42 protein-coding genes and 1 pseudogene (1 of these 43 running past the window's edge) are annotated in these 57671 nt (G+C 62.1%); 27 read left to right on the forward strand and 16 right to left on the reverse strand.

Features of this window, described 5'->3' with window-relative positions; all coding sequences use genetic code 11:
* Nucleotides 1-24: 24 nt before the first annotated feature.
* Nucleotides 25-1383 carry a hypothetical protein gene (locus HDE75_RS00005; RefSeq protein WP_183678805.1) on the reverse strand — a complete coding sequence of 453 codons (1359 nt, stop codon included), beginning with the start codon at nt 1381-1383 and terminating at the stop codon, nt 25-27.
* 223 nt (nt 1384-1606) lie between these two features.
* Here HDE75_RS00005 and HDE75_RS00010 point away from each other — a divergent pair, with 223 nt between their 5' ends.
* The 4 genes from HDE75_RS00010 (at nt 1607) to HDE75_RS00025 (ending at nt 6890) form a co-directional block, all read left to right on the forward strand.
* On the forward strand, nt 1607-2245 hold the full coding sequence (locus tag HDE75_RS00010) for a hypothetical protein (RefSeq protein ID WP_183678807.1): 639 nt from the start codon (nt 1607-1609) through the stop codon (nt 2243-2245).
* 494 nt (nt 2246-2739) lie between these two features.
* Nucleotides 2740-3918 carry a GGDEF domain-containing protein gene (locus HDE75_RS00015; RefSeq protein WP_311735133.1) on the forward strand — a complete coding sequence of 393 codons (1179 nt, stop codon included), beginning with the start codon at nt 2740-2742 and terminating at the stop codon, nt 3916-3918.
* 84 nt (nt 3919-4002) lie between these two features.
* Nucleotides 4003-6120, forward strand: a complete 2118-nt coding sequence (locus HDE75_RS00020; RefSeq protein WP_409254921.1) for a bifunctional 2',3'-cyclic-nucleotide 2'-phosphodiesterase/3'-nucleotidase — start codon at nt 4003-4005, stop codon at nt 6118-6120.
* A 77-nt stretch (nt 6121-6197) separates the two neighbouring features.
* The gene (locus tag HDE75_RS00025; protein WP_183678811.1) at nt 6198-6890 is read left to right on the forward strand and encodes a tetratricopeptide repeat protein; all 693 of its coding nucleotides are present in this window, start codon (nt 6198-6200) and stop codon (nt 6888-6890) included.
* Here HDE75_RS00025 and pdxR read toward each other — a convergent pair.
* Nucleotides 6887-8329 carry a MocR-like pyridoxine biosynthesis transcription factor PdxR gene (gene pdxR, locus HDE75_RS00030; protein ID WP_183678813.1) on the reverse strand — a complete coding sequence of 481 codons (1443 nt, stop codon included), beginning with the start codon at nt 8327-8329 and terminating at the stop codon, nt 6887-6889. The genes HDE75_RS00025 and pdxR overlap by 4 nt on opposite strands.
* Nucleotides 8330-8461: 132 nt before the next feature.
* On the opposite strand from pdxR, the pseudogene HDE75_RS00035 reads away from it, so the two are divergent.
* A pseudogene (locus HDE75_RS00035) lies at nt 8462-9163 on the forward strand (GNAT family N-acetyltransferase); the annotation flags it as partial.
* Nucleotides 9164-9465: 302 nt separating this feature from the next.
* Nucleotides 9466-10902, forward strand: a complete 1437-nt coding sequence (locus tag HDE75_RS00040) for a catalase (protein WP_183678817.1) — start codon at nt 9466-9468, stop codon at nt 10900-10902.
* Between the two features lie 62 nt (nt 10903-10964).
* Here HDE75_RS00040 and HDE75_RS00045 read toward each other — a convergent pair whose 3' ends face one another.
* Entirely contained in the window at nt 10965-11282 is a 318-nt protein-coding gene (locus tag HDE75_RS00045; protein WP_183678819.1) for a hypothetical protein, read from the reverse strand.
* A gap of 103 nt (nt 11283-11385) precedes the next feature.
* The gene (locus HDE75_RS00050; RefSeq protein WP_183678821.1) at nt 11386-12567 is read right to left on the reverse strand and encodes a chymotrypsin family serine protease; all 1182 of its coding nucleotides are present in this window, start codon (nt 12565-12567) and stop codon (nt 11386-11388) included.
* A gap of 243 nt (nt 12568-12810) precedes the next feature.
* Here HDE75_RS00050 and HDE75_RS00055 point away from each other — a divergent pair, with 243 nt between their 5' ends.
* Genes HDE75_RS00055 through HDE75_RS00065 form a run of 3 tightly spaced genes read left to right on the forward strand, consistent with a single transcriptional unit; the run spans nt 12811 to nt 17533 of the window.
* A complete protein-coding gene (locus tag HDE75_RS00055; RefSeq protein WP_260174194.1) occupies nt 12811-14847 on the forward strand; it encodes a serine protein kinase in 2037 nt (678 codons plus the stop codon).
* 2 nt (nt 14848-14849) lie between these two features.
* A complete protein-coding gene (locus tag HDE75_RS00060) occupies nt 14850-16133 on the forward strand; it encodes a DUF444 family protein (protein ID WP_260174195.1) in 1284 nt (427 codons plus the stop codon).
* On the forward strand, nt 16130-17533 hold the full coding sequence (locus HDE75_RS00065; RefSeq protein ID WP_183678823.1) for a SpoVR family protein: 1404 nt from the start codon (nt 16130-16132) through the stop codon (nt 17531-17533). The genes HDE75_RS00060 and HDE75_RS00065 overlap by 4 nt, the downstream gene beginning before the upstream one ends.
* Nucleotides 17534-17566: 33 nt before the next feature.
* Here HDE75_RS00065 and HDE75_RS00070 read toward each other — a convergent pair whose 3' ends face one another.
* Nucleotides 17567-18661 carry an SDR family oxidoreductase gene (locus tag HDE75_RS00070; RefSeq protein ID WP_183678825.1) on the reverse strand — a complete coding sequence of 365 codons (1095 nt, stop codon included), beginning with the start codon at nt 18659-18661 and terminating at the stop codon, nt 17567-17569.
* An 11-nt stretch (nt 18662-18672) separates the two neighbouring features.
* A complete protein-coding gene (locus HDE75_RS00075) occupies nt 18673-19965 on the reverse strand; it encodes a nucleotide sugar dehydrogenase (RefSeq protein ID WP_183678827.1) in 1293 nt (430 codons plus the stop codon).
* Nucleotides 19966-20183: 218 nt separating this feature from the next.
* Here HDE75_RS00075 and prsT point away from each other — a divergent pair, with 218 nt between their 5' ends.
* From prsT to HDE75_RS00090, 3 genes are read left to right on the forward strand one after another with little or no spacing between them, the layout of a single operon-like run.
* The gene (gene prsT, locus HDE75_RS00080) at nt 20184-22976 is read left to right on the forward strand and encodes an XrtA/PEP-CTERM system TPR-repeat protein PrsT (RefSeq protein WP_183678830.1); all 2793 of its coding nucleotides are present in this window, start codon (nt 20184-20186) and stop codon (nt 22974-22976) included.
* Between the two features lie 9 nt (nt 22977-22985).
* On the forward strand, nt 22986-25415 hold the full coding sequence (locus HDE75_RS00085) for a hypothetical protein (protein ID WP_183678832.1): 2430 nt from the start codon (nt 22986-22988) through the stop codon (nt 25413-25415).
* Complete coding sequence (locus HDE75_RS00090; RefSeq protein ID WP_183678834.1) at nt 25412-26161, forward strand: S1 family peptidase; 750 nt, start codon at nt 25412-25414, stop codon at nt 26159-26161. The genes HDE75_RS00085 and HDE75_RS00090 overlap by 4 nt, the downstream gene beginning before the upstream one ends.
* Before the next feature lie 3 nt (nt 26162-26164).
* On the opposite strand, the gene HDE75_RS00095 is transcribed toward HDE75_RS00090, so the two are convergent.
* Both HDE75_RS00095 and HDE75_RS00100 read right to left on the reverse strand, forming a co-directional pair.
* Nucleotides 26165-26911 (reverse strand): N-acyl amino acid synthase FeeM domain-containing protein, encoded by a 747-nt coding sequence (locus tag HDE75_RS00095; protein WP_183678836.1) that lies wholly within the window; start codon nt 26909-26911, stop codon nt 26165-26167.
* Between the two features lie 214 nt (nt 26912-27125).
* The gene (locus tag HDE75_RS00100; RefSeq protein ID WP_183678838.1) at nt 27126-27746 is read right to left on the reverse strand and encodes an XrtA/PEP-CTERM system exopolysaccharide export protein; all 621 of its coding nucleotides are present in this window, start codon (nt 27744-27746) and stop codon (nt 27126-27128) included.
* Between the two features lie 248 nt (nt 27747-27994).
* Here HDE75_RS00100 and HDE75_RS00105 point away from each other — a divergent pair, with 248 nt between their 5' ends.
* The 12 genes from HDE75_RS00105 to HDE75_RS00160 are packed head-to-tail and all read left to right on the forward strand — an operon-like array spanning nt 27995 to nt 44559.
* Nucleotides 27995-29524: an XrtA system polysaccharide chain length determinant gene (locus HDE75_RS00105; protein ID WP_183678839.1), complete on the forward strand. Its 1530-nt coding sequence runs from the start codon at nt 27995-27997 to the stop codon at nt 29522-29524.
* A gap of 19 nt (nt 29525-29543) precedes the next feature.
* Complete coding sequence (locus HDE75_RS00110) at nt 29544-30386, forward strand: XrtA-associated tyrosine autokinase (protein WP_183678845.1); 843 nt, start codon at nt 29544-29546, stop codon at nt 30384-30386.
* Complete coding sequence (locus tag HDE75_RS00115) at nt 30370-31923, forward strand: TIGR03016 family PEP-CTERM system-associated outer membrane protein (protein ID WP_183678847.1); 1554 nt, start codon at nt 30370-30372, stop codon at nt 31921-31923. Before HDE75_RS00110 ends, HDE75_RS00115 begins: the two co-directional genes overlap by 17 nt.
* A 12-nt stretch (nt 31924-31935) precedes the next feature.
* Complete coding sequence (gene wecB, locus HDE75_RS00120) at nt 31936-33078, forward strand: non-hydrolyzing UDP-N-acetylglucosamine 2-epimerase (protein ID WP_183678848.1); 1143 nt, start codon at nt 31936-31938, stop codon at nt 33076-33078.
* Entirely contained in the window at nt 33075-33920 is an 846-nt protein-coding gene (locus HDE75_RS00125; RefSeq protein ID WP_183678850.1) for an XrtA system polysaccharide deacetylase, read from the forward strand. The genes wecB and HDE75_RS00125 overlap by 4 nt, the downstream gene beginning before the upstream one ends.
* 5 nt (nt 33921-33925) lie before the next feature.
* Nucleotides 33926-35002 carry a FemAB family XrtA/PEP-CTERM system-associated protein gene (locus HDE75_RS00130; RefSeq protein ID WP_221291720.1) on the forward strand — a complete coding sequence of 359 codons (1077 nt, stop codon included), beginning with the start codon at nt 33926-33928 and terminating at the stop codon, nt 35000-35002.
* 2 nt (nt 35003-35004) lie between these two features.
* Entirely contained in the window at nt 35005-36267 is a 1263-nt protein-coding gene (locus HDE75_RS00135; protein ID WP_183678854.1) for a TIGR03087 family PEP-CTERM/XrtA system glycosyltransferase, read from the forward strand.
* A 2-nt stretch (nt 36268-36269) separates the two neighbouring features.
* Nucleotides 36270-37790 carry an exosortase A gene (gene xrtA / locus HDE75_RS00140; RefSeq protein WP_183679349.1) on the forward strand — a complete coding sequence of 507 codons (1521 nt, stop codon included), beginning with the start codon at nt 36270-36272 and terminating at the stop codon, nt 37788-37790.
* Nucleotides 37780-38964 (forward strand): TIGR03088 family PEP-CTERM/XrtA system glycosyltransferase, encoded by a 1185-nt coding sequence (locus HDE75_RS00145; protein ID WP_183678856.1) that lies wholly within the window; start codon nt 37780-37782, stop codon nt 38962-38964. Before xrtA ends, HDE75_RS00145 begins: the two co-directional genes overlap by 11 nt.
* 10 nt (nt 38965-38974) lie before the next feature.
* Nucleotides 38975-40915: an XrtA/PEP-CTERM system amidotransferase gene (locus tag HDE75_RS00150; RefSeq protein ID WP_183678858.1), complete on the forward strand. Its 1941-nt coding sequence runs from the start codon at nt 38975-38977 to the stop codon at nt 40913-40915.
* A gap of 3 nt (nt 40916-40918) precedes the next feature.
* On the forward strand, nt 40919-42133 hold the full coding sequence (locus HDE75_RS00155) for a TIGR04063 family PEP-CTERM/XrtA system glycosyltransferase (protein ID WP_183678860.1): 1215 nt from the start codon (nt 40919-40921) through the stop codon (nt 42131-42133).
* Nucleotides 42130-44559 (forward strand): glycosyltransferase, encoded by a 2430-nt coding sequence (locus HDE75_RS00160; RefSeq protein ID WP_183678862.1) that lies wholly within the window; start codon nt 42130-42132, stop codon nt 44557-44559. The genes HDE75_RS00155 and HDE75_RS00160 overlap by 4 nt, the downstream gene beginning before the upstream one ends.
* 21 nt (nt 44560-44580) lie before the next feature.
* Here HDE75_RS00160 and HDE75_RS00165 read toward each other — a convergent pair whose 3' ends face one another.
* On the reverse strand, nt 44581-45945 hold the full coding sequence (locus HDE75_RS00165; protein WP_183678864.1) for an energy-coupling factor ABC transporter ATP-binding protein: 1365 nt from the start codon (nt 45943-45945) through the stop codon (nt 44581-44583).
* Nucleotides 45946-46177: 232 nt separating this feature from the next.
* Between HDE75_RS00165 and HDE75_RS00170 the strand changes: the two genes are divergently transcribed.
* Entirely contained in the window at nt 46178-47077 is a 900-nt protein-coding gene (locus HDE75_RS00170) for a LysR family transcriptional regulator (protein WP_311735134.1), read from the forward strand.
* Here HDE75_RS00170 and HDE75_RS00175 read toward each other — a convergent pair whose 3' ends face one another.
* On the reverse strand, nt 47078-47482 hold the full coding sequence (locus HDE75_RS00175; RefSeq protein WP_183678866.1) for a RidA family protein: 405 nt from the start codon (nt 47480-47482) through the stop codon (nt 47078-47080).
* 255 nt (nt 47483-47737) lie between these two features.
* On the opposite strand from HDE75_RS00175, the gene HDE75_RS00180 reads away from it, so the two are divergent.
* Entirely contained in the window at nt 47738-48085 is a 348-nt protein-coding gene (locus HDE75_RS00180) for a TfoX/Sxy family protein (RefSeq protein WP_183678868.1), read from the forward strand.
* A gap of 85 nt (nt 48086-48170) precedes the next feature.
* Here the strand turns inward: HDE75_RS00180 and HDE75_RS00185 are convergent, their stop codons facing one another.
* From HDE75_RS00185 to HDE75_RS00210, 6 genes are all read right to left on the reverse strand, one after another.
* The gene (locus HDE75_RS00185) at nt 48171-49175 is read right to left on the reverse strand and encodes a 2-hydroxyacid dehydrogenase (protein WP_183678870.1); all 1005 of its coding nucleotides are present in this window, start codon (nt 49173-49175) and stop codon (nt 48171-48173) included.
* A gap of 102 nt (nt 49176-49277) precedes the next feature.
* Nucleotides 49278-50468, reverse strand: coding sequence for a hypothetical protein (locus HDE75_RS00190; protein WP_183678872.1), 1191 nt, complete (start codon nt 50466-50468; stop codon nt 49278-49280).
* 2 nt (nt 50469-50470) lie between these two features.
* Nucleotides 50471-52006, reverse strand: coding sequence for an MBOAT family O-acyltransferase (locus tag HDE75_RS00195; RefSeq protein WP_183678874.1), 1536 nt, complete (start codon nt 52004-52006; stop codon nt 50471-50473).
* Entirely contained in the window at nt 51996-53096 is a 1101-nt protein-coding gene (locus HDE75_RS00200) for a glycosyltransferase family 4 protein (protein ID WP_183678876.1), read from the reverse strand. Before HDE75_RS00200 ends, HDE75_RS00195 begins: the two co-directional genes overlap by 11 nt.
* 19 nt (nt 53097-53115) lie before the next feature.
* Complete coding sequence (locus HDE75_RS00205; RefSeq protein WP_183678878.1) at nt 53116-54579, reverse strand: lipopolysaccharide biosynthesis protein; 1464 nt, start codon at nt 54577-54579, stop codon at nt 53116-53118.
* A gap of 21 nt (nt 54580-54600) precedes the next feature.
* Nucleotides 54601-56685, reverse strand: a complete 2085-nt coding sequence (locus HDE75_RS00210; protein ID WP_260174196.1) for a glycosyltransferase — start codon at nt 56683-56685, stop codon at nt 54601-54603.
* 143 nt (nt 56686-56828) lie between these two features.
* Here HDE75_RS00210 and HDE75_RS00215 point away from each other — a divergent pair, with 143 nt between their 5' ends.
* Nucleotides 56829-57671 carry the 5' portion of a putative O-glycosylation ligase, exosortase A system-associated gene (locus HDE75_RS00215; protein ID WP_183678880.1) on the forward strand. 411 nt of this gene lie beyond the right edge of the window, so 843 of the gene's 1254 nt are visible here — the first part of the coding sequence; it begins with the start codon at nt 56829-56831; its stop codon lies off the right edge, out of view.

Consider the following 57671-nt stretch of genomic DNA (forward strand, 5'->3'; position numbering starts at 1 on the left):
CTGGATACGGCCACATCAGTTCAATCACGGATTGGCACCGGCCGTCACCGAAGAAAAACTTAACGTAGTGTCCGGGATGGGTTGACCACTACAAAACGTCGTTCGATACACGACCTCGTCGGGCTTCATTTGGAATGCCTCTAACTTGCCGACAACATGCCAGGACTCATTCAGTTCAGCCTGTCCGGAGCTAAGCGCAATCGCACGCTCGATACTCAACCTATCTTCTGCCGCCAAGAGAGGCGCAAAGGCCTCAGTGACGATGGGGTCCCCGGCCAGTAACTCCGTAAATCCGGCATCTGGACTATTGTTGTCCTCTTGCCAGCCCGAATTGAGAGAATCCCAAGTTAAGCGCGCGCTAACAACCGGACCGATTGTATTAGCTTGTACCGCAGGGCCATCGTTCACAACTTTCGGGACAGTCAGCTCGAACACCGCCTCGTCGTAATGAAAAAGAAGCACATGGCGTCGCTTCTCAAGAAGCGCGTAATAAAGGCCACGCGAATCATTTCGAAGAACTTCCTCGTCATGAGTCGAGCAACGGTCGTGCGGTAAATACCATGCGGAGCCGCCGATGTTATTCCATCTTTCCTCCTCGTCACCATGGCCATATTGCAATATGTTCCGAGCCCAGTTCAAGCAGATGATGTCGCAATTGGAAAGGCCTGGCTGCTTAGAAAACGTGTCGGCACGGTATTGACGATAATCTAAATGGCGCGGATTGGGGTTGAGCTGGATATGGACTAGGGTAGCTCGGTCTGTTAGCTGTCGGCACAAATCACGGTTCTGCGGCAGAGTAAAAGCATCGGAGCAGATTATTGCCGAAAGACCAAGCAAATTGTCGGCATTCTTAAATTGATAGATGACGCTGCCGATTTTGAGATGCTCGTTCTCGAGAAAATGCGGGTCGCGGGATGGGCCAGTTTTGAACTGGAAAATAACCACTTTTCTGGCATTTCCTGTCGCGTCGTTCGTACAAAAACAATACGCCACAGCGTCATAGTAGGTGCCTTGGACAGCTGGCCCATCAATGGGTTCATGAATGACTGTGCACCGTCCCGCCACACTTGCTGTGAACTGCTTCAACGCGGACGGAGTCAGGCTTTCACATCCCAGTATCCATATCGCCCGGGCTTGGGGAAACACCTCCTCAAAAATGCACGCCTCTAGAGTCTCAATCGGCACACAATATTCGGGAGCAACCGCGAGCTGATTTCCTCTTTCCGCGGCTAACGTGAGAAATCGCTTACAGCGCAAAGCGCCATCACTTCCCAGCCAGTGGCCAATTCGTCGCTCATCGGCAAAAATGGGACCAGACGGCTGCAGCAACAATCCCCGATAGCTCTGATGGGTCGGCGCAAGTACCTCAAGTTCCGTTGGCATTAATCCCACTTCCCGAAGTACGTCCGCTACTAGTCTGCATCTAACTGCCAATATATACCCCGCAAAAATTTGATGTAAAATATAAATCTATTTCCTGAGTGTACATTTTTTACTCAATCAAATTTACACCAATTGTCACACTCAAATTTTCCTTCTTACTTTTTTGAAACGACCGTACCATATTCGAGATAGTGAACCTAGCAGCGCCGTTTGCGGAGAATGAATGGTGTATTTATCGAGCATTTTTAAATTTTTCAGGCCACCTAAGCAAAACGATGACCTAACCATATCAAAAGCCAAATTGGATGCAGGGGAACCGCTGCGGATTGTATCGGCGTCCGACGCTGACGCCGAATTCTTAGTGACCTCGTACAGCAGAGCCACATCCGAAGGTACGGTCGCCCAGACTTCAGACGTAATACGTTTTATCGAACAATGTTTAAGCGTCTCGAAGAGAGAGAAAAAGCACGGGCCACATCAACATCCGTTCATTGCAGGTCAACCGCCAACAAGGCCCGTTGACGACATTTTTATTATTAAGGTTGATGAAATTTCCATTGGGGTTCTCTGGCTACGTGACCACAATGATCGAAATATAGCCCCCGAATCGTTTGGAGAATTAATTTTCCTCTGGTTTCGTCCGGAACTTCGAGGATTTAAGTGCTGGCCTCACGTCGACAGATTTGCTAAAAGCTGGGTACAGGAGAAAAAGAAAACCTGCTTGGTCGGTCGATGTTTGAGGCCTTCCAGACGAATGGCTGAACTATTTGAACGTTCCGGCTATCAATTGGAAGGGATGTCGCCAAAGGGAATGAGCGTACACATCTGGAGGCCAGCGAGAAAAGCTAAGCGCTGGGCTTGAGCAATATTAAATCCGATACTTAGGCTGAACACTGAATGGTATTACGTTTATCATACGTGGCAACTTGGACCAAGCCCTAGGTATTTCGTAAAACCGGCGAACCCTATAGAAGCAATGATTAATTCAATTCCTGGAAATTCGTCGCTTTAAAAATCAAAGTCTTACGTGCGAAGTTTAAACGAAAACCTCAATTAATCGGTAGTTCCTTAGGTTTTCAACAGAAAGCGGAAAGGTGTGCTCCGCCGCGCTTTTTGTGCCCATGACCACCAAATTTTTATCAAAAGAGAGATCTATGTCCATTATCAAGAATTCGTATATCAGCCCCCTCCATAGAAAAATCGTACATATGAGGCGGTCAGCTCGCTCTTGATTTGACAAAGATGGTTTTTTATGCCAAATAACAGTAGACTTCATGCCCAAGTTGCGTAACCGTCGAGGCTGATAGCGCTTGTGATAACGCGGTAGCGCTGTAGTGATTTTTGAAAGTGGTGTGAGTGCTGAGAATCGACGTATCGTCCCTGTTCATGACCATGACACTCAATCTGTTGATCATGGCAGTGGCCCTGCCTTATTTCATGGGGCGGGAAAACCGGGCGGCGCGTTACGCGCAAACTGGGATCATGCTGCAAACGGCAGGCTGGATTTTCCTGCTGTTATCGAGCACTTGCCAGCGGGGTGGCTGGGCCGACCAGCTGTTATCCATCCTGGCGATGGCCAGCGTATCGTCTGGCATGGTATTCAATGCCATGGCCTTCGAGCTATGGTGCGGCCGCAAGCCGACCGCCTACGTTCCCGCCATCATCGCCGTCCTCATGACCACCGGCTATGGTATCGGCTTTTCCCACTATGCATTTCGGGTCGGCTGGTCCAACGGCTTGCTGGCCTTGCAGATTGCCACCGTGATAGTGAGCCTGTGCCGCACCCCACAGATACCGATTGGACGCTGGCGCTGGTTACTGGTCATATCGTTGTCGGTACAGATGGTGGTGCTGGCCTTGCGCGGCGTGCTGGGCGCATTTTACACGGCCGAATTTCCGAATTTCTATGCACCCCACCTGGTCAACCAGATATTTGCCTTGTCATCCAACGCGATGATGGTGCTGTCCGTGGTGGCCATCCTGCTGGCGCACCGCGACGAGATGGCGCGCGAACTGGAACGCCTGGCGACACAAGACGGCCTGACGGGCGCCTTGAACCGCCGTGCCTGGCTGCTGCAGTCACGCATCGATCTGGCCAGCAGCTTGCGCTACCGCCAGCCTGTCGGCGTGCTGATGCTGGACCTCGATTACTTCAAGCAGATCAACGACACGCACGGCCATGCCGTTGGCGACCGGGCCTTGCAGCTTTTCGTGACCGGCTTGCGGGCCGTGAGCCGCGCCGGCGACCTGTTCTGCCGTTATGGCGGCGAAGAATTCTGCGTATTGCTCAACTGTGCCGACCTGGCCGCGGTGAAGGCTTACGACGAACGGCTGCGCCTCTGGTTGCAGCAGCACTCGGCGGGAGAGCTGGGCTTCGCGCTGTCCTACAGCGCCGGCATTGCGATGTGCCAGCGCGATGTCAACACCGGCATCGAGAGCGACACCATCGAGAGCATGCTGCAGCGCGCAGACATTGCCCTGTACCAGGCCAAGTCGCATGGACGCGGCTGTACGCTGGCCTGGTATCCCGTATAACACCAGCATCCATGCACCTTGCCAGACTGTCATCGCGCCGTCATATCGCAGCGGTACAGTCGCGTCCTTTGAATCTTTGTGAGGATGGCAATGAAAACAAATTCGATGGTGACCGCAATGGTCGCGGCGCTGGCTGGCGTAGGCCTGGCTGGCTGTAACGGCAGTTCCAATACGCCACAAACGCCAGCCATTCCAGAGGGCACCACAGTGACCCTGGCCTTGCTGGAAACCACGGACATCCATTCGAATGTGCTCGGCTACAACTACTATGCGCTGGCCGAAGATACCAGCCTGGGCCTGGACCGCACGTCGACCCTGATCCAGGGCGCGCGCGCGGAAAATCCAAACAATATCCTGCTCGACGATGGCGATGTCATCCAGGGCACCTTGCTGGCCGACCTGCAAGCCGTCGCCACGCCCGTGCCCTGTTCCGGCACCTTGGCCGTACACAAGGCCATGAATGCGCTCAAGTATGACGCAGGCGGCATGGGCAACCACGAATTCAACTATGGCTTGCCTTTCCTGTCGCAAATTACCAATACCGATTTCGGCATACCTGGCGTGGTAAAACCTGCCGGCACCTGTGGCGCGCCAGCGTATCCATCCGTGCTCAGCAACGTGGTTGGCGTAGCCAGCGGCAAGCCTATCTTCCAGCCCTATGTGCTGTTGCCCCGCGATTTCGCCGCCGTCGCGCCCGATGGCAGCAAGCTCAAGGTCAAGATCAATGTGGGCGTGATGAGTTTTGTGCCGCCGCAAATCCTCGAATGGGATCAAAAAGTGCTGGCAGGCAAGGTCAGCGTGACGGGCGTGCAGGAAGCGGCCAAGCAATATGTGCCCGAGCTGCGCAGCAAGGGCGCCGACCTGGTGGTGGCCCTGTCGCACGGCGGCTTGGACACCAGCTCCTACAGCCCGAAAATGGAAAACGGCAGCTACCACCTGACCACCACGGGCATCGATGCGCTGATGATAGGCCATTCGCACTTGATTTTCCCGCAAGGCAAGGAAAAAGGCGCGGCCGCGCTGGACGCTTCGTTCGCCTCCTTCCCGGCCAGCGCCAAGATCGACCCCGTCAACGGTTTCGTCAATGGCGTGCCGACGGTGATGGCGCAAAGCTGGGGCCGTCGCCTCGGTATCATCAAGATGACCCTGGCCTACCAGGGCGGTCGGTGGGTGGTGCAGCAAACCAAGACCAGCGTGGAATCGCGCGGCTTCAAGTACACCGATGGCACCACCCTGGTGCAAGCCGACCCCGCCATCGCACCGCTGGTCGCCACCGAACACGCCGCCACCATTGCCTACGCCAGACAGCCGCTGGGCATCAGCACGGATTTCGAAATGTCGGCCTATTTCGCGCTGGCGGGCGACGTCAGCGCGATCCAGCTGGTCAACCAGGCACAGCTGGACTATGTGAAAAATTTCATCGCCACCAGCACCGATGCCACCCTCGCCAGCTACAAGAACATCCCCGTGATTTCCTGCAGCGCGCCATTCAAGGCGGGCCGCAACGGGCCGTCCGACTTCACGGACGTGGCGTCTGGCGCCACGCCGGCCGCACCGGTCGGCTTGCAAGTGCGTAATCCTGGCGACTTGTATTTGTACAGCAATAACAATCTGCAAGCCGTGAAGATCAAGGGCTCGGACTTGCGTGCCTGGCTGGAAACGTCGGCCAAGCAGTTTGCCCAGATCGACCCCAGCAAAACGGCCGAGCAAGACCTGGTGCCCTCGTATGGCACGATCTATAACTACGACGTGTTCTACGCGGAAAACAATGCCTTGACGTACCAGATCGACGTGACGAAGCCAGCCGGCAGCCGCATCGTCAACCTGACGTACAAGGGCGCGCCAGTGCTGGACGGCGATGATTTCATCGTCGCCACCAACGACTACCGCGCCGGTGGTGGCGGCGCCGTGCCCGGCATCGATGGCAGCAAAACCATCATCAAGTCGCCGGACGCCAACCAGGCTGTCGTCAGCAATTACCTGGCCGCCCTCAGCAGCAAGGGTGGCAAGGTGACCCTGGCGGCGAATGGCAGCGCGCGCAGCTGGAGCTTCGTCAAGACAGCAACCAGCGGCCCCGTGATCCTTCGCTCGGCCCCCGGCCACCTGGCGCTGGCCAAAGGCAGCGGAATTGCCAACGTGGTGGCCGAAGGCGGACTAGACGCCAGCGGCTTTGCCAAATATGCAATTGACCTGAGCAAATAGATCTAAGTAAATAAGTAAAACAGGCCGGGGCAGGCTGCATGCCTGCTCCAGTCCCCGATTCCAGGAAGCAGACTACGATGAAACATTATCTGTCCCTCACCGCGCTTGCGCTGGCCGCCACGCTGGCCGCTTGCCAGTCATCCACGCCGCCAACCTCGGCCGAAATCGAGGCAAGCGCCATGCAGGCGCGCCAGGCCAGCGACGCCAGGGCCGAGCACCGCGTGCGCCACTGGGCCAAACAGGGCTTGCCCGTGGCCGAGCGCGAACTGGCGCTGGTCTACCAGCCCCGTGCCGAACGCCGCCACGAAGCTTTGCAGCTGTTTGAACAGGCGGCCCGCGCCGGCGACACGGAAGCGGCCTTCGAACTGGGCCAGATGCTGCGGCAAACACAGCCCGGGCAAGCCTGGCGGTGGTACCGCCAGGCGGCCGAACAAAAGCATGCCAAAGCGGCGCTAATGCTGGGCTTGCTGGCGGCCAATGGCGAAGGTGTGCCGCAAGACCAGGCCGAGGCCGCCCGCTGGCTGGCCGTTTCCAGCGAACTGGGCAATGCCCACGCCATGTTTTTGCTGTACAACGCCTACCGCGAGGGCCGCGGCGTAACACCCGACCTGCTCAAAAGCCGCGCGCTGCTGGAAGAATCGGCCCACCACGAATACCCGCCCGCCCTGCAGGAACTGGCAATGACCGTGCAAGCGGACGATGCCTTGCACGCCAGCCATTTATTGAAGGAAGCAACCGAACACCGGCATAACAACTGGAATAAGTTCTAGGCAGTGCTTGCCTGACGGGCCAGCATGGCCAGCCTGCCCAGCAAGGACCCATATAGCTCGGGTGCCGTGTTGCCATAACCGATCACCAGGCCATTGTCTTCGTCTTTCGGCGCCAGTGAAAAGCCGGACAAGGGCGAAACAGCCATGCCATAAGCCTGGGCCGCGGCGGCAATGACGCTGTCGGGAAAGGCTGGCGGCAGGCGCACGGTCAGGTGCATGCCGCAATGGCCGCCCTCTACCGTGTGCGGCACGTCAAAGTGATGGACCAGCGCCGCGCGCAAGGATTGCTGGCGGGCACGGTACAGCCTGCGCATGCGGCCCAGGTGGCGCGCATACTGGCCGCTGTCGATAAAGTGCGCCATGGCCAGCTGCTCGTGACGGTGTCCGCCGCGCAACATCGCCGCCAACGGTGCTTGCGCCACGGCCAACAACGCTGGCGGCAGCACCAGGAAACCCAGCCGCAGCGCGGGAAACATGGTCTTGCTGAAGGTGCCTACATACAGCACGGGACCATCGCCAGGCAGTCCCTGCATGGCGGCCACCGGTTCACCGGCGTGGCGAAATTCGCTATCGTAATCATCTTCGATCAGCCACGCGCCATGCGCGCGCGCCGCTGCTATCAGCTGCAAACGGCGCGGCACGGGCAGCACCGCACCCAGCGGATACTGATGGGCCGGCGTGGTATACACCAGGCGCGGCGGGTACTCACGCCAATCCTCGGGCGTGGCCGTCAGACCGTGTCCATCGACCCGCATCGGCAAGATCCGCAAGTCGCCCGCCTGCATGGCCGCCTTGATGCCGCGGTAGCCAGGATCTTCCACCCAGACAATATCTCCGGGATTCGTCAGTAGCCGCACGCACAAGGTCAGCGCTTCCTGCGCGCCTTCCGTGATGACGATCTGTTCCGCGCTGCAGCGCACGCCGCGCGCGACGGCCAGGTAGCGGGCAATCGCCGCCCGCAAGGCAGGCTCACCGGCCGGATCGCCATAGCCGAGTGCTGCCGTGTTGCCTTGATAAGCCACGTCCAGGGCCCGGCGCCAGGCGGCCAGCGGAAATTGCGGCAGCGCCGGTTCGCCCGGCCGCAGCGCCGCCGGCCTGTGCATCGCCAACGGTGCAGTAAACTGCGCCACGCGCCGGGCCAGCACGGGCGCCGCTGACTGCGCCGGCCGCTCTTCCCGGTGCGACTGGGCCGCCACTTGCGTGCCTTGCCGGCGCGCCAGCACATACCCTTCCACGGCCAATTGATCATAGACCGCGCTGACAGTATTGCGCGCAATGCCCAGGGTAGCGGCCAGGGCGCGTGAACCGGGCAGGCTGCTTCCGGCTGGCAATTCGCCACCGAGGATAGCGGTCTTCAGGCGTGCATGCAGTTGGCGCTGCAAGGGAGCGGCGTCGGCAGCGCGCGACAGCGGCAGTTCCAAAAAGGTTTGTGGATGCATGACATTGATCGTGAGCTAGTCTGTGGCACCATCAAATATACAGGATGTGGATCTTGTTATGGTGCCTCGATAGCCGTATCGTGCCTATCTGGAGCCGGCATGGTGCCGGTGCCATCCTGTAGAAAGCGCACCATGTCTTCCTTTTTCAACCAACTGCAGCAGCCGATAGGCGCCCCGCTCCCCGACTGGACTACCCGCCCCCGTCCTGAACGCATCAGTTTACAGGGGCGTTACTGCCGCCTGGAAGCGCTCGACGCCGGACGCCACGCCAGCGACCTGTATCAAGCCTATGCACAGGCGCCCGATCACAGGGGCTGGACCTATATGGTCAGCGGCCCGTTCACGGATGCGGCCGGCTACCGTGCCTATGCGGAACTGGCCGCGCAAAGCATGGACCCGCTGCATTTTGCCGTGATCGAGCTGCGTAGCGGACGCGCCGTGGGCACACTGGCGCTGATGCGCATCGACCCGGCCAATGGGGCCATCGAAGTGGGCCACGTCATGTTTTCTCCCAGGCTGCAGCGCACGCCGATTTCCACCGAAGCCCAGTTCCTGCTGATGCGCCATGCTTTCGACACCCTGGGCTACCGCCGCTATGAATGGAAGTGCGACCACCTGAACGCGCCATCGCGGCAAGCGGCGCTGCGTCTGGGCTTTCAATTCGAAGGGATCTTCCGCCAGGCCAGCGTCTACAAGGGCCGAAGCCGCGACACGGCCTGGTTTTCCATCATCGACAGCGAGTGGCCGGCCTTGCGCTCTGCTTTCCTGCAATGGCTGGCGCCAGACAATATGTTGGCCGACGGAGTCCAGCGACAGTCGCTGGCCAGCATGCGGGAGCGCTGCAGCCAGTCATTTTAATTAACATTCATTGCGCTGCGTCAATCGTGTTGGGGGTGATATCGTCGTCAGGCTATGATGGGTTTGCTGCCTTCGATGGCGGCGCCGGGATGCTGTCGGTCCCGGAAAGGATTACACTGAAATTGCTTTTTAGAAATTGCCATTCTGGACCAGCCCGGTGAGCTTCACGCATCCCAGCCAGTGTTAAAGAGCAGGTAGGGGAAAGGCGCGGAGATAAGCGTCACAACGCGCGTGCGCATCAGGCCGGTTCGTTGCCCTTCTCATTCAGAAAGAGTCCAATGAAAAAGCTCACCACCGCCGCTGGCGCGCCTGTCGTCGACAATCAAAACATCCAGACCGCGGGGCCACGTGGTCCCGCCCTGCTGCAAGATGTCTGGTTCCTGGAAAAACTGGCCCATTTCGACCGCGAAGTCATCCCTGAACGCCGCATGCACGCGAAGGGATCGGGGGCTTACGGCACGTTTACCGTCACGCACGACATCACGCGCTACACGCGCGCCAAGATTTTTTCAGCCGTGGGCAAGAGCACGCCGATGTTTGCGCGTTTTTCCACGGTGGCTGGTGAGCGGGGCGCGGCCGATGCGGAACGCGATATCCGAGGCTTCGCCCTGAAGTTTTATACGGAAGAAGGCAACTGGGACTTGGTCGGCAACAATACGCCCGTCTTCTTCATGCGCGACCCGCTGAAGTTCCCCGACCTGAACCACGCCATCAAGCGCGATCCGCGCACCGGTTTGCGTAGCCCCAACAGCAACTGGGACTTCTGGACTTCGCTGCCCGAAGCGCTGCATCAGGTGACCGTGGTCATGAGCGACCGGGGCTTGCCGCGCAGTTTCCGCCACATGCATGGCTTTGGCAGCCATACTTTCAGCTTCCTGAATGCGCAAAATGAGCGTTTCTGGGTCAAGTTCACCTTCAAGACCCAGCAGGGAATCCAAAACCTGACGGATGCGGAAGCCGAGGCGCTGGTGGGGCAAGACCGCGAAAGTTCACACCGCGACCTGTATGAAAGCATCGAAAACAAGGATTTCCCGCGCTGGACCCTGTACGTGCAGATCATGCCCGAAAAAGAGGCAGGCACCTACCACCTCAACCCCTTCGACCTGTCGAAGGTGTGGCCGCACGGCGACTATCCGCTGATTGAAGTGGGCGTGCTGGAACTGAACCGCAACGCAGAAAATCACTTTGCCGAAGTGGAGCAAGCGGCCTTCAACCCGGCCAATGTAGTGCCAGGCATCAGCTTTTCACCCGACAAGATGTTGCAGGGACGGCTGTTTTCCTATGGCGATGCGCAGCGCTACCGCCTGGGCGTCAATCATGCCCACATTCCCGTCAACGCCCCGAAGTGCCCATTTCACAGCTATCACCGCGATGGACAAATGCGCGTCGATGGCAACCTGGGCGGCACCCTGGCGTACGAACCGAACAGCAAGCAGGAATGGGCTGAACAGCCCGATTTCCGCGAACCGCCATTGAGTCTCGAAGGCGCGGCCGACCACTGGAACCACCGCGTCGATGAAGATTATTATTCGCAGCCGCGCGCCCTCTTCCGACTGATGACGCCAGCACAGCAGCAAGTGCTGTTCGAGAACACGGCGCGCGCCATTTCCGGCGCGTCACCCGAAGTCAAGGCCCGCCATATCGGCAACTGTACCCTGTGCGACCCGGCCTATGGCGCAGGCGTGGCGGAAGCGATTGGCAGACTGAGCAAGTAAGCATCAGCATTTGCGAGAACCGGCGTCGTTCAGACGCCGGTTCTTGCAGACGATGGATATCTCTAGCCCTGCAGGATATCGATCTGGCCCGTAATGTTCGTTTCCACGGCATAGCCCTCCACCTGGTGCGGCACGCGCTGCCGGACGGAGGCATCGCGCACATATAGCACGATGGTTTCCTCACCACGCATGTTTTGCCCCAGGCTCACACCTTCCACACCCTCGATGGCCATCAGGGCGCGCTCATTGCGCCGCTTCGCCGCTTCCAGCCTGCCGTGCGCGACGGAGGGCGCCACCATGCCGCCACTGTCGGGCAGGTAAGGCATGGCCGCGTCTTCGGCCAGCATATAAGGATCTTGCATGAATTTACTTTTTGACATGTTTTCCTCCTCTGTCGTGCGCAACGCTGCCGACAACACTTCATCATGGTGCAAAACAGGCGCTTGCGCAAGCCGGGATGCTACCCTGCCCATCGACGCTTGCTCAGGTGTACAGGTTGATATCTAACGCTAACACCACCCGCCGCATCTGGTTGGCAAACGTGATATTGCCGCCGCCGGCAAACAGCAGGCCGACCGGGTTGCGCTGCTGGTTCCAGGTCCAGATCGACGAACCGGAATCGCCGCCCGCGCTGAAGGCGCCGTTCAAGCCCTGGATCGCGATCTGGTCCTGGAATAGCGCGATCCTGCCGCTGCCGTAATTGACATTGATGGTCGCCCCCAGACCCGTGATGCGCCCCTGCGTCAGTTGCGTGGTACGCCCGGATTTGCCGACCAGCATGCCCAGCGCCGGCGCCACCAGCGCGCTGCTGATGCGGAAATAGGCCGGCACGCCGCCACTGAGAAACACCAGTTCGGGCCGCACGCGGTCTGGCCATGCCCAGCCGGTGGCGCAATCGACAAAGTTGACGCCACCGCTGAAATTGATCGGCACGAAACGTTCCAGGGTCGCAATCTGGTCCTGAGGACATTTTCCGCCGTCGATAGAGCCTGGCTGCACGATGCAATCGCCAAACGCGCCGCCATTCGAATTGGCCAGCACATGATTGTTACTGAGGATCATCAGGCGGCTGTTGCGCGGCGCGCTGCGGCCCACCGCCAGGCAGGCGATGCTGCCAGCCGTGATGCGGAAATGCCCTACCGATACGCCGCCCGGTGCCGGGCGCAGGCGAAAACGGTGCGGCTGGGCGTCGATCACACCGGTGACGACGATGTTGATGGGCACATTATCGCTGGCAATGGCACGGATGCCCATCGCTGACACGATGGCCGCCTTGGCCCGGTCGACCGAAGTCGGCTCGGCCACATACAAGGTCAGTGCCGGCAGGCCAGGCTCGCCCGACGAGCTATGGCTGGCGCCTTCACCCAGGCCGATCGACACGCCCTGGATATTGCCCGCGTCGTTGAACGCATCGGCGGCGCGTACGCCAGCCGCCTGCACGATGGCCGCGCGCATGCCGTCTTCGATGCTGCGCTTCATCTCCAGCAACTCCATGCCGACGCCGGCCAGGGCATCCTGGACTTCCGTCACGGACGCGCTCTCCACGCCGAATTCGCTCTCGCCGGGTAGCGAAAATTGTCCCACGGCTTCTTCATCATCGGCGCTTTGCGCCTTGCCGGTGCCGCCTCCGGGTGGCGTGCTGAATCCTTGCTCATTGCCCATCATTTTGTTCTCCTCGCGGGTGGTCTCCCATCAGCAGTGTGGGCCGCTAAGGAGCGCCGATATTGATCTGGATTCAAGGCTACGACGACCTGAGTACATCAGAAATAGTTTCAAAACAACCATACAAATAGTTCCACCTTTTTGCTTGAGCGAGATCAGGCGTGCGGCAGGGGTTGGCCTCCTTAGCTCCCTATACTGAGAGGTAAGGCTGGAATCGAGGGCCTGGCCACTGCACGGATGGGAGCAATGACGACATTTCGAACGACAGCAAAGACAACAAATGCGACAGCAAATGGCGACGCGACCGTCGATCACGTGGCTGATGGCTACGCCGATGGCGCGGCTATCGATGAAACATCGCAGCGTGCCCATCTCATGCGCCGCATGGAAGCGTTCACGGCGGAACACCGGGTAGATCGCTGGGATGGCACCTTCAGCGATTTTGTCACGCACATCCTGCCCGGCAGCGCCGCCCAGCTGGCCCGCAATGCACACCAATACCTGTGGGACATGATGCGCTGGAGCGGCCATGCCGATAGTGGTGGCCATTTCCGCTGCCGTTTGTTCGACGATGAACTGTTCGGCATCGATGAAGCGATCGACCGCGTGGCCGCCTATTTCAAGGCGGCGGCCGCCGGTTCCGAGGTGGGCCGGCGCATGCTGTTGCTGCTGGGTCCGCCTTCGGGCGGCAAATCAACCCTGGTGATCCTGCTCAAGCGGGGCCTGGAAGAATACAGCCGCACGCAGGAAGGCGCCGTATATGGCATCGCGGGCTGTCCCGTGCACGAATCACCGCTGCACCTGGTGCCGCAAACCATGCGTGCAGCCTTCCGCGACGGCTATGGCGCCGATATCCAGGGCGAATTATGCCCCCATTGCCGCGCCCGCCTCGAAGAGCAGCACCATGGCGACTTTTTGCGCATGCCCGTCGAGCGCATCATGATCTCGGAGGCGGGCCGCTGTGGCGTGGGTACCTATGCGCCGCACGACCCCAGCACGGCCGACCTGGCGGACCTGGTCGGCTCCATCGACCTGTCGAAAGTGGCGCAATACGGCGACGAAGGCGATCCGCGTGCCTGGTCGTGGTCGGGCGCCGTGTATGCGGCCAGCCGCGGCATGCTGGAAATGATAGAAATCCTCAAGGTCAAGCGCGAGTTCCTGTATCTGCTGCTGACCCTGACGCAGGAAAAGAATGTCAAGGTGTCGCGCTTCCCCCTGATCTACCTGGACGAATGCATCCTTGCACATACGAATCTGGCGGAATTTCGCAAGTTTTTGCAAGAAAGCGAGAATGAAGCCTTGCTCGACCGTATGGTGATCGTGCAAGTGCCCTACACGCTCAATTACCGCGAGGAAGCGCGTATCTACCGCAAGCTGATCCTGTCTGCCGCGCCCGCCTTCCGCAATGTGCACCTGGACCCGCACGTGCTGCACGCGGCAGCGGTGTTCGCCATTTTAAGCCGCATGCAGGAAGGCGAGGACAAGGAAAGCGAACTCGTCAAAAAACTGCGCATCTACGCCGATGAAGAAGTGGAAGACTTGAACCAGGCCGAAGTGCGGCGCCTGCGCGACAGGGACAAGGCGCCCGAAGAAGGCCTGGCCGGCGTCTCGCCCCGTTTCGTCATCAATGCGCTGTCGCACGCCATCATTTCCGCGCAACGCAACAGCCTCTCCACCATGGACGTGCTGCTGGCCCTGAAAGACAGTATCGAGAACGATGCGCGCATCGAGCCACGGCGCAAGCGCAAATGGATCGATTACCTGGTACTGACACGCAAGGATTTTTATAACCGCTGGGTCAAGGCCGATGTGCACAAGGCCTTGTTCGTGTCCTTCGAGCAGGAAGCGCAGGACTTGCTGAACAAGTATCTAGATGAAGTGGAAGCGATGCTGGACAACCGCCAGCTCCGTGACCCGATCACCAATGAAGAGCGGCGGCCCGATGAACGTTTCCTGCGCGCCGTGGAAGAGAAAATCCATATCACCGATTCCGGCAAGCAATCGTTCCGCCAGGAAGTGGTACGCAAGGCCATGGGCGCCTTCAAGCGCGGTGAACCATTTGGACTGGGCAGCCATGTGCAACTGCATGACGCGGTACAGCAATACCTGTTCGAACAGCGGCGCGACGTGCTGCGCCTGGTCAGTTCGGCCAAGCGCCCGGACGATGACGTACGGACCAAGATTTCCGCTGTCGAACAGCGCCTGGTCGATGAATATGGCTATGACGCCCACAGCGCGCGTGAAGCGCTCAACTATGTCACCACCTTGCTGGCACAGGAATAATGATGCAGCAGGCAGATAGCGCAGATGCCGATGATGAGGGCGCTGGCGACGCTGGCATGCCCATGTCGCAGCCATGGTATGCCCTGTTTTCGCGCGGTGCACGCGACTGGCTGCGCCATAACCAGAAGGTGCGTGATGCCGTGCAGGCGTACTTGCCGGAACTGATCGCCGGCCCCGACCTGATCAGCAGGCCCCAGCAGCGTAGCGTGCAAGTGCCCGTGCACTTGCTGGAACACGCGCACTTCCGCCTGGCGCAGCCACGCAGCAAGCTCGGCGCAGGCCAGGGAGCAGGCCAGCCCGGCGATATCCTGCGCGCCGCGCGGCCTCTGGGCATGGAGGGGGAGCCAGCAGAAGGCGACAGCGGCAATGGCGAAGGCGAACTGCGTTTGCTGCTGGAGTTTGCCGTCGACGACATCATGGACTGGCTGTGGGAGGAACTGAAGCTGCCCCACCTGAAGCCGCGCCACCTGAGTACCATCGCCGACGTGGCGTACGTACGCGCTGGCTGGGACAAGCACGGCGCCCGTTCGCGACTGGACCGGCGGCGCACCATGAAAGAAGCCATCAAGCGGCGCGCAATACAGGGGCAGATACCGGAATATACGCAAGAGTCTACGCAAAAACGTACGCAGGAGCATACGCAGAAACGTGGCCAACAGCAGCCAGCCGCCTTCACGAATGATGACTTGCGTTTTCGGCAATTGCTGCTCAAGCCACGGCCCAGCGCGAATGCCGTGGTCTTCTTCGTGCTGGACGTGTCGGCCAGCATGGCGCAAGCCGAGCGCCGGCTGGCCAAATCATTCTTTTTCTTTGCGCTGCAAGGATTGCGCCGCAGTTATGCCCGGGTGGAAACGCGTTTCATCGCCCATACCACGCGGGCCTGGGAATTCTCGGAGGAAGAGTTTTTTCAAGTCAATGGCATGGGCGGCACCATCGCTTCCGGCGCCTTTCGTCTCGCTCATGAATTGCTGAACGAACACTACGCGCCTGGCCAGTACAACGCCTACCTGTTCTATGCCTCCGATGGCGAAAACTTCAGCGAAGACCGCAGCGCGGCCAGCCTGGCACTCAGCGAACTGCTGCCCTTGCTCAATTACATGGGCTATGTGGAAACTGTTCCCGGCACACCGCACACCATGGAAACCGAGATGCATCGCCTGTGTGCCGAGCAGCAACGGCATGGCTTGCCCCTGCAGAGCAGCATCCTGGCCAAGACAGACGATGTCTGGAGCGCCATCCGCACCTTCTTTCAACACGAAGGCGAACACGCACAGGAGGCGCCATGAAAGATGAAGCGGCGACGCTGGCCAGTTATGCGGCGCGTATCGAAGCGCTTGCGCTGGCGCTGGGGCTCGATTTCCATCGAGTCGATTTTGAGCTGGTACCGAACCATTTCATGGCCGAAATCGCGATTTATGGCTTGCCGGTACGCATGCGCCACTGGTCGTTTGGCGTGCGCTACATCCACCAGCTGGTACAGCAAAAGATGGGCAACTCGCATATTTTCGAAGTCATGTTTCCCGGTGATCCATGCCACGCCTATATGGCGCAGAGCAATTCCGTAGCGGAAAACACCCTGGTCACGGCGCATGTGCTGGGGCACGCGGACTTTGCCCGCCGTAATCAACTGTTTACCCGCTTCAGCACCATGGCCGGCACGCACATCGTGGAAGAAAGCGCGGCGCGGGCGCACCGTATCGAACTGGCTTTGCAGCGCCATGGAGCAGACAGGGTGGAAGCCATACTGGATGCGGCGTTGGCGCTGGAGCAGCATGTCGACGTCAACCTGCCGCTGCACCGCGCGCGCTACGCCGGGCAGGCCAGCGCCGGCCCCCCTCCTCCATCGGCTCCGCCTGATACACCGCTGGCCCCCTTTTCACAGCGCTACCAGCATTTGCCCGGTGAGCAGGCCGCGGTGACGCCGCCAACGGCGCGCCTCTTGCTGCCGCCGCAGCCGGAAAATGACTTGCTGTGGTTTATTGCGCAATATGGGCCGGAACTGGAAGACTGGGAGCGCGATATTTTCCTGGCCGTACGTGTCGAGTCATTTTATTTCTACCCTGTCTATGCCTGCCAGATCATGAACGAAGGCTGGGCCTCCTACTGGCATGCGCGCTTGCTGCGCGAAGCACACTTCCTGCCACCGTCGCTATATCTGTCGGCCATCAAGTCGCATTCGGACGTGGTGCGGCCGTATGCCGGGGAGCGGCAACTGGCACTGTCACTCAATCCCTATCACCTGGGTTTTTGCATGTGGGAAGACATCATCGAACGCCAGGGACTGGAAAAAGCGCGCCAGATTTGCCGCGACGATGACGATTTCAGCTTTATCCGCAACTATCTGGATGCAGAACTGGCCGACAAGCTGGGCCTGTTTGTGCACGAAAGCCACCGCGACGGCGAGACACGGCTGGCCAGCCGCGACATTCACGCGATACGCGAAGCGATCCTGGCGCCCAAATATAACTATGGCGCACCGTGCATCGCCGTCAGCTTGCTGAACGATGATGGCAGCCTGGTGCTACGGCACGACCACCAGCGCGATGGCCGTGGCCTGGACCTGGAACAGGCTGAGCGCGTGCTGGCGTATGTGGCCAGGGTGTGGCGCCGGCCCGTGACCCTGCACACGGCCGACTTTCGCGGTACGGCACGCGTGCTCGGCAGTGCACGGGCAACGCCGGCCTAGCGTTGCAAAGGACGGGAGAACGGACAGACAAAATCAAGCCTGGCCCGCCAGCACGCGCGCCTGGCCGCCATCGGCTTGCCCCAAGCGTTCGGCCGCGGCATACCAGGCGATGGTTTTGCGTAAGCCCTGACGCAAATCGTGCGTGGGCGAGTAGCCCAGCAAACGGGCTGCCTTGCCGATATCGGCTTGCGAATGGCGCACATCGCCATCGCGAAAGCCGCTGTACTGCGGTGCTTGCGGCAACAGTTGCGGGCAGCTCAGGCGCAGCATGGCTTGCATGGATGCATGCAGCTCCGTCAGGCTGGTACGGGCGTTGACGGCAACGTTATATACCTGGTTGATGGCGGCCGGGTCAGTGCTGGTGGCGGCCAGGATATTGGCTTGCACGGCATTGTCGACAAAGCAGAAATCGCGGCTGGTGGCGCCATCGCCATAGATATGTACGCTCTGTTCGGCCAGCATGGCGCTAATCCAGCGGGGAATCACGGCAGCGTACGCGCCCAGCGGGTCTTGCCGGGGGCCGAAGACATTGAAATAGCGCAGGCCCACCGTGTCGACGCCGTAGCAGCGTGCATACACTTGCGCGTACAGCTCGTCGATGTACTTGCTCAAGGCATACGGCGACAGGGGCGCACCGATCTGCGATTCCACTTTCGGCAAGGCCGGGTGGTCGCCATACGTGGCGCTCGACGCCGCATATACAAAACGCTGTACCTTCGCCGCGTGGGCAGCTGTCAGCATATTTAAAAAACCGCTGACATTGACGGCGTGGCACAGCAGCGGGTCTTCCAGCGAGCGCGAAACAGAGCCCAGCGCGGCCTGGTGCAGCACGAAGTCGATCCCGCCACAAGCGGCAGTGCACGTGTCGCCATCGCGGATATCACCTTCGATGAAATCAAAGCGTTTCCACGCGTTCTCGCCTACGCTGGCCTGCACCTGTTCCAGATTGTGCCGATGGCCAGTCATGAAATTATCGAGTCCCCGTACATGCTGGCCCAGAGACAACAGGGTTTCCAGCAGATGCGAACCGATGAAACCGGCCACGCCCGTCACCAGCCAGCGCCGTGGCGTATCGGCCAGTTCCGCGCACGCGCGGCCATAAGCCTGCGCGCCAGTGTTAACCGTCATCGCGGCCGCCATCACAGCCGCCACACATGCAGGCCACCCTGCTCAAGCAGGCGGGCATCAAAATGCGACTTGATATCGATAAAGCAACCACTCTCCACCACCTTGTCCTGGTAGTCGCTGAGCGGCCGGGCCAGCAGCGCCTGGTGCAACACGGCGCTGATCAACGCTTCGGCCTGCGGCAGCTGTTCCCAGCTTTCCAGCACGACCCCGTATTCTTCCAGCGCCTCGTGGCCATCGGCCACCGGGTCGTGCACATGCACTTGCACGCCATACGATTGCAATTCATGAATCATGTCGACTACCTTGGAGTTGCGCAAATCGGGACAGTTTTCCTTGAAGGTCAGGCCCAGCACATTCACATGCGAGCCTTTCAGCTTGAAGCCTGCGCGCACCATTTCCTTGATGGTTTTTTCAGCCACGAACTTGGCCATGCCATCGTTGATGCGGCGCCCGGCCAGAATCACGTGGGGGTGGTAACCGAGCATTTCGGCCTTGTGCGTCAGATAATAAGGATCGACGCCGATGCAATGGCCACCCACCAGGCCAGGGCGGAACGGCAGGAAATTCCATTTGGTGCCAGCCGCCTGCAGCACTTCGGCCGTATCGATGCCGATGCGGTCGAAAATAATGGCCAGTTCATTCATCAGCGCGATATTCAAATCGCGCTGGGTGTTCTCGATCACCTTGGCCGCCTCCGCCACGCGGATGCTGGACGCCCGGTGCACGCCGGCCTCGACCACGCCTTCGTACAATTGCGCCACCTGTTCCAGGGTGGCCGCATCGTCGCCGGACACCACCTTGCGGATGGTGCACAAGGTGTGCTCGCTGTCGCCGGGGTTGATGCGTTCGGGCGAAAACCCGACGTGGAAATCGTCGTGCCAGCGCAGGCCAGAATGGCTTTCCAGCAAGGGAATGCAGATTTCTTCGGTGGCGCCCGGATACACGGTGGATTCGAAGATGACGATCGCGCCCCGTTTCATATGGCGGCCCACGGCGGCGCTGGCGCCGGCCAGCGCCGTGAAATCGGGATTGTGCGCGCTGTCGACGGGCGTGGGCACGGCCACGATGATGAAGTCAGCCAATTGCAGTTCGGCCGGATCGCAGCCGACGCTCAGCCATTGCGCGGCGCGCAGCCGGGCTTCGCTGATTTCTCCGGTCGGGTCGATATAGCGCCGGTAGCTTTCCACCTTGCGCTCGGACAAGTCAAACCCTATCGTACGCTGGCGCGTACCGAACGCCGCCGCCAGCGACAGGCCCACGTAGCCCAGCCCTACCACTGCCACCACGCCCGCTTGCCTGTCCATAGTGTTTGCTCCGAATCGTTGCTGATTCGGAAATTCTACGAGCGCAGGCCCAGCCATTCTTGAGCAGGAACAAGCAAGGCCTGCTGCTGGCAGCAAGGCAGGCAGGCAATTGGCGGGCCGTTGAGCGCAATCAATGAGATCGACGCCCATCTTTTTTACTCTAGAGCTTCCCTTTTCCTTTCCGTTCTTTTCTGCGCGCGTCCCCACCGGAGATTTCCATGGCCCTGGCCTGTTCGCCCTCGCACCGTATCCTGCCTGCCATGGCCTTGTGCGCCATCTTGCTGCCAGGTCTGTTGACCGCCTGCCATGGCACGCAAAGCAGCGACAGCCTGCTGGCCGACGCGCAGCAATACCGCCAGAAGGGCGAGGCACGGGCCGCCATCATCCAGTTGAAGAATGTCTTGCAGAAAGATCCGGAAAACAGCCAGGCACGCCTGCTGCTGGGCGATATCTATATCGAAACAGGCGAAGTGTTGTCTGCCGAGAAAGAGCTGCGCAAGGCCAAGACCCTGGGCGCGCCTGCCGGGCAAGTGATGCCCTTGCTGGGCAAGGCCTGGCTGATGCAAGGCCAGTTCGACAAGGTCTTGAGCGACTTGCCCGATGAGGCAGCCCAGCCGCAGTCCAGCCCGCAGTCCATCCTCTCATTGCGCGGCCAAGCCTTGCTCTCACTGGGGCGGCAGGATGAAGCGCGCGCCTTGTTTACACGCATGCTGCAGGCCCAGCCCGGGCAGACGGACGCCCTGCTGGGCCTGGCGCGCATCGCCGCGCTGGACCAGCAAGTGCCGCAAGCCGAGTTGCTGGTCGCGCAAGTGCTGAAGCATCAGCCCGCCAATCTCGAGGCGCTGCGCCTGCAGGGGGACCTGCTGCGCCTGCAAGGCAAGCGTGACGCCGCGCGCCAGGCTTACGCGCAGATCATTCAGTTCAAGCCCACCAATACGCAAGCCCACATCGACCTGGCCAACCTCGATATCGAGCAAACACGTTACAAGGAAGCGAGCGAGCAACTGGCGGCGGCCCGCAAGACGGCGCCCGACAATGTGGGCCTGCTGCAGACGCAGGCGCTGCTCGATTTCCGGCAAGGCAAAAACAAGGCGGCGCTGGAAGCCTTGCAACTGGTGCTCAAGGTAGCGCCCGAGCATATGCCGGCCGTGCTGCTGGCAGCCGCCGTGCAACTGGCGCTGGGCTCGCCACAACTGGCGGAAGGCTATCTGCAGCGCTTTCTCGCCGTCTATCCGCAGCACTTGTATGCCAACAAGATGATGGCGTCGATCCAGCTCTTGCGCGGCAACCCCGATGCAGCCATCGACCTGTTGCTGCCGCTGCTGAAAACGGCTCCCGACGACGTGGAACTGCTGTCGCTGGCAGGCGAAGCACATTTGCGGGCGCGCCGCTACGACAAGGCCAGCGCCTACTTTGAAAAGGCCAGCCTGCTGGCGCCCGACACGGCCAAGCTGCATGCAGCGCTGGGCGTAAGCCGCCTGGGCATGGGCGAAACGGGACGCGCCATTAATGAACTGGAGCGCGCTACCGTACTCGATGGCAAGATGCCACAGGCCGGCGCCATGCTGGTGCTGACCTTGCTGCGCAACAAGGAAAATACCAAGGCCCTGGCCGCCGTGCAAAGCATGGAACGGCAACAAGGCGGCAATCCGCTGTTGCTGAACCTGAAAGGCGGCGTCTACCTTGCCCTGCAAGACTATCCTGCGGCGCGCGCTGCTTTCGAGCAGGCGCTGCGCCTGTCCCCCGCCTACCTGCCAGCACTGTCCAACCTGGCGCAAATCGATCTGGCCGAAAAGCAGCCGGAGCGGGCCAGGCAGCGCTTCGAGGCAGCCCTGGCAAAAGATCCGAAAAATGCCGGAATCAGCTCGGCGCTGGCCAAGCTGGCGGCGGCGCAGGGCAAGCTGCCCGAGGCGCAGCGCTGGCTGGAAAAAGCCCACGCAGATAATCCGGACGCCTTGCCGACGGTCCTGCTGCTGAGCAACTTCTATCTGCAGACAGGCGCGCCGCAAAAGGCCCTGGCGCTGGCGCGCACCGTACAGAGCAGCCATCCCGGCGATGTCGATGCGCTGGCCTTGCGGGCCCAGGTGGAATACAGCGCGGGCCAGCTGCAGGCAGCGCTCGACAGTTATCAGCAACTGGCCACAGTGCAGACCACATCCGCGCCCTTGCAGATGCGCATCGCCAGCCTGCAGCTGGCCTTGAACGACCAGGCCAGCGCACTGCACGCCGCGAAGCGGGCGCAAGTGCTTGATCCCGGTCTGCTGGACGCCCAGGTGATCGAGTCCAGCCTGCAACTGGCCATGAACCGCCCGCGCGAAGCGCTGGCCGTCGCCCGCAAGATACAGCAGCAACGGCCCAGGCTGGCGGCTGGCTACAAACTGGAGGGCGACGTGCTGATGGTGCAAAAGCAGCCACAGCAGGCATTCAAGCTGTATCAACAAGCCTTTCAGATCAGCAATATCGGCCCGCTGCAGGTGCAGATGTACAAGGCGCTGCGCCAGGCGGGACAGGACAAGCAGGCCGATCAAGGCATGGCGGAATGGCTGGCGGCGCATCCGGACGACATGGCCACGCGCAGCTACCTGGCTGGCAGCAAGCTGGCCAGCAAGCAATACCGGGCTGCCATCGAACACTATCAGCACATCATTGCCAAGGATAGTGGCAACGTGGTGGCGCTGAACGACCTGGCCTGGGCTTACCAGCAAGAAAAGGATAGCCGCGCACTGGCCACGGCCGAACAGGCCCACAAGCTGGCGCCCGAGAATGCTGCCGTACTCGATACCCTGGGCTGGATCAGCCTGGAACAGGGCGACGTCAAGCGGGCCACAAGCTTGCTGCGCAAGGCAGCCGGGCTGGCGCCGAAGTCGCCGGAAATCCAGTATCACCTGGGCGTGGCGCTGGTGAAATCAGGCGACAAGCCGGGAGCCCGCAAGCAACTCGAACAGTTGCTTGCCAACACCAAGGAATTCCCGCAGCGGGCCGACGCGCAAGCCTTGCTGGCCCAGCTATAGATAATGAGCATGAGCATGAGCATGGCGATGGCCAGCATGGCAGCGCGCCTGCTGGCCTTGCTGGCGGGCGCTGCCTTTGTCTACGCGCTGCGTTTTTATCCATTCGGCCACGGCTGGCCCAGCTGGCTGTTCGCCGCCTTGCTGCCGATCTATTTCCTGCTGCTGTGCTGGCGCCCCCCGCTTTGGCTGTTTTGCCTGCCAGCGCTATTACCTGTACTCGACCTGGCGCCCTGGACAGGCTGGTTTTTCTTCGAAGAAATCGACCTGCTGCTCTTGCTCACCGTCGCCTGCGGCTACTGGCAATGGCACAAGAGCCCCCCCTCCATGCGCATATCGCCCGCCGCCCGCGCATGGCTGCTGCTGTGCTGCCTGGCCTGGCTGGCGGCGCTGCTGCGGGGCTTGCTGCCGCTGCCGCCCCTGGACGCCAACGCCTGCAATAATTACCTGAGTTCCTGTAACAGCTTGCGCCTGGGTAAAGCCTGGGCCTGGGCCATGCTGTTGCTGCCCTTGCTGCTGCGCGATGCGGATCAGCATGGCGTGCGCCGCTACGCCTTGCCCGGTGTATTGACGGGCCTGGCGCTAGTGGCCGGCTGTGCGTTGTGGGAACGGGCAACGTTTCCCGGCCTGTTCAATCTGTCCAGCGATTACCGCATCACGGCGCCGTTTTCTGCCATGCATACGGGCGGCGCCGCCCTCGATGGCTATCTGGCGCTGGCCCTGCCGATTGCCGTGCTGTGGCTGGTGCGGGCGCGCTCGCGCTGGCAAAGCGCCGCCGCCCTGCTGCTACTGGCGCTGACCTTGCATGCCGCGCTGGCCACATTTTCGCGCGGGCTGTATGCAGCCATGCTGGCGGCAAGCTTGCTGGGCCTGATCCAGGCGTTTACCGGTATTCCACTGGCCCAGCGTGTAGAAAAACAAGCGAGAGGCGGCCGCACGGCGCTGTCCCTGCTGCTGGCGACCGCCGTGGCCATCATCCTGGCCGCCACCTTCAGCGCCGCCGGCTACCGTGGCTTGCTCGCTGCCGTGGTCCTGCTCAGCGCTTCCTTCGTGCTGGCGGCACAAGCGCTGCCGTGGCGATTGGCGCCCGCCAGCGTCGCGTGCGCACTGGCCATCGAAGGTCTGCTGGCCATGCTATGGCCAAGTGCAGTCGATGGCTGGCTGAAAGCGCCTTATTTCCTGTTTTTATTGTCGGCACTACTGCTGAGCGGGGCATTATGGCCAAGGATGACAGCACACAAGCAGACCTGGAATTGCCTCGCGATGATGGCGTGGACCATGCTGGCCTGCAATCTTGCCTGGATCGGCTGGCACTGGGCCGGTAAACCAGCCCTGCCCTCGGCCGCCCTGGCGGTGCTGCTGGCCGCCTGCATGCTAGGCAACCGCCGCCTTTGCCCGCCGTTGTGGCGTTTGGGACGCGGCAGCCTCAGCCTGGCAGGCGCGGCAGCCGTGCTGCTGTCGCTGGCGATTCCCATTTCAGCCAGCTATTACGCCAACGAACGCTTCGCTACCAGCGCCGGCGACTTGCAGGGCCGGCTGCGCCACTGGCGGCAAGCGCTGGACATGATGCCGTCGGACTGGGCCAGCCAGACTGCCGGCATGGGCCTGGGCACTTTTCCCGCCACGTACTTTTGGCACAACCCCTTGCGCGATGTGCCAGCCCGTATTTCCTACCTCGATGAAGGCGGTAACCGCTACCTGCGCCTGGCCAGCCCCGGCTATAGCGCAGGTTATGGCGAATTACTGAGACTGTTGCAAAGGATCACCGTGCTGCCGGACACCGCTTATGTACTGGCCATGGACGCGCGCCGCACAGAAGCCATGCCCGTGCTGCAAGTACGGCTGTGCCAGCGGCAACTGCTGTACGCGCAAAATTGCATCGCTGTTCCCTTGCGCTTGCGTCCGGGCGACGGCCAGTGGCAACACTATGAACTGGCCTTTAATAACGCCGGTCTGGGTGCCGGCAACTGGCTGCTGCGCCCGCCAGTACAGCTGGAACTGGCCGCCAGCGGCACGGCCAGCTCGTCCGTGATCGATATCGATAATCTCAGCCTGCGTGGAGCCGATGGTCTGGAACGCATCAGTAACGGGCAATTCACGCACGCCAACAATGCCTGGTTTTTCAGCAGCGACCATCATCACTTGCCCTGGCATATCAAGAACCTGCTGCTGCAACTATACCTTGAGTCAGGCGTGTGCGGCGTGCTGGCGATGCTCGGTTTGCTGGTACTGGCCGCTTCCCGCTTGTTGCGCCAGCGCAAGCAAGATCACTCCAGCGTGGCCATCCTGGCCGCCATCCTCGCTTTCCTGGTGGTGGGCCTGTTCGACAGCCTGCTCGACGTACCGCGCATCGCCCTGCTGTTTTACCTGCTGCTACTGGTCGCACTGTTGCAGCCGGCCAGCCCCACCCCGCTACCGCACCATGAAAGGGCGCCGCCATGAAAACCCTGCTGCTATGCCTCTGCTTCATGTTGACGCCAGCCCATGCAGATACCCTGGAACAAGTGATCGCCAGGGTCAAACCCGCGATCGTCGGCATCGGCAGTTTGCAACCGACGCGCGCGCCGGCCATCAGCTTCATCGGCACCGGTTTCGTCACCGGCGATGGCTTGAGTGTGCTGACCTGCGCCCACGTGATGCAGAAATTGCTGGACGCCAATCCGGGCGAACAGATCGGCATCCTTACGGGCCACGGCGATAGCGCCCGCTTCCGCCCCGCCAAGGTGCAGGCGATCGATATGGAACACGACCTGGCGCTGCTGCGCCTGGCCGGGGAACCACTGCCTGCCCTGCAGCTGGGCGACGCCGGCAGCGTGCGCGAAGGCCAGGCCATGGCCTTCACGGGTTTTCCGCTAGGCATACTACTGGGCTTGCATCACGTCACGCACCGCGCCACCGTGTCTGCGCTCACGCCCGTCGTCATGCCCAGCGAAAACGCGCAGCGGCTGGACGCCAGGCGCCTGGCGCAGCTGCAAAAATCGCCCTACACTGTGTTCCAGCTCGATGCGACAGCATATCCGGGCAGCAGCGGCAGCCCCTTGTATGATCCTGAAACCGGTCTCGTCTACGGTATCGTCAACATGGTGTATATCAAAGGATTGAAAGAAAGCGCCATCAGCACGCCCAGCGGCATCAGCTATGCCATTCCAGGTCTGCACATGCAGGCGCTGCTACTCAAAAACCAATAGCGTTCAGTTACGTCCCAGGCGCAAGCGGTCCGTAATGCCAGGCTCATCCCATGTAGGAAAAAAAAAGGGGTAAAACGATCGTTCACCCCCATGTTGTTCCATCAAGCCCCCGTATTTGCGGATCTGCTCTCCCATATAGCCCAGATCTAGTCGTAGCAGCACGGCCGGCGCCCCCACGCGCGTACATTCGCGCTCGCCGCCAAAATCCTTGAATCCCAGCATGCGCTTGTAAAACACCACGTGGCGCGGATTGACTTCAATCACGTAGTCGGTAAAACCATGAATATTATGGGCATAGATATAAGAAATATGAATCAGGGCGGCAAATACGCGCTTGCTGACGCCCTTGTCGATGGCCAGGCGCGACGGTTCGCACAGCAGCCGTCCCTGCACGCGCAACTCATCGAGCTTGTCGCGGAAATTTTCGTCGGCCGGCAGGCCGGTCTCGTCATTGTCCAGGCAGAGCGTCATGGTGCCGACGGTGGAGCCGGCGGTTTCTGCAAACAGGGTGATCTTGTTGAGTGCATGCTGGACGCCGGGATCGACGGCATAGCCGCGCCAGCCATACATCTTGCGTATCAGCAAGCTGGCTGCTTCGCGGCGTCCGCGCGAGTTGGCCATGCGGATATGAAAGCGCTGCAAATCAATTTCATGCTCCATGGCAGGATCGATCCTGCCCTCGCCCACCACCAGGTCGCTGAAGCCGCCAGGCGTATCGAAAGAAATAATAGGTTCATCTTCAAAGCTCATCTTGTCCTCGCTATCAATGGCTGTCCATGCCGAGACGGACTGAAGCCAATGCCTTGTGACAAGAGGAAAACAGGAGAAGTTCCCGCCGAGCGCAAAAAAACCAAAGAAATTATCAGGAACTGGCTAGAAAAATATCTTTTAATTTACCGGAGAGTATAAAACGACAAATAAAGTGTATTTCTGACAGCGCTGGCAAGATTGCTGGAGCTGCAGCTTAAAACAGGCTTTCGGGGATCAGCAGCACGTCGCCGGGCCGCATCATGACGTTGGCAGAAATATCGCCATCTTTCAGCAAGTCATCGATACGCACGCGCAACTGCTGTTGCTTGCCTTCCCGCACGCGGATGATGCTGGCCTTGTTGCCTGCTGCAAAATCGGTAATGCCGCCCACGGTGATCAGCACATCCATCAGCGACATGCCCAGCCGGTAAGGCAGCGCCTGCGGCTTGGCCGCTTCGCCGATCACCCTGATCTGTTCCGCGTAGGGCCCGGAAAAATTGGTGACGATCACCGTCACCACCGGTTGCTGGATGAACTTGCCCAGCGCCTGTTCGATATCACGCGCCAGCTGGGTCGAGGTCTTGCCGCTGGCCGGCAAGTCTTCCACCAGCGGCGTGGTGATCTTGCCGTCGGGCCGCACCGCCACCGTCAGCGACACCTCGGGGTTGCGCCAGACAAGGATATTGACGGAGTCCCCCGGCCCGATCAGGTAGTCGTGCAAGGGAACAGGATCGTCAAATGGCGCCAGCGCGTAGCGCGTGCGGCAACCCGCCAGCACACCCGCTGCCGCCAGGGCCAGCATCTTTCCCAGCATTGCACGGCGAAACGGAATCATGCGGGCCCTCTTCGAGTCGATGGAGCGGTCATCAGGCCGCCAGGATTAGCCAGGCTGGGCCGCGAACTTCCTATGATTATTAAAACGCGGCAAGTGATCCTTGAGGCGTATCAAGAGGCCTTCATCTGAGGAAATTTTTCTAGCAAGCAGTCCTATACTTTGCTTACTCGACAAGAGAAAAGTTCCCGGCCATAGGCGCGACCAAGCGATTGATTGTTACCTGAAGGAAGCGATATGGAGGTTGCGACATGGAGGAATTAATACAGCAATTACTTTCCAGTCTCAAGGGGATCTGGAAGTATCGCTGGCATGCCATGCTGGTGGCCTGGCTGGTGGCCATCGCCGGCTTCATCAAGGTCATCAGCCTGCCCGACGACTATCAAACCACGGCACGCGTATTTGTCGATACGCAAACCATCTTGAAACCGCTGATGGCCGGCATGACCAGCGTGCCGAACACGGAACAGCAAGTGGCCATCATGAGCCGCACCCTGCTCAGCCGTCCCAACGTGGAACGCGTGATACGCATGGTCGACCTCGACATCGACTCGAAGACGGTGCGCGAACATGAAGCCCAGCTCGATGACCTGATGAGCCGCATCAAGATCAGCGGCACCAATGCCTTCGACATCTACACCATCAGCTACAGCGGCAGGCAGCCCAGGGTTGTGCGCGACGTGGTGCAAAGCCTGCTGACCATCTTTGTCGAAGGCAGTTTCCAGGGCAAGAAAGGCGATACGCAAAAAGCCGTGCAATTTATCGATGAACAGATCAAGAACTATGAAGAGAAGCTGAGCGCGGCGGAAAACCTGCTCAAGGATTTCAAGATACGCAACAACTTGCTGCTGCCGCGCCAGGGCATCGATTACGGCAGCCAGCTGCTGATGTCGTCCGATAGCCTGAATAATGCCAGGCTGGAATTGCTGGAAGCGGAGCAGTCACGCAAGGCCATTCAGAGCCAGATCGAAGGCGATGAGCCGGTGCTGGACCTGGAACCGAGCGCCTCGGCCATCAGCAATCCCGAACTCGACGAGCGCATTGCCGCCATCAACAAGAATCTCGACAGCTTGGCGCTGCAATATACGGAGTTGCATCCAGACATCATTTCCTCGCGGCGGCTGGTGGCACAACTGGAACAGCGCAAGATCGAGGAAAGCAAGCTGCGCGCGGCCTCTGGCGATCCTGGCAAGAATTACAGCCCGATGCTGCAGCAACTGAAGGTGGCGCTGACGGAAGCCGACGCCAGGGTGGCCGCCATCAAGGCCAGGGTGCAGGAATTTAATGCGCGCAATGAACGCCTGCTGGCGCAAAGCAATGCCGTGCCCGAGGTGGAATCGCAGCTGGCGCAGCTGAACCGCGACTACATCATCAACAAGGATAACTATGAAAAGCTGATCGGCCGGCGCGAAGCGGCCAAGCTGTCGGGCGAGCTCAGCTCGACCACCGACATGATGGCCTTCCGCATCATCGATCCGCCTACCGTGTCATTCAAGCCCATCGGCCCGAACCGGCCCTTGCTATTTAGTGCAGCCATGGCGGCCGCCCTCGGTGCAGGCGCCGCTGCCGCACTCTTGATCAGCCAGATCCGTCCCACTTTCCTCAGCCCCTCCGAATTGCGCGGCGCCACCGGTTTGAGCGTGCTGGGCACAGTCTCGATGAACTGGACCACCGTGCAGCAGGTGCGCCGCAAGCGCGCCCGCTACGGCTTTGGCGCCTGCCTTGGTGGCCTGTTCCTGCTGTACGGCGGCGTAATGGCGGCAGCGCTGCTGAAATTCTAGACCCAGGCCCGGAGGCATCATGGATAGCAAAGACGAGTACCCGGAGACACCCAGCCTGCCGCCGGCGGACGTGGCGGAGGCGCCGCAAGCTTATGCAGTTAACCAAACCGGCCAGGCCAAGCAGGCCGGCCATACCGCATCGCCGCGCTACCGCGAGCTGAACCTGGCGACCTTGCAGGCGCAGGGCATGGTCACGCACGATGGCGGTCGCACCTCGGTGGCCGAGGATTTCCGCATCATCAAGCGGCCGCTGCTGCGCAAGGCGCGCGCCAGCGGACCGGAGGCCATCCGCCATGGCAACCTGATCGTCGTCACCAGCGCCATTCCCGGCGAAGGCAAGACTTACTGCGCCGTCAACCTGGCGATGAGCATCGCCATGGAAATGGATATCACGGTGCTGCTGGTGGACGCCGACGTGGCGCGCCCGTCCGTACTGAAAGTGCTGGGCCTGCCGCCGGAACCGGGCCTGATGGATGTGCTGCTCGACGACCAGCTGGAGATGGCCGACGTGATCCTGAAAACCAATGTCAGCACCCTGAGCATCCTGCCTGCCGGGCGCAGCAACAAGCATGCGACGGAATTGCTGGCCAGCCGCGCCATGAGCCGGCTGCTGGCCGAGATCGCCAGCCGCTATGCGGACCGCATCGTCGTGTTCGACTCGCCGCCGCTGTTGATCACCAGCGAAGCCCACGCGCTGGTGGGACAGATGGGGCAAGTGGTGATGGTGGTGGAGGCGGAAACGACCACCCAGCACGCTGTCAAGGAAGCGCTGCGCCAGATCGAATCGTGCGAACACATCCACCTGATCTACAACAAGACCAGGTCCTTCCCCGGCAACGACTACTATGGTTATTACGACTAGCCATGGTGGCCGCCTTCCCCTTGCGGCCGGCGCGCCTGGCCTGGCGCTGGCCTTGTTAATCGCGCTCCCCGTTCCCGCCAGTGCCGTCGACTGGCTGGCCGTGCCCTCGCTGCGCCTGCGCGAAAGCTATACCGATAACGCCTTGCTGGCGCCGCCAGGCCAGGCGCAGTCCGATTTCATCACGGAAATTGCGCCCGCAATCGGCCTGATCGGCACCGGCCCGCGCCTGCAAGTGCACCTGGACGCCACCTGGCGCCAATTCCGCTACCAGCACCGACCCGCTAGCGACAGGCAGGAACTGCAGGCGTCCGCGAACGCCGAACTACTCAAGGACTGGTTCCATCTCGATAGCGCGGCCAGCATCAGCGAGCACAGTATTTCCCCCTTCGGTGCGCAAGTGATCAACGGGCTGCCGCCGCCGCAAAACGCCAGCACGGTGCGCACCGTCACCATCAGCCCGTATCTGCGCCACCGTTTCAGCAGCCTGGGTACGGCCGAGCTGCGCTACACGCGCAACGCGGTTTCCAGCGGCGGCGGCCTGCTGTCCATGCACAGCGATGAAGTCCAGTTGCTGCTCAATGGCGCGCCGCGCGGCGCCGGCTGGAGCTGGAACGCCAGCTACGATGCGCGCCGCACGCAAGACAGCAAGCTGGCGCCGCAGCGCACGGAACGCAGCAGCGTGGGCCTGCGTTATCCGTTCAACAGCCGCTGGTCGGCCACCGCCAGCGCCGGCCAGGAAAAGGAAGGCTACGCCGATAGCTCCAGCTCAGGCAAGGACCCGCAAGGGCGCTTCTGGTCGCTGGGCGGCGTGTGGACGCCATCGCCGCGCACCAGCGTGGCCTTCAGCACCGGCCGGCGCTTCTTTGGCAAGACGTATAGCCTGGACGCAGCTTTCCGGCAGCGCCATGCGAGCTGGTCGGCGCAATACAGCGAAGACATCACCACCATGCCCGCACAATTTTTGCGGCTGGGCAACCAGGACGCGGCCAGCCTGCTCGACCAGCTATGGACCGGCCTGGTGCCCGATGCGCGCGAGCGGCGCCTGCGCATCGACGCCTTTTTGCTCTATGCCGGCGGCCTGGGCTCGCAAGGCGCCATCAATTACTTCAGCCACCGCTACTTCCTGCAAAAGCAGCTGACCTTGAGCATGGCGCGCGCCACGCCCAAAAGCACGCTGGTCTTTGGCCTGAATGCGGTCGACCGCACGGCGCAAACCAATAGCGGCATCAACAGCGGCTTGCTGCCCGACCTCGATTTCGGCAGCGAAGAGCGCACGCGCCAGGTGGGCAGCAATCTCGGCTGGACCTGGCAAGCTTCGCCGCGCAACAGCGTCAGCGCCAATGCCGGTTACTCCACCATCCGTTCGCTGAGCGTGCCACGGCGCGACAACAATTTCACGCTTACCAGCGCTGTCAGCCGCACCATCAAGCCGAAAATGACCGCCTCCATCGAGCTGCGGCATACGCAGCACAGCAGCACGCGCGGCGGCGCTTTCCGTGAAAACGGCGTCAGCGCCACGCTCACCATGCAATTCTGAGGAGACACTGCCATGTGCGCCTGCCCCGATTTCCACTTGCTATGCGTAGTCGCCGCGCGTCCCAACCTGATGAAGATGGCGCCCATCCTGGCCGCCCTGGAACGCCAGGCGCCCACCGTGCGCGTCACCTTGCTGCACACCGGCCAGCATTATGACCCGGCGATGAGTGGCCAAGTATTTACTGCGCTGGGCATGCGCGCGCCCGACATCAGCCTGGACGTGGGTTCGGGCAGCCATGCGCAGCAAACGGCGGAAATCATGCGCCGCTACGAAGCGGTGCACCTGGCCATGCAGCCCGCACTCGATGCGGTGATGGTGGTGGGCGACGTTAACTCCACCCTGGCTTGCGCACTGGTGGCAGCCAAGCTGGGCACGCCCGTGATCCACGTCGAAGCGGGGCTGCGCAGCGGCGACCGCAGTATGCCGGAAGAAATCAACCGGCTGCTGACGGACCAGCTGTCCGGTTTATTGCTGACCAGCGAGAGCGGCGCCCAGGCCAATCTGCTACGCGAAGGCATCGCCGGGGAGCGCATCCGGTTTGTGGGCAATGTCATGATTGACAGCCTGCTGCTGCAATTGCCGCGTGCCATATCGCCTGAAAACACCTTGCAGAACTACGGCCATCCCTGCCCGCCCGCGTACGGCCTGCTGACTTTGCACCGGCCGTCGAACGTGGATGACGGCGGGCGCCTTAGCGCGCTGCTGCTGGCGATGGTGCAACTATCCAGGCAATTGCCCTTGCTGTTTCCGATCCACCCGCGCACCTTGTCCATGCTGCGGCAAACGGGCCTGGAAAACTTGTTCGAGCAGCACGCCATCGTGCCGCTGCCGCCGCTGGGCTACCTGGAAATGCTGGGACTGATGCAAGGCGCACGCCTGGTGCTGACCGATTCGGGCGGCATCCAGGAAGAAACCACGGCGCTGGGCGTGCCCTGCCTGACCCTGCGCGACAATACGGAACGCCCCGTCACGGTGGACGAAGGCACCAATACCGTGGCCGGCACGGCGCCGGAAACCATCCTGACGCTGGCGCACAACATCCTGGAGACAGGCGGCAAGCGGGGCCGCATCCCGGAATACTGGGATGGCCATGCGGCCGGGCGCGTCGCCGACGCCACCTTGCAATGGCTGAGCCAGCGGCGGGGTGTGCAATGAACGCCAGCATCACGAATGCCCTGACCATCGATGTCGAGGATTATTTCCAGGTCTCCGCCTTTGCGCCGCATATCGCCCGCGCCGACTGGCCCGGCATGCCTTGCCGCGTGGAAGCCAATATCGAGCGCATCCTGCTCTTGCTGGAAGCGCGGCAGATTCACGCCACCTTCTTTACCCTGGGCTGGATCGCCGAGCGCTACCCGGTCATGCTGCGCAGCATCGCTGCGGCAGGACATGAAGTGGCCAGCCACGGTTATGGCCACTTGCGGACGTCCGAACAGTCGCGGGCCGATTTCGCGCACGATGTGCGTTTGAGCAAAACCATCCTCGAACAATTGACGGGCATGGCCGTACTCGGTTACCGGGCGCCCAGCTTTTCCATCAACGGCAGCAACCTGTGGGCCTTCGACGTCTTGCAGGAAACGGGCTACCGCTACAGTTCCAGCATCTATCCGATCCGCCACGACCATTACGGCATGCCCGATGCGCCCCGTTTCGCCTGGCGCCCGCGCGGTGTGCATGGCGTGCTGGAATTGCCGATCAGCACCGTGCGTGTGGGCCGCCGCAACTTTCCAGCCGGCGGCGGTGGGTATTTCCGATTGCTGCCCTATCCCGTCTCGCGCTGGCTCTTGCGACGGATCAACTCGTTCGACGGGCAAGCTGGCATATTCTATTTTCATCCCTGGGAGCTGGATCCGGGGCAACCACGCCCAGCCGGCCTGGGCTGGAAAACCCGATTCCGGCACTACCTGAACCTGCAGCGGATGGAAGCAAGACTGACGCGGCTGGCTGGCGATTTTCGCTGGGACCGCATGGACTGCATTTTTCTCGAGAGCCTATGATGGATATGGCGGTTTCCTCCCACGCTCCCCCCCGCCCCGCCAGCGCGCTCGACGTGCGCCGGCTGCAAGCGCACGACCATGTCCGTTGGGACGACTTCGTGCAAACCTGTCCGGAAGCGACCTTTTTTCACCGGGCCGGCTGGCAAACGGTGATGGAACAGGGCTTCGGCCATGACAGCTATTTTTTGTATGCGGAACAAGCTGGAAACATCGTTGGCGTGTTGCCACTGGCCCATATCCGCAGCCGTTTATTCGGCAACGCACTGGTCTCGCTGCCGTTTTGCGTCTACGGCGGCATCGCCAGCAGCAATCGCGCCGCCCGACTGGCGCTCGACGAAGCGGCGCAAATGCTGGCGCAGCAATTGCACGTGGGCCACCTGGAATACCGCCAGCGCGATCAGCTTGACAGTAGCGAGCAGCCTGGCTGGCTCGGCAAGCCGCTGTATGCGACTTTTCGCCGCTCCCTGCAGGCAGATGAACAGGATAATCTGCTGGCGATACCCCGCAAGCAGCGCGCCGTGGTGCGCAAGGGTAGCGCAGCGGGCTTGCACAGCAGCCTGGACGATGATCTCGACCGCTTCTTCGCGCTCTACGCGGGCAGCCTGCACCGGCTGGGCACGCCGGTCTTCGCGCGCCGCCATTTCGCCTTGCTGCGCACGGTGTTCGGCGACGATTGCAGCGTAATGACCGTATGCCAGGGAAGCCAGGCGCAAGCGAGCGTGATGACGTTTTATTTCCGCGATGAAGTACTGCCCTATTATGGCGGCGGCAGCGTGCTGGCGCGCGACACAGGCGCCAACGACTTCATGTACTGGGAACTGATGCGGCGCGCCGGCGCACGCGGCTATCGATTGTTCGACTTTGGCCGCAGCAAGGTCGGCACGGGTGCTTACGATTTCAAGAAAAACTGGGGCTTTACGGCGCAGCCCTTGCCGTACGCCTACAAGCTGGTGGCCGCCAAGTCATTGCCGGACACCAATCCGCTCAATCCCAAATACCGCTGGTTCATCCGTGCCTGGCGGCGCCTGCCGCTGCCGCTGGCCAACCTGCTGGGACCGCATATCTTGCGGCAACTGGGCTGACCATGCGCGAACTGCTCTATCTGACACACCGTCTGCCGTATCCCCCCAACAAGGGCGACAAGATACGTTCCTGGCATATCCTGCAATACCTGAGCCGGCATTTCCGCGTGCACCTGGGCTGCTTCATCGACAACGAGGAAGACTGGGAACATACGCGGCGGGTGGCCGGCCTGTGCGCCAGTACCCGCTTCATCGACTTGCGGCGCCATGCGGCGCGCTGGCGCGCCATGCAAGCCTTGTTGTCGCGGCAATCGATGAGCGTGCACTATTACCGCGACAAACAGTTGCTGGCATGGGTCAATGATCTGCTGGCGGGCGGCGGCGTGCGCCACGCGCTGGCCTATTCGGGACCGATGGCGCAATATATCGATGGCAGCGCAGGCCGGACGCTGCACCGCGTGATCGATTTTGTCGATGTCGATTCCGACAAATGGCGCCAGTATGCCGACAGCAAGCCCTGGCCGGTGTCGCTGCTGTACCGGCGCGAATCGCAGATGCTGCTGCACTACGAGCGCCATATCGCACAGCAATTTTCGGCCGCCAGCTTTGTCTCGCAGGCAGAAGCCAACCTTTTTCGCCTGAGCGCCCCGCTGGCGCGCCGCAAGACGGGCCATTTCAATAACGGGGTCGATGCCGACTACTTCGCGCCGGGGCAGCCGTCCGGCGCTTCGCCCTACCCTGACGGTGCACAAGTGCTGGTATTTACGGGCGCCATGGATTACTGGCCGAACGTCGATGCCGCGCGCTGGTTCGTGCAGCAGGTATGGCCAGCCCTGCGCTACCGCCACCCCGCATTGCTGTTCTATATCGTGGGCAGCCATCCGGCGGCGCAGGTGCGCGAGCTGGTCAGGGTACCCGGCGTGATGGTGACGGGCACGGTACCCGATGTGCGGCCCTATATCGCCGGCGCCATCCTGGCCGTGGCGCCGCTGCGCATTGCACGCGGCGTGCAAAACAAGGTGCTAGAAGCGATGGCGATGGGAAAAACCGTGCTGGCCTCGCCGCAGGCACTGGAAGGCATCGTCGCGCAGCCAGGGCTGGAACTGTTGCTGGCCCGCGATGAAATCGAATTCATCCACCATGCGACGCGCGTGCTGCAACAAGGCACGGCACAGGGCGCGATGGGGGCCGCCGCCCGCCATCTGGTGTTGCAGGACTACAATTGGGAACGCAACCTGCAAAGCCTGGGCGCCATGCTGGGTGTACCGGTACAGGCTGGCGCCCAGCAGGCCGGGCAGCCGCAACCCACGCAGGAACCGTCGTGAGCATGACGCCTGACAGCGTTGCCGCGGCGGCCAGGCCAGTCAGCCTTACCCCGCGGGTGCTGTTGCTGGCCATGCTGCTGGCGGTGTTGCTGCTGTATCACGCCACCTTTTGGACTATGCTGGAAATATGGTCGCGCTCGCAAACCTTTGCGCACGGCTTCCTGATCGTCCCCATCAGTATCTGGCTGGCCTGGCGCCAGCGCGCACGCCTGGCCGTGCTGCCACCGCAAGCGAGCCTGACAGGACTATTGCTGCTGGCTGGCTGCGGCCTGGCCTGGCTACTGGCCAATGCCGCCAACGTGCAGGTGGTAGAACAATATGCGGCCACCGCCATGCTGCCGGCCTGCGTGTGGGCGATCCTGGGCTGGCCCGCCGTGCGCCTGCTGGCCTTTCCACTCGCCTATCTGTTTTTGGCCGTGCCGTTTGGTGAAGTCTTCATCGAACCGCTGATCGATTTCACGGCCAGCTTTACCGTGGCCGCGCTGCAATTGACGGGTATCCCGGTGTTTCGCGACGGAAGCAATTTCTATTTGCCCAGCGGCAGCTGGTCCGTCGTCGAGGCTTGCAGCGGCTTGCGCTACCTGATCGCCTCGCTGGCCCTGGGCGCCCTGTTCGCCCATCTCAATTGCCACAGCCGGGGCCGCCGCCTGGCCGTCATGGCCGCAGCACTGGTGGTGCCCATCATAGCCAATGGCGTACGCGCCTATCTGATCGTCATGCTGGGCCACCTGAGCAATATGCGCCTGGCCGTGGGTATCGACCACCTGGTCTATGGCTGGCTGTTTTTCGGCCTAGTGGCGCTGGTGCTGTTCTGGTGCGCCACCCGCTGGCGCGAACGGCCCCTCGCTGCCGCGACAGCCACGCCAACCGTTGCATCGCGGCCAGCGGCGAGCATCAGGGTCCTGCTGGCCAGCCTGGCCATCGCGGCGCTGTGGCCGGGCCTGGCCTGGTTGCACCGGGATGAGGCGGCAGCGGCGATGCCGGCAGCTCCTCTCGCGCTGGCCGCGCCACCCGGATGGCAAAAGCTGGAAGCGCCGCCGGCCTGGCGCGCGCCGGTAGCTGGCCACCCGCTGCAATGGCTGGCCAGCTACCGCCAGGAAACTGGCAAGGTCAACCTGCAATTGTCCTGGTTTGCCCGGCAAGCGCCTGATGCGGAACTGCTGACACACCAGGCCCAGCCTTACGGCGAGACATGGAGTTTACTGCAACACCAGAAACGCACAATCAAGGTAGGCGGGCGCGGCCTGACCGTGCGCGAAGCCATGCTGGGCCATGGCGGCGAACGGATGCTGGTCTGGCGCTTTTACCGCCAGGGCGGCGTGACCACGGCCAACCCGGTACTGGTCAAGCTGCTGCTGGCCAGGGGCAAGCTGCTGGGCACGCGCCAGGATGGCGCCGACCTGATCGTTTCCACCGCCTACGACGAACTGGCGCCGCCGCCGCGCCCGCAACTGCAGGCTTTCCTGCAGGCCGCCCTGCCCATGATCGAACAGCGCTTGCAGGAGTTGCCGCATGAACGCTGACCTTGACCTCTCTGTCCCACCCCTGATCGTGCACGTCATCCACCAGCTCGATGTGGGCGGGCTCGAAAACGGCCTTGTCAACCTGATCAACCACATGCCGCCGGGGCGCTACCGGCACGCCATCGTCTGCCTGAAAAGCGCTACCACATTCCGCCAGCGCCTGACGGCGGGCGGCGTCGACATCATCAGCCTCGACAAGCGCGAAGGCAAGGACCCGGCCCATTACCTGCGCCTGTACCGCACCTTGCGGCAGCTGCGGCCCAGCCTGGTCCACACGCGCAACCTGGGCTGCATCGAAGCGCAGCTGCTCGCTTGCCTGGCCGGTGTGCGTCTGCGCGTGCATGGCGAGCACGGGCGCGATATCGACGACTTGCACGGAAAGAGCCGCAAATACCGGCTGCTGCGCAAACTGATGCGGCCACTGGTGCAGCACTTCATCGCCGTCAGCGCCGACCTGGGCGCCTGGCTGGTGGACACCATCGGCGCCGCGCCGTCCACCGTCACGCAAATCGGCAATGGGGTCGACAGCGTGCAGTTCCACCCGCGCCTGGGGCCGCCCGCCGCTGTCGGTCCACCGGGTTTCATGTGCAATGGCGCCTATGTGATCGGCAGCGTGGGCCGCATGGCCGCCGTCAAGGATTTCGACAACCTGGTGCGCGCCTTCTTGCTGCTGCTGGCGCAACCGGGCGCGCGCTCGCGCCTGCGCCTGATGCTGATCGGCGATGGTCCCAGCCGCCAGGCCTGCCTGGACTTGCTTGCGCAGGCCGGTGCGCAAGACCTGGCCTGGCTGCCTGGCGCGCGCGACGACGTGGCGCAGCTGATGCGCGCCATGGATCTGTTCGTGCTGCCATCGCTGGCCGAAGGCAGTTCCAACACCATCCTCGAGGCGATGGCGACGGGGCTGCCGGTGGTGGCGACGAATGTGGGCGGCAATGCCGAACTGGTGCAGTCCGGCTGGACCGGCACCCTGGTGCCGCCGCGCTCGCCAGAAATGCTGGCCGACGCCATGCTCGATTACTACAGCATGCCCGAACTGGGGCCGCGCCAGGGTGCGCGCGGCCGGCGCCGGGTGCTGGCCGAACACAGCCTGCTGGCCATGGCTGGCGCCTACCTGGCCGTGTACGATCGCCTGACGGGCGCCCCCGTACCCGATCCGCTTTCCACCTTCCCTTGAAAGGTAGCCCATGTGCGGCATCGTCGGCATCTTTGATTTGCAGGGCCAGCGCGACATCGATGCGCTACAGCTGCTGCGCATGAACCACAGCCTGCGCCACCGGGGGCCGGACGAAGATGGTTTGCACTGTGAGCCAGGACTGGGGCTGGGCCACCGGCGCCTGTCCGTGATCGACATGGCCAGCGGACAGCAGCCGCTGTTCAACGCCGACCGCAGCGTGGCCATCGTCTTCAATGGCGAAATCTATAATTACCGGCTGCTGATGGCCGAGCTGCGCCAGTTCGGCCACGTGTTCCGCACCCATAGCGACACGGAAGTCATCGTGCACGCCTGGGAACAATGGGGCGAACAATGCGTCGAGCGCCTGCGCGGCATGTTTGCCTTCGCCCTGTGGGACCGCCGCCGACACCTGCTGTTCCTGGCGCGCGACCGGCTCGGCGTCAAGCCCCTGTATTACGGCCAGGCCAGCGACGGCACCTTGCTGTTCGGCTCCGAGCTGAAAGCCTTGCTGGCCCACCCGGCCATGCCGCGCACGCTAGACCCGCTGGCGGTGGAAGACTATTTCGCGTATGGCTACGTGCCCGAGCCGCGCAGCATCTTCCAGCATGCCTTGAAACTGCCGCCCGGCCACACCCTGAGCATCCGCGCCGGCCAGCCGCTGCCCGCGCCGCGCCAGTACTGGGACGTGCCGTTCACGCCGCACGCGCACGCCAGCGAAGCGCAGGCGGGCGACGAATTGCTGGCGCGCCTGCGCGAAGCGGTGCGCATCCGCATGGTAGCCGAAGTGCCGCTGGGCGCATTCCTGTCGGGCGGCGTCGATTCCAGCGCCGTCGTCGCCATGATGGCGGGCGCCAGTGTGTCTCCGGTCAACACCTGCTCGATCGCGTTTGGCGACCCGGCCTTTGACGAAACCCGCCATGCGGAGCTGGTGGCGCGCCGCTACGGCACCCAGCACCACACCCTGCAGGCCGGGCAAGACGATTTCCAGCTGATCGACTTGCTGGCCAATCTATATGACGAACCGTTCGCCGACAGTTCGGCCATGCCCACCTACCGCGTCTGCCAGCTGGCCCGCCAGCGGGTGACGGTGGCCCTGTCAGGCGATGGCGGCGATGAAAGCCTGGCCGGCTACCGGCGCTACCGGCTGCATGCGCGCGAAGAAAAAGTGCGCAGCATGTTGTCAAGCAGCCTGCGCCAGTCGCTGTTCGGCACCCTGGGCCGGCTGTATCCCAAGGCGGACTGGGCGCCCCGCTTCCTGCGCGCCAAAACCACCTTCGAAGGCCTGGCGCGCGATACCACCGACGCCTATTTTCATAGCGTCAGCATCCTGGGCGACGCCATGCGGGCGCGCCTGTTCAGTCCCGCACTGCGGCACCAGCTGCAAGGCTACCGCGCGGTGGAAGTGCTGCGCCGCCACGCCGCCGCCAGCCCGGCGCCAGACGCCCTGTCGCAAGTGCAGTACCTGGACCTGAAAACCTATCTGCCGGGCGACATTTTGACCAAGGTGGACAGGGCCAGCATGGCGCATGCGCTGGAAGTGCGCTCACCGTTGCTCGACCATGAACTGGTGGCCTGGATGTCGGGCCTGCCGGCCCACTTCAAGCTGCATCGCGGCGAGGGCAAATACCTGTTCAAGAAAACCCTGCGCCCGCTGCTGCCCGACAGCCTGCTGTACCGCCAGAAGATGGGTTTTTCCGTGCCGCTGGCCAGCTGGCTGCGCGGCCCGCTGCGCCAGCGCCTGCAAGATCGCTTGCTCGGTCCCACCCTGGCCCAGTGCGGCCTGTTCGAGATGGATTACGTACGCCATCTGATCGAACAGCATGGCTCGGGCCGGCGCGACTACAGCGCGCCCTTATGGTCGCTGCTGATGTTTGAAGCGTTTTTGCGGCAGGTGCTGCCGGTGGCTGCCACGCCCACGATTGTCATCGCGCCGGCCATGGCACTGGATTGAATCATGCGCATCCTGCACATCCTCGACCATTCCCTGCCGCTGCATAGCGGCTACACCTTCCGCACCATCGCCATCCTGGGCCAGCAGCGCTTGCTGGGCTGGGAAACGGCGCAGCTGACCAGCGCAAAACACGGGCGCACGGAAGCAGACGAGCAAGACATCGATGGCTGGCACTTCTACCGCACGGCGCCCAGCCGGCACTGGTGGATGCACCTGCCCGTGCTGCGCCAGTACGGCGTGATCCTGGGGCTGGCGCAACGCTTGCGCCAACTGGCGCAGCAGTTGAAACCCGACATCCTGCACGCCCATTCACCGGCGCTGAACGCCATCGCCGCCTTGAGCGTGGGCCGTGCGCTCGGTATCCCCGTGGTGTATGAAGTGCGCGCCTTCTGGGAAGATGCGGCCGCCGACCATGGCAGCAGCCGGCCCGGCGGCCTGCGCTACCGGCTGACGCGGGCGCTGGAAGACCATGCGCTGCGGCGCGCCGACGCCATCACCACCATCTGCGAAGGCTTGCGGCGCGACCTGTGCCAGCGCGGCGTGCCGCCACAAAAAATCACCGTGATACCCAACGCCGTCGATGCCGCCAGTTTTCAAGGCAGCGAAAATGCGGCGCTAGTTTCAGCCCTGGGCTTGCAAGGCCATACTGTGATCGGCTTCATCGGCTCGTTCTATGCCTACGAAGGCCTGGCCCTGCTGCTGCGCGCCATGCCGCGCATGCTGGCCGCGCAACCCACGCTGCGCCTGCTGCTGGCAGGCGGCGGTCCGCAGGAACAGGCGCTGATCGCGCTGGCGCGTGAACTCGGCATTGTCAATCAGGTGATCTTCGCCGGCCGCGTGCCGCACAGCCAGGTGGCCGCCTATTACCAAATGATCGACGTGCTCGTGTATCCGCGCCTGCCGATGCGCTTGACGGAACTGGTCACGCCATTAAAACCGCTCGAAGCGATGGCGCAAGGCTGCCTGGTGGCCGCCTCCGACGTCGGTGGCCACCGCGAACTGATCACGCATGGCCAGACGGGCATGCTGTTTCGCGCCGGCGACGCCAATGCGCTGGCGCAGACCGTACTGAGCCTGCTGCTGACGCCAAACAGTTGGCCCGCCCTGCGCCGCAATGCCCGCGCCTGGGTGGAACAGGAACGCAACTGGGCCGGCAGCGTGCGCCGCTACTCCGCCGTGTATGCGCGCCTGGCGCTGGCGGCGGGCAGCGTGCCATGAAACTGGCCGGCCTGCGCATCGCGCTGGTGGGGCCGCTGCCGCCACCGGCCGGCGGCATGGCCAATCAGACGCTGCAACTGGCAGCCCTGCTGCGGGCCGATGGCGCCAAGGTGACGCTGATGGCCGTCAACGGGCCTGTCCTACCACCGTGGCTGGCGCGCATCCGTTATCTGCGCGCGGCGCTGCGCCTGCCGCTGCACCTGTGTCGGCTGTGGCGGGCGGCCGATACGGTCGACCTGTTCCACATCATGGCCAACTCGGGCTGGTCATGGCATCTGCACGCAGCGCCCGCCCTGTGGATCGCCAGCATCAAGGGCAAACCGGCACTACTCAATTACCGGGGTGGCGAGGCGGCAGCCTTCTTTGCCCGCTCGCCGCGCTTGGTCGCCCTCAGCCTGCGCCGCGCCAGCGCCATCGTGGTGCCCTCGCGCTTCCTGGCCGACGTCTTCGAACAATACGGCCATACCGCGCATGTCGTGCCCAATATCGTCGACCTGGCCCGCTTTACTCCCGGTCCGCGCAGGTCCACTTTTGGTGATGGCCCCGTCATCCTGGTCGCCCGCCATCTGGAAACGCTGTACGACAACGCCAGCGCCGTGCGCACATTTGCCATCGTCCACGCCAGCATGCCTTCGGCCCGCCTGGTGCTGGCCGGCGACGGCCCGGAACGGGCAGCATTGACACGATTGGCATTAGCGTTGAAGGTGCCCGTACACTTTGCCGGCCATGTCGACAATTGCGCCATGCAGGCGCTATACAGGTCATGCGACATGGTGCTCAATCCCAGCCTGGCCGACAATATGCCCATCTCCGTGCTGGAAGCTCAGGCGTGCGGCCTGCCCATCGTCAGCACCAGGGTGGGCGGCATACCCGCGCTGCTGCAAGACCAGGTCACGGCGCTGCTGGTGGCGCCCGGTGACAGCGGCGCCATGGCGGCGTCTATCCTGTCGCTGCTGCGCGATCCGGAACGCGCCCGCCGGCTGGCACAAGCGGGCCTGGCGCAGGTGGCGCAATATGACTGGCCGGCGATAGCGCCGCTGCTGCTGGCCCACTACCGGCGCATCCGCGCCATTGCGCGCCCCAGTCCCTACACGCGGCTGGTGACACGCTGGCTGTTTCCGCTGCACGAGCGACTTAAACGCCACCACAGCACGTCTTTGCTGCGCGAACTGGAACGCTCGCAATGGTGGAGTCCGGAAAGGCTAGAAGCATGGCAGGTGGAACGCCTGCGCGCCCTGCTGCTGCACGCACGTGCGCATGTGCCGTACTACCAGGCGCTGTTCGCCCGCTGCGGCTTCGATCCCGCCAAAATAAATAGTCTGGCGGACCTGGCGCGCCTGCCGCTGCTGCGCAAGGCCGACATTGCGGCGGCCCGCGACAGCTTCAAGTCGGGCCAGGCGGTGGGTTTGCGGCCGTTCGCCACGGGCGGCTCCAGTGGCGAACCGCTGCTGTTTTTCCTGGGCCGGCGCCGCATCAGCCACGATATCGCCGCCAAATGGCGCGCCACGCGCTGGTGGGGCGTGGATATCGGTGACCGCGAAGCCGTGCTGTGGGGTTCGCCCATCGAACTGCATGCGCAAGACCGCATGCGCCGCCTGCGTGACTGGCTGCTGCGCAGCAGCCTGCTGCCCGCCTTCGCCATGTCGCCGGCCCGTATCGATGGCTATATCGCCCAACTGCGCCGCCTGCGCCCGCGCATGCTGTTCGGCTATCCATCGGCGCTGTGCCGCATCGCCAGCCACGCCCGCGCGCACAATACCTCACTCGACGGCATCGGCGTGAAGGTTGCCTTCGTCACGTCCGAGCGCCTGTATGACGCGCAGCGCGAGCAGATCGCCAGCGCCTTCGGCTGCCAGGTGGCGAATGGCTATGGCGGGCGCGATGCCGGCTTCATCGCCCACGAATGCCCGGAAGGCGGCATGCACGTCACGGCCGAAGACCTGATCGTGGAAATCGTCGACGCCGGCGGCCAGCAACTGCCCACCGGCAGTACGGGCGAAATCGTCATCACCCACCTGGGCACGCAAGACTACCCCTTCATCCGCTACGCCACCGGCGACGTGGGCGCGCTGGGAACGGCCCCCTGCACTTGCGGGCGCGGCTTGCCGCTGCTGCAAAAACTGGAAGGGCGCAGCACGGACTTTCTCACGGCGCAAGATGGCACCGTGATGCATGGCCTGGCGCTGGTCTACATCGTGCGCGAACTGCCGCAAGTGCGCAGTTTCAAAATCATTCAGGAAAGCCTGCTGCTCACGCGCGTGCTGCTGGTCTGCCTGCCGCGCCTGGACGATACCACGCGGACCCTCATCGTCACGGGCTTCCAGGCCAGGCTGGGCGCGCAAGTGACGATCGCCATCGAAGAAGTCAACGACATCGCGGCGGAAGCCTCGGGTAAATACCGCTATGTGATCAGCAAGGTGGTTTGACACCGTGGCCTGACAATAACATCAAAGCTTCCCATCCCCGGCTTCGGCGCCCCCGGCAAAATCCTGAACGGCGTAGCGGACGGGCTGCGACGGCAGCATCAGCATCGGCGCACTGCTGGCACCGGCGCTGACCAGCACCTGATCCACGGGAATCGCATCGTCTTCCTCGCCAGCCAGGAAGGCTTGCACCAGGCGCGTGCCTGATGCTGGCAGCAAGTCTTGCGGCACCGGCACCGGCTTGCGGTGCATGATGGCCAGCCAGCCGGGCCGGCCGCCAGCCTGCACAGTGGGTGGATGCACGACTTGCAGGTCGACTGAACCGGCCAGCAAGCCCACCACCAGCGGTTTACCGTGGCGCATCAGGACCATGGACTGGCCCTGCGCCTTGGGCGCCGCGATGGCATACAGGTCGGCGTCGGGACGGTTCATCGGCACCGGCGAAAGCCCGGCCTGGTCGATCGTCAACGGGTCGATCCCCGTGACCCGCTTCAGGCGCTCGGCCATCATCGCGACCTTGCCGCCTTCGGCCGCAATCGGCCATTCGGCAATATGGTGCTCGCCCACATACACCAGGACCTTGGCGCCCGGGTACTGCTTTACCGCCCGTCGGATGAGGTTATCGGCCTGGTCCTGCTCGCGCTGGCCCTGCGCCGCTATCGGGTCTTTGGCATAGTCGGTACGCGTCGATTCGTATGCCACGGGCCGGTAGCCGAGCGCGAGCGACTGGCGGATAAAATCGGCAAACACCGGGTCGTCCAGATAATAGCCGCTGGACTGGCGTGGATAGCCATCGGCCGCCAGCTTCGCCATCCTGCTGAGCGATGCCGCATCCTCGGCGTCGCGTTTCAAGGCTTCGGCTGCCAGCACGGTATAGCCCAGCGGGCGCAAGGCGCGCGCCACTTCAAGCCCGAAAGCCCGGCCGCGTGGATCCAGATGGTTTTCATCGAGGATAACGATGCTGGTCTGCTTGGCGCGCCGGACGATTTCGGGAATGGCGGCCACCGCATCTGCCGCACGCAGATCGGCGACCTGTTCGGCGGGCATCTTGAAATCGGCGCCTTTCGCCGGGTTGAAGGTCGGCACACCCGTCATGCAGGACATCACCTGCGCCCACTGATCGACCACATCCGGGTCATTGATCTGCTCCACCCGCTGGACGCCCAGCCGCTTGAGCATGCCGAAGCTAGCGGCTAGATATTTGCCGTGCGATGCATCGCTGATCGATTGCTTATAAGCTTCCAGCAGCGTGTCGTTGTCCAACTGCTTGATTGCCTGTGCCGCAGCCGATGTTGGGGCGGTCAGGGATGACTGGGCCATCGCCGTCACCGTCATGACCGGCGCGGTGATGACGGCCAGGGCAGCAGTCATGGCTAACTTGAAACGCATGTGTACGTCCTATCGATGTGTTTGGTGCAATCTATCCGATTCTAGCAGCCGCGGTTTGAGCGTGTATAGCATTAGCAATCTCATCATTATCGGCTGGCCCGGAATAACATTGGCAGCCAACAGCGGACGGTCGTGTGCATCACAGAAACCGAACAAATTCCGGCATTGCAAATCCGAGTGCACGGTTTTATGTACAATGCCAGCCCTGTCATCACCATCAACAGGCATCACCGTGAACCAATTACTCGCCATGCGGACCTTTGTGCGGGTCGTGGAAACCGGCTCGTTCAGCCGCACGGCCGACCAGTTGAGCTTGCCTCGCTCCACCGTCAGCAAGCTCATCAACGATCTGGAACGGCATCTGGGCATCAGGCTGATGCAGCGCACCACGCGCGCCGTCGCGCCCACCTCGGATGGCTTGGAATACTACAGCCACGCTGCGCGCCTGATCGCCGATCTCGATTCGGTGGACACGGCCGCACGCAGCAACAAGCTCAAGCCGGGCGGCCATCTGCGCATCGACGCGCCCGCCTCGTTCGCCAATTGCCTGCTGATCCCCGCGCTGCCCGATTTTCACCGGCTTTACCCGGACATCACCATCGCGCTGGGCATCAGCGACCGCGCCGTTAATATCGTCGGTGAAGGCGTCGACTGCGTACTACGCGCAGGCAAGCTCGACGAGCTGGGCATGATAGGCCGCAAAATCACCGACTTGCACTACATCACTTGCGCCGCGCCCGCGTATCTGGAGCGCATGGGCACACCCGCGTCGCCATTGGATTTGCAGCAGGGCCACGTGCAGGCCGGCTACTTTTTTGCCGCCTCGGGCAAGCTGGACGCGCTGGTATTTGAACAGGCAGCGCAGCGCCACACCTTGGCCAGCACGGTGTTTTCGACGAATGACGGCAATGGCCTGAAAGAAATGCTGCTGGCCGGGCTGGGCATCGGCCAGCACTTCCAGCGCGTAATGCAACCGTATCTCGATGCGGGCCAGCTGGTGCAGATCTTGCCGCAATGGACGCGGCCAGCCATCGCGCTGCATGTGCTGTATCCACCGAACCGCTATCAAAATGCCCGGCTAAAAGTGTTTATCGACTGGCTGATGTTGACTTTTGGCGAGGCCTTAGCTTAGTTAGTCAGGCAGTATCGCCGTCACGCGTATCTCAATGCGCATTTGCGGCAATCCCAGCGCCGCCACGCCCGTCTCCGTCCAGATCGGCGAATGCTGCGGCATATAGTGGCGGAACATACGCGTCATGGTCTGGTTCACTTCCGGCGGGAAACCACCCACATGGTAGGAATTGACGTGCACCACGTGTTCCCACTGCGTTCCCGCCGTGGCCAGGGTGCGGTCCAGGTTCTTGAAGGCCTGGACGATCTCATTCTCAATGGATGCCGGGAAATTCAACTCATCGTCCCAGCCGCCCTGGCCGGAGGTTTCCACGCGGTTGCCGATTTTTACGGCCTGCGAATAATGCAGCTCCTTTTGCAACAGCGGGCCATAACCGGGAGTGAGGAAAAATTCGGGCTTGCTCATGGACTTCCTTTGCTTGTTTATGCAATACGATCATCAAAAAATTTCCGCATCCGGGCTGACTGACTTGCCCGATGCCTGAAACTGATGAGCATCTTATTGAATTAAAACAAGCAACAACAGACAGGATTTATGCCATGACTATCCATGCATATGGATAATAAAATGCTTGCGATGAGCCATGCCGTCCTCACTTCGCACACCTTATCGAAAGCCTTGCAATGGGCTACACTGACGTTTCAATGGCGGGGAGACAACATGGCATCACAGCAAGGCACGGTGGATTTTCTGCTGGACCAGATGGCGGGCGCGGGCGGCATCAGCGCGAGGAAGATGTTTGGTGAATATGGAGTGTATTGTGACGGCAAGATGTTCGCCATCGTCGCCGACGACCAGTTATTCATCAAGCCAACTGAGGCTGGGCGGGCATGGATTACTGCGCAAGGCAGCTTGCAGGAAGCACCGCCCTACCCGCAAGCCAAACCGTATTTCCTGATAGCTGGCGAGCTGTGGGACGAGCGCGACTGGCTGTCCCAGCTGGCCCGGCGCACGGCCGATGCCTTGCCGGCGCCGAAACCCAAGCCACCGACGAAAGCGCGGAAATAAGCTTTAGTTTGCGATTGCTATTAACACTATTTCCCCCACAAGCAAAGACTGGGGTAAAAATGTATAGAACTATCTCACAACAGTATTAGTCAGTCAGCACGCTATTGCCGCAAACCTTGCCCTGCCGGTAGCAGTCCAGGTTGTGATAGGTGATGGCGGCGATTTCGCGCAGGGCTTCGATGGTGAAGAAGCCCTGGTGGCCTGTGACCAGGACGTTGGGGAAGGTCATCAGGCGCTGGAAGATGTCGTCGTCGATGATGTCGGATGAGCGGTCCTGGAAGAACAGGCTGCTTTCCTGTTCGTAGACGTCGATGGCAAGCGAACCGAGCTGGCGCGATTTCAGGGCGTCGATGACGGCGCCTGTGTCGATCAGGCCGCCGCGCGAGGTGTTGACCAGCATGGCGCCTGTCTTCATCAGCGGCAAGGTGTCGGCGCCGATCATGTGGCGCGTGCTGTCCATCAGCGGGCAATGCAGGGAGACGATGTCGGACTCGGCCAGTAGTTGCGGCAGTTCCGCCAGGGTGCCCAGGCCGTCAAACGCTGGGGCCGGATACGGATCGTGGCCCAGCACGCGGCAGCCAAAACCTTTGAAGATGCGGGCCGTGGCCAGACCAATCTTGCCCAGGCCGACGATGCCCACCGTCTTTCCGTGCAAGGTGGAGCCGAGCAAGCCGTCGAGGGCAAAATTGCCTTCGCGCACGCGGGCATAGGCGCGGTGCGTGTGGCGGTTCAGGGTTTGCACCAGCGCCAGGGTGTGTTCGGCCACGGCTTCCGGTGAATAGGCAGGCACGCGGGCGACGAAAAAGCCCAGGCGCTTGGCTGCGTCCAGGTCCAGGTTGTTGTAGCCGGCGCAGCGCAAGAGGATGGCGCGCACGCCGTAGCCGTGCAGCGCTTCCAGCACGGGCGCATCGAGCACGTCGTTGACGAAGACGCAGACGGCGTCGGCGCCTTGCGCCAGGACCACGGTTTCCTGTTCCAGCAAGGCGCTGTGATAAATCAGTTCGATGCCGGCCGCGTCCGGTTGCGAGGGCAAGGCTTCATCGAAGAAGCGGCGGTCGTAGGGCTGGCTGCCAAAAAAGGCGATTTTCATGGGGCGTCCTGGTTGGATTGCGCAGGCAAAATCAATTGCCGCATGTCAAAACGCCATCATAGCGTATGCCCATGCTTGCACGCTACACACGAAGTCAAGACCTTAATCCTTTTCTCGTGGCGCAGCGAGCGCAGCCCGCACGAAGGCCGTTTCTTCCAGATGAGTCTGGTGATAGCGGTCACGCGCGGCCCGCATGGCCGCATGGTGAGCCGGCAGGCTGGCGGGTTTGAGTTCGACGCCAAAATCATCAGGCGGCACCGGTTCGCCGCCAAACAGCCGCGCCAGGACCAGATGGCCGACGTTGTCGCGGTAATGTGATGCTTCCCAGTAATAGCGCATTTCGCGCTGGCCACTTACTTGCGGGATGGTTTCGCTGGTAATGCTGTTGTAACCGGAAAAATCGAACAGGCGCACATCGCAGCCCTGCTCACGCTGGCGCTGGGCCAGTTGCGCCAGGCTGGCTTGCCACTGTTCCATGGCCAGCCACTTGCCGCGCCAATACAGGGCGTCCATGCTCAAAGCATGCGTGGGATTGATGTACAGGCGCAAGCGCGTGCCGCCACGGCACAGCTTGGCGATGCTGGTCTCAAACGCTTGCAGCGCGGGGGCGGTAGGGCCCAGGCCATCGCTAAATTCTTGCAGGCGCGGCCGCATGGCGCGCGCCGTGCCGATCCAGCCATAGCTGGGCTTGCTGATGCAGGACTGGTCGCGCTGGCCTTGCAAAGCCAGGCTGGACAGGCACACGCCGCCATAACTGCCGCTGAGGATGCGCCAGCTGTCGTGCGTCATGTCCAGCGTCAAGCCCCGCTTCAGGTTGAGCAGCGCGCGGCGCGCAAAAAAAGCGGGGCCACCATCGGTCAGGCCCGGCTCCACGCCGGCCGAGCCCAATTCCATGGAAAACGATGGGGCATCGATGCCCCACACCAAGGTATCGACATGGCTGACCCTGGCCGCATGTCCGGCCAGGCGCATGGCGTCGCCGATGGACGCGCCCGAGACAGCGCTATTGAACACCGTCAAACCGCCAAACAAGGGCCGCACGGCCGTGGGCAAGCCGATTTCCGTGCGCGAGTTGCCGATGTACACGACGGCTGGGCGGTAGCGGGCCACGGCATAGCTCTTGCCCCAGACACTCAATTTTTCATAGGTGGGACGCAAGCGCTGCAGCAAGGGGCTTTCCCACTGGTGCAGCAGATACGGGTCGATCCGGTAATTCAGGGCCGAGACAGCGGCCAGCGCGATCAGCACGCAAGCGCAAAACCAGAGCAGATAGCGGCGGGCGGCAGTATCCATGGTCAGAATTGAAAGTAGAGAAATTCACTGACCCGGTTCATGCCAAAGATGCAGGCGATGAATAGCGCGGCCAGGCCCACGCTCCAGCGCCGCGTGGGCCGCCAGTTGACATTCCAGCGGCCAGGTGGCTGGAATATTCTTTCAATCGCAGGCTCGTAATGACAGAATATTTCTTGCGTATTGGGCGCCTTGAAGGCCAGCAACATAGCGCCCAGCAGCAATGGCAAGCCGGGTCCGGCCAGCTCTATCCAGCGGATGCCGTCGAAAATGGGATGCAGTCCCCATGACGCCAGCACGGCGCCTTGCCCGGCCAGTCCGCGTGGCAGGCTGACACCGTTGGCGCCGAACAGCGCACCGAGGATATCCCAGGCGGTGGCCACGTCGGGGGCGCGGAAGAAAATCCAGGCCAGCATGACGGCAAAAAAGGTCAGCAGGCCCGGCCACCAGCGCCCTGCTCGTGCTTCGCCAAACAGATGGCGCCAGGCTTGCTGCAGCACCAGATACAGGCCATGCAAGCCGCCCCAGATAATAAAAGTCCAGCCGGCGCCATGCCACAGGCCGCCCAGCAGCATGGTCAGCATGAGGTTGCGGTAGCGCAGCAGCGTGCCACGCCGGCTGCCGCCCAGGGTGATGTAGAGATAGTCGCGCAGGAAACGCGACAAGGTCATGTGCCAGCGGCGCCAGAAGTCGGCAATATTGGCGGCCTTGTACGGTGAATTGAAGTTCAGCGGCAGCTTGACGCCAAACAGCCGCGACAGGCCGATGGCCATGTCGGAATAGCCGGAGAAATCGAAATACAGCTGGAAGGTGTAGGCCAGCACGCCTATCCATGCCTCGATCAGGGTCGGCTCGGCGCCAGCCGCGAAGATGGGAATGGCCAGCGGCGACAGGTTGTCGGCAATCAGCACTTTCTTGGCCAGCCCTACCACGAAGATCGACAGGCCGATGGCAAAGTTGGCCGCATGCGGGCGGCTGTTGGTGGGGTCGGCAAATTGCGGCATCATGTCGCGGTGGTGCAGTACGGGGCCGGCAATCAGGTGGGGAAAGTAGCTGACGAACAGCACATAGTGAATAAAACGGTATTCACGCACTTCGCCCCGGTAGCAATCGACCAAAAAGGCAATCTGCGTGAAGGTGAAGAAAGAGATACCGATCGGCAGCAAAATCTGCAAGTCGGCCCAATGCAGGCCGCCAGCTGCATTCACGCTATCGATAAAGAAATTCGCGTATTTATAGTAGGCCAGCAAGCCCAGGTTCAAGGCCAGCGCCAGCACCAGTAGACGCTTGCGCACCGGTCCTGTGCTGGCGGCAATCGCCCGGCCGCTGGCATAATTGACGCTGATCGAGGCTAACAGCAGTGGCAGATAACGCAGCTCCCACCAGGCATAAAAAAATAGCGAGGCGGCCGCCAGCCAGGCAGCAGACGCCAGCGCGCGCCATCCCGTTTGCCGATGGCGGCCCAGGCGGCCCAGCAAAAAATAGCCGGCCAGCACGATTGGCAAATAGCAAAACAGAAACCCAAACGAATTAAATAGCATGGCGCCTCCTGCCCCTCCCGGCCAAGGCCGTCAGCGAGCCAGCGCCAGCCTGCAAGCCGAAATAGCAATCGGCTATCTGGCTGGCCACCCTATCCCAGGTAAATTGTTCGACCAGCGCCTGCACGGCGGCCCGCTCGGGGCGCTGCGCCACCAGTTGTTCGATGGCCAGCCTTTGCGCCTGGCCATCGTCCCAGCGCACCTTGCGCAGCGCAAACGCGGAAGCAGGCAAGTCCAACGCGCTTTGCGCCGTCATCACCACGGGCGTGCCGGCCGCCAGTGCTTCCAGCACGGACAGCGGAAACACTTCACCCTGGCTGGGCAAGGCCGCCACGGCGGCCGCGTTAAAGGCGCTGGCCAGCAGCGGATCGGCATGGTCGAGCGGCCCCAGCCAGCTCACATGGCGCAAGGCCAGCAATTGCTGCAAATACGCCTGATCGGCACGCGGCGCGGCGCCGATCAGTACCACGGGCAAGTTGCTACCGGCCAGCGCCTGCGCCAGCCCCAGCTGGTTTTTATACGGAGAAATGCTGCCGACCATCAGCACGAACGGCCGGTCTATACCCGTTTCACGCCGGAACAAGTCGCTATTGGCCGTAAAGAAATGCGGATTGATGCCATTGGGAAAGACGCGTATCTTGCTCTCTTCCATGCCAAAGCCGTCGATGATGGCAGTACGCTCGGCCTCGCCCAGCGCGATCACCAGGCTGGCCAGCTGCAGGGCGCGCTTGCTTTGAGCGTAACTGGTTTGCACCATCCAGTCCGTCAGGCGGCCAGCCAACCGGTCAACCAGCCGGGCGCGCCAGGCGGCGGCGCGGTTCCAGCCAGGTGACAGCAGCGGCGACAGCACGACCGGCAAACCCAGTTCGCAGGCCGTTTCCACGATGCGGTAATTGCCGTTGATCGCAGAAAAAACATGTATGACGTCGTAATCGCTCAGGTAGCCGTGATTGGCGTCGACCAGTTGCACCTGCAGCGAGCGCGGTGTGCGCGGCATGACGCGGTTCAGGGCCGCAATGGTTTCGCGCACCTGGATCTGCAAGCCACCGTCGCGCTGGAATAGCATCGGGTAAGACAATATGCCGACACGCATGGTGATCCTTTCAAGGCATTCAATGTGAGTTCGAGGCAAACACGCGGCCGCTCAGCTTGCGCAGCAACAGCAGGAATTCGGTGGCGATATCGTGCTTCAGCAAAAAGATGCCGGCCATCCAGCAAGCCAGCATCGACAGCGCCGTGACGGACAGCGCCAGCAACGGCGTCACGTGCGGATGCCAGACCAGCATGCATAGCGGCGGCGGCGCCGTCAGCACACAGAGCACCAGGCTCTTGCGCAAAGCCTGGAACAGGACGCGCCACTCCAGGCCACTCAAACGCCGCAAACAGCCATAGATCAGCCAGCTACGCAGCAAGGTGCTCGCTACTACGCCCCAGGCCACGGCCAGCAGTCCGAACGGTGCCGCCCCCAGCAAGACCGCCACCCGCAACAGCCCGGCCCAGGCATCGAGCCTGGCCTGGGCGCGCATCTGCCCGGTTGCCACGAACAGATAGCGGGCCATGCTGAACATGCTAAGCACTGCCGACGACAGGCACATGATGCTGATCAAGGGCGCGCTGGCGCTCCATTGCTCGCCGTACAACACCTTGACCAAGGGCAAGGCCATGCAGGCCAGGAACAGGAAAAACGGCCATGACAGCGCCGTCATGCAGCTGATCGTGCGCAAGTAGACCGGCACTGCCCCGCCCTCCTCGCGATTATCACGATTACGCAAGGCAAACAGAGGAAACACCACGGGTGAAATGGCGCTGGTAATGGCCTGGTTGAAAATACCGAGCATGCTTTGCGCCTTGCCGAACAGAGCCAGGCTTTCGATATCGATCAGCTTGCCAATGATGAGGTCGGGCGCCACCAGGCCCGCCTCGTCGATCAGCCCGCCTCCCGTGGAATAGGCGCCAAAGGTAACGATGGCCTTCATGCCGCGCCGCGACGGCAGCCACGGCAATTCACGGGGACGCACCAGCAGGCTGGTCAGCAAGGAAGCCAGCGAGCCGGCCAGCACGGCGCCGACCAGGCTCATGTAACTGCAGCCGAGCAGCGCCAGGCTCACGCCGACCAGCAGATTGGTGACGCTATTGGCCGCGTTGATGGCATAGATTGCGCGAAAACGCAGTTGCCGCCGCAACATGGGCAAGGTCAAGGCGCTGAACGGTATCAGCAGGAAATTAATCGACAATAGTTGCAGCACCAGCTTGAGCCGTGGTTCCTCGTAGAAATGCGCGAGCGGAGCGCTGGCCGCCAGCACCAGCGCCGCCAGCAGCCAGGCCACGATCAGGCTGGTTGCCAGCGCGGCGCGCAGCTTGTGCATGTCCAGCGTCTTTTCCTGGATCAGATACTGGCCCACGCCGAAATCGCGCACCACCTGGGCCAGGGCCACCAGCACCGCGCCCAGCGAATACACGCCCACCTCGGCCGGGGTCAACAGACGCGACAGCACCATGGTAGCCGCCATACCCAATAGCAGCACCGTGTATTTTTCAGCGAATGAAAACAGAAAGGAATGGCGCGTGGCATTCATGGCGCGGTCCGGCCGGGCGCGCTACACCAGTCCCGCATAAAAGCCCCGCAATTGCTGCTCCAGCCTGCGCATGGAATAACGCTGCTCCGCCTCGATCCTGGCCTGCCTGCCCATCTCGCTGCGCCGTGGTCGGTCTTGCAGCAAGGCGGCCACGGCCTCGCAAGCCATCTCGGCATCATCGAGCGGCAGCAGCAAGCCGCCGCGGCTGCCACGCAAAATATCGCTACTGCCTGGCACATCGGTGCCCACGGCCGGCACGCCACAGGCCATCGCCTCGATGGTGGAAATACCAAAACCTTCATTTTTACTGAGCAGCAGATGCAGGTCGAAGGCCGGCATCAATAAGTCGATGCGCTGCTGGAAGCCGGTAAACAAGACGCACCCGCCCAGCCCTGCGGCCTGGACTTGCAGCCGCAGCATCGCTTCCAGCGGCCCCGTGCCGGCCAGCACCAGATACAGGTTTGGGAAGCGCGGCTGCAAGCGGATAAACAGCGCCAGTAGTTCCTGCGGCCGTTTTTGCGCCGACAGCCGCGCCACCGAGCCGAGCACCAGCGCGTCTTGCGGCAAGCGCAGCTGCCGGCGGGCTTGCTCGCGCCGGGCGAGCGACACGATGAAACGGTCCGTATCGACGCCATTCGGTATCACGGCCAGCCGCGTGCCGGGCGCCAGCCAGTCGCGGTACAGGGCCAGGAAGTGCTGCATGGATGAGAGCGAGACGGCGTACACGCCCTTCACGCCGCGAAACGCTTCGCGCATCAACGGTTGCTGCCAGGCGCTCAAGGTTTCCAGCGGGAAGGCATTGTGCACGCTGATCACGGTAGGCAAGCGGCACTGCCTGGCTTGCCACAGGATGGACGCGCCATAGGTAGTCCAGCAAAACGCCACATGCACCAGGTCGGGCCGGTAGCGCCGCAGCCGCCAGGCGCCCAGCAGCTTGGCACGCAGCAAGTTTACCCTGCGCCATGCCCAGTGCTCGATGAATAGCGGCGGCTCGTAAATACTGACCCGCAACTGCTCCGCTTTCAAGCCTTGCGCCCAGGCCTGAAAACCGGGAAAGCGGCGCAGCGCCAGCATGCTGTGGTAACCGGCCGCGTCCAGCACGCGCGCTTCCTGCGCCATGCGCAGCTCCATGCCGCCCAGCTCGCCGGAATAACTGCTGATCACGATACGGGGCAGCCGCTTGCGCCGTCCCCGCCAGGCTTCATGGAAAAAGCCGCGCAAGGAGGCCATTTCCCAGCGCCGCTGGAACAAAGCCTCCCGGTCGCGCCGCAACCAGTCGGACACGCTACCTGCCAGGTGGCGGACATATAGTCCCAGCATCCAGCGGGGCACTCCCAGCAGCTCCACAGTTTGCTCGGGCATATGCAGCCGGCACTTGCCCCGTCCAAACAGATAGGCGCGGTGCACTATCCAGGCCATGTCTACCTGATGCGTGCGTATGATATGCGAGACCCTGGCCTGGGGACAAAACCAGGGCAGATGGCCAGACTGGAACATATCCAGGTTCAGGCGCGTTTCACTGCCCATGGCGTAACTGGCCCCCTTGGGACCGATGCTTTCGTCATAGCGGGCGCCCGTCTCGAACATACGGCGCCGTATCGCCATATTGGCGCCCCATACCAGGCCTGGATACACGGGACCATCGCGCAGCGCGGGGCTGGTCACGCCCCAGGTCAGGCCCTCCGGTGTCAGGCGCAACAGCCATGGCGCGGGTGGCACCCGCCAGGCGGGCACGATGGCGCCGCCAAACAGGGCGCGGCCCGGATGCAGCCTTGCACAGTGGACCATGCGGCGCAGCCAGTCGCAGGCGGGAATGGCGTCATCGTCGCCAAACATGAACAGGTCGCTGCCATCGCCCATCTGGAGTAAGCCCAGTGCCACGGCGTCGTTCAGGGCGGCGCTCCTGCCGCGCCGCGCCACGTAGAGCGTGGTGAGCGGCAAGCGTCCATGGAAACGCTGCAGTACGGCGGCCGTGCCATCGCTGCTGCCATTGTCGGCCACGATCAGCCGCCAGCCACCCGGTGGCGCCTGCAGGGCCGTATAGGCTTGCAGCACTTCGGGCAGGGTTCCAGCGCCATTGTAGGTAGGCATGAGAACGGTCAACAAGGTAGTGCCTCCTTCGTCTTACCATGGCAACACTCTTCACAGCAATGTACTGAGCAGTGTACTGAGCCACTCCACCGGCTCCTTGCGCGGCATCAAGGCTCAGCCCGTCGTCTCGGCCCGTCATTCAAAGCAGAGCAGGTTCCATGCGCGATCTCCTCGTCACCCTCGTGATCTTCGGCTCCCTGCCTTTCATCCTGAAGTCGCCCGCGATTGGCGCACTGATGTGGGTCTGGGTCAGCGTGATGAATCCGCACACCCAAGGCTGGGGTTTTGCCACGCACTTGCCGTTCGCCTTCATCATCGCGATCGCCACCATGTTCAGCCTGCTGATTTCGCGCACGCCCAAAAGCCTGCCGCTGACGCCCATCAGCTTGCTGCTACTGGCGTTTGTTGTCTGGATGAATATCACGGCCCCGTTTGCGCTCTTGCCCGAAGCGTCCTGGGTGCAATGGAACAAGGTCATGAAGATCATGCTGATGAGTTTTGTGGTGATGATGGTGATACGCACGCGGCAAGATATTCTGCGCCTGGTCTGGGTGCTGGCCGGCTCGATCGGCTATTACGGCGTGAAAGGCGGCATCTTTACTATCCGCAGCGGCGGCACGGAGCGGGTCTGGGGACCGGAGGAAACTTTTATCGGTGACAACAACGCGCTGGCCCTGGCCCTGATCATCACCATCCCCTTGATGTTTTATCTACAGCAAAACACCGACAAACGCTGGCTGCGCCACGGCTTGAGCGCGGCCATGCTGCTGTCCGCATTGGCTGCGCTGGGCTCGTATTCGCGCGGCGCGCTGCTGGCGATTGCAGCCATGTGTCTGTTCATGTGGATCAAGAGCGGCAGGAAAGTGGCGCTGGGCGCGGTGCTGTGCCTGCTCACGCCGCTGCTGCTGGCCTTCATGCCCGACCGTTGGTCGGAACGCATGGATACGATCAATACTTATCAGGAAGACAGTTCCGCGCTGGGCAGGCTGAACGCCTGGCAA

This window comes from Janthinobacterium silvisoli (assembly GCF_014200725.1).
Classification (GTDB): domain Bacteria; phylum Pseudomonadota; class Gammaproteobacteria; order Burkholderiales; family Burkholderiaceae_D; genus Janthinobacterium.

Coding starts and splice junctions, on each gene's coding strand:
- HDE75_RS00005 (WP_183678805.1), bottom strand. CDS start 1,383: ATGCCAACGGAACTTGAGGTACTTGCGCCGACCCATCAGAGCTATCGG.
- HDE75_RS00010 (WP_183678807.1), top strand. CDS start 1,607: ATGGTGTATTTATCGAGCATTTTTAAATTTTTCAGGCCACCTAAGCAA.
- HDE75_RS00020 (WP_409254921.1), top strand. CDS start 4,003: ATGGCAATGAAAACAAATTCGATGGTGACCGCAATGGTCGCGGCGCTG.
- HDE75_RS00025 (WP_183678811.1), top strand. CDS start 6,198: ATGAAACATTATCTGTCCCTCACCGCGCTTGCGCTGGCCGCCACGCTG.
- pdxR (WP_183678813.1), bottom strand. CDS start 8,329: ATGCATCCACAAACCTTTTTGGAACTGCCGCTGTCGCGCGCTGCCGAC.
- HDE75_RS00040 (WP_183678817.1), top strand. CDS start 9,466: ATGAAAAAGCTCACCACCGCCGCTGGCGCGCCTGTCGTCGACAATCAA.
- HDE75_RS00045 (WP_183678819.1), bottom strand. CDS start 11,282: ATGTCAAAAAGTAAATTCATGCAAGATCCTTATATGCTGGCCGAAGAC.
- HDE75_RS00050 (WP_183678821.1), bottom strand. CDS start 12,567: ATGATGGGCAATGAGCAAGGATTCAGCACGCCACCCGGAGGCGGCACC.
- HDE75_RS00055 (WP_260174194.1), top strand. CDS start 12,811: ATGACGACATTTCGAACGACAGCAAAGACAACAAATGCGACAGCAAAT.
- HDE75_RS00060 (WP_260174195.1), top strand. CDS start 14,850: ATGCAGCAGGCAGATAGCGCAGATGCCGATGATGAGGGCGCTGGCGAC.
- HDE75_RS00065 (WP_183678823.1), top strand. CDS start 16,130: ATGAAAGATGAAGCGGCGACGCTGGCCAGTTATGCGGCGCGTATCGAA.
- HDE75_RS00070 (WP_183678825.1), bottom strand. CDS start 18,661: ATGACGGTTAACACTGGCGCGCAGGCTTATGGCCGCGCGTGCGCGGAA.
- HDE75_RS00075 (WP_183678827.1), bottom strand. CDS start 19,965: ATGGACAGGCAAGCGGGCGTGGTGGCAGTGGTAGGGCTGGGCTACGTG.
- prsT (WP_183678830.1), top strand. CDS start 20,184: ATGGCCCTGGCCTGTTCGCCCTCGCACCGTATCCTGCCTGCCATGGCC.
- HDE75_RS00085 (WP_183678832.1), top strand. CDS start 22,986: ATGAGCATGAGCATGGCGATGGCCAGCATGGCAGCGCGCCTGCTGGCC.
- HDE75_RS00090 (WP_183678834.1), top strand. CDS start 25,412: ATGAAAACCCTGCTGCTATGCCTCTGCTTCATGTTGACGCCAGCCCAT.
- HDE75_RS00095 (WP_183678836.1), bottom strand. CDS start 26,911: ATGAGCTTTGAAGATGAACCTATTATTTCTTTCGATACGCCTGGCGGC.
- HDE75_RS00100 (WP_183678838.1), bottom strand. CDS start 27,746: ATGATTCCGTTTCGCCGTGCAATGCTGGGAAAGATGCTGGCCCTGGCG.
- HDE75_RS00105 (WP_183678839.1), top strand. CDS start 27,995: ATGGAGGAATTAATACAGCAATTACTTTCCAGTCTCAAGGGGATCTGG.
- HDE75_RS00110 (WP_183678845.1), top strand. CDS start 29,544: ATGGATAGCAAAGACGAGTACCCGGAGACACCCAGCCTGCCGCCGGCG.
- HDE75_RS00115 (WP_183678847.1), top strand. CDS start 30,370: ATGGTTATTACGACTAGCCATGGTGGCCGCCTTCCCCTTGCGGCCGGC.
- wecB (WP_183678848.1), top strand. CDS start 31,936: ATGTGCGCCTGCCCCGATTTCCACTTGCTATGCGTAGTCGCCGCGCGT.
- HDE75_RS00125 (WP_183678850.1), top strand. CDS start 33,075: ATGAACGCCAGCATCACGAATGCCCTGACCATCGATGTCGAGGATTAT.
- HDE75_RS00130 (WP_221291720.1), top strand. CDS start 33,926: ATGGCGGTTTCCTCCCACGCTCCCCCCCGCCCCGCCAGCGCGCTCGAC.
- HDE75_RS00135 (WP_183678854.1), top strand. CDS start 35,005: ATGCGCGAACTGCTCTATCTGACACACCGTCTGCCGTATCCCCCCAAC.
- xrtA (WP_183679349.1), top strand. CDS start 36,270: ATGACGCCTGACAGCGTTGCCGCGGCGGCCAGGCCAGTCAGCCTTACC.
- HDE75_RS00145 (WP_183678856.1), top strand. CDS start 37,780: ATGAACGCTGACCTTGACCTCTCTGTCCCACCCCTGATCGTGCACGTC.
- HDE75_RS00150 (WP_183678858.1), top strand. CDS start 38,975: ATGTGCGGCATCGTCGGCATCTTTGATTTGCAGGGCCAGCGCGACATC.
- HDE75_RS00155 (WP_183678860.1), top strand. CDS start 40,919: ATGCGCATCCTGCACATCCTCGACCATTCCCTGCCGCTGCATAGCGGC.
- HDE75_RS00160 (WP_183678862.1), top strand. CDS start 42,130: ATGAAACTGGCCGGCCTGCGCATCGCGCTGGTGGGGCCGCTGCCGCCA.
- HDE75_RS00165 (WP_183678864.1), bottom strand. CDS start 45,945: ATGCGTTTCAAGTTAGCCATGACTGCTGCCCTGGCCGTCATCACCGCG.
- HDE75_RS00175 (WP_183678866.1), bottom strand. CDS start 47,482: ATGAGCAAGCCCGAATTTTTCCTCACTCCCGGTTATGGCCCGCTGTTG.
- HDE75_RS00180 (WP_183678868.1), top strand. CDS start 47,738: ATGGCATCACAGCAAGGCACGGTGGATTTTCTGCTGGACCAGATGGCG.
- HDE75_RS00185 (WP_183678870.1), bottom strand. CDS start 49,175: ATGAAAATCGCCTTTTTTGGCAGCCAGCCCTACGACCGCCGCTTCTTC.
- HDE75_RS00190 (WP_183678872.1), bottom strand. CDS start 50,468: ATGGATACTGCCGCCCGCCGCTATCTGCTCTGGTTTTGCGCTTGCGTG.
- HDE75_RS00195 (WP_183678874.1), bottom strand. CDS start 52,006: ATGCTATTTAATTCGTTTGGGTTTCTGTTTTGCTATTTGCCAATCGTG.
- HDE75_RS00200 (WP_183678876.1), bottom strand. CDS start 53,096: ATGCGTGTCGGCATATTGTCTTACCCGATGCTATTCCAGCGCGACGGT.
- HDE75_RS00205 (WP_183678878.1), bottom strand. CDS start 54,579: ATGAATGCCACGCGCCATTCCTTTCTGTTTTCATTCGCTGAAAAATAC.